Origin of the sequence: Aeromonas sp. FDAARGOS 1414 (genome assembly GCF_019047065.1) — a bacterium.
Lineage (GTDB): Bacteria > Pseudomonadota > Gammaproteobacteria > Enterobacterales > Aeromonadaceae > Aeromonas > Aeromonas veronii_A.
Window position 1 is genome coordinate 3,255,344 of record NZ_CP077210.1, and the last position, 54,725, is coordinate 3,310,068.

Genomic DNA, 54,725 nt, shown 5'->3' on the forward strand with positions numbered 1-54,725 from the left:
CACGGTCACACGCAGTTCGTCGTGCATTTCCGGATCGATTACGGTACCCACTACTACAGTGGCGTTCTCGGAAGCGAAGGCCTTGACCGCGTTACCCACGGTTTCGAACTCTTCGATGGTCATGTCCATACCGGCGGTGATGTTAACCAGGATGCCACGGGCACCAGCCAGATCCACATCTTCCAACAGCGGGCTGGAGATGGCTTTCTCGGCCGCTTCCTCGGCACGGTCATCACCAGAGGCGGAACCGGTTCCCATCATGGCGGTACCCATTTCACGCATCACGGTACGCACGTCCGCAAAGTCGACGTTGATCAAACCCGGACGGGTGATCAGCTCGGCAATGCCCTGTACCGCGCCAAGCAGCACATCGTTGGCTGCCTTGAAGGCATCCAGCAGGGAGATACCGCGACCCAGCACCTTCAGCAACTTGTCGTTGGGGATGGTGATCAGGGAGTCGACGTTTTTGGAGAGCTCTTCGATACCGTGCGCAGCGAAGCCCATCCGCTTCTTACCTTCAAAGGAGAACGGCTTGGTCACCACAGCAACGGTCAGGATGCCCATCTCGCGTGCCACTTCAGCCACGATCGGCGCAGCACCGGTACCGGTACCACCGCCCATACCGGCGGCGATGAACACCATGTCGGAACCGGTCAGCAGCTCACGCAGTGCTTCGCGATCTTCCATGGCCGCATCACGACCCACTTCCGGATTGGCGCCGGCACCCAGACCCTTGGTGATGCCACCGCCGATCTGCAGGGTAGTGTTGGCGCTGGAGTTACGCAGTGCCTGGGCGTCGGTGTTGACGGTAATAAACTCAACACCCTCAATATTTTGACGAACCATGTGTTCGACAGCGTTACCGCCGCCGCCACCTACACCGATCACTTTAATGACGGCTTCGTCAGTGTGGCTATCCATAAATTCAAACATGTTGTCTCTCCGCTTTATTTGCCTGACTCAGCAAAATTCTTAGAACTCGCCACGCAGCCAGTTGCTAACCCGTTTGACCAGGCCACCGACGCTTGCCTTGGCGGCATATTCTTTGTTGCTACCTGTGGCTTGATGGGTGCGGCCATATTGCAGCAACCCGACCGCAGTCGAGTACACCGGTGCCTGCACGTAATCACTCAAACCACGTATGTTCATGGGCTCTCCCACCCGGACCTGGCTCTGGAAGATCTGCTCTGCACACTCCACAATACCTTCAATCTGGGCAGCGCCGCCGGTCAAGACCACACCGGCTGCCAGCTGATGCTTGACCCCCTGCGCTTTCAACTCGCTTTGTACCCGCACCAGCTCATCATTCACCATGGAGAGCAACTCGGTGTAACGGGGCTCAATCACTTCAGCCAGTGTCTGCCGTTGCAGGCTGCGCGCCGGGCGACCACCGACACTGGGTACTTCAATATTGTCTTCCTTGCTGACCAGACGACCGAGGGCGCAACCGTAACGCACCTTGATCGCTTCCGCGTCGAGCGGCGGCGTGCCGAAGGCGTAGGCGATGTCGCTGGTCACAGTGCTGCCAGCATACGGGATCACCTTGGTGTGGCGCAGGGCACCGCCGGTAAACAGCGACATATCCATGGTACCGCCACCGATATCCACCACGCAGACACCCAGCTCTTTCTCGTCTTCGGTCAATACGGCATAGCTGGAGGCCAGCGCGGAGAAGATCAGTTGATCCACGCGCAAACCGACCTTCTCCACACACTTCTCGATGTTGCGAGCCATGTCGTTGTGGCAGGTGATCAGGTGAACCTTGGCCGCCATCCGCACGCCGGAGAGGCCGACCGGATTCTTGATCCCTTCCTGATAGTCGATCGCAAACTCCTGGGGCAGCACGTGCAGCACACGCAGCTCGTCGGAGAGGCGAACCGACTTGGCGGTGTGGATCACGTTGTCCACATCCTCCTGGGTCACCTCCTCATCGGAGATGGGCACCATGCCGGTCTCGTTGCGGCAGTCGATATGCTTGCCGGACAAACCCAGATAAACCGAGCTGATCTGGCAGTCGGCCATCATCTCGGCCTCTTCCACCGCACGGCGCAATGACTTGACCACGGAGTCGAGATCGTTGACCCCACCCTTCTCCATCCCGCGGGAGGCGTGACTGCCCATACCGATGACGTTCAGCTCACCGTCCGGCAATACTTCCCCGACCAGAACCGCCACCTTGGTTGTGCCGATATCCAGTCCGACAATCAAATTCCTATCTGCGGTGTTGGTCATGCACTTTCTCTTCGCTCTTCTTCCAGCCAACTGCCACACCGGTATCGTATCGAAGATCCACATACGCAACCTGCGAACGGGGTTCGATAACCGGGAAGGCATCTATAAATCGCTGCAACCTGAGCGCTATGTCGTTGCGACCCAGAAACAGCTTGATATTGCCATCCAGGGTCAGCTCCCAGGCATGGCGGGGAGTCAGATTCACTCCCAGCAACTTGTATCCCTTGGCAGCCAGTTGCGACTCGTACTGCCGACTCTCTTTCAACACCATGGCGGCCTGGTCATCCGGCCCCGACAACTGCATCAGCGGCGTCTTGACCCGATCCGGGGCGCTGAACACCTTGCCCTTGGTGTTGACGAAGCGGTTGCCGTTCCAGCGCGCCGCTACGTCCTGTTCCGTCAGGTAGACCTTGATCTTGTTCGGCCACTTCTTGCGTACCGATACCGAGGCCACCCATGGCAAGGCATTGAGCCTTGCCTGCAATTCATTGACATCCAACTCGAAGAAGTTGCGTAATTCGGCACCATCCAGTACCGCTAACCGCAGCTCCTCCGTCTCCAGATACTGATGTTGCCCTTGCAGCAACAATTCGCTCATGGGCAACCGATTGGCATCCGTCAGCCAATCTTTAACATCCAGCGCCGTCCGGTAGCAGCCCCATATCACCAGCAGGAAAAACATCACCCCTGCGATGAAGCCACCCTTGGTGCGCCCCTGTGCCCTTGCCTCCACCCGTTCGATCCCCGTGTAACGCGCTAAACCGGCCTTTGACAGACCGGTTCGCCATTATATAGGCCCCGGCTTGGCGGTCAAAATACTCATTGGGCCCTCAGGCACCAGATTTCATGCTATCTATGCTCAATTTCATCTCGCCAAGACGACGGGCCAGTGCCCCGACGTTCCCGGCGCCTTGAGTCAGCACCAAATCCCCCTCGCCAATCAGGTCGGCCAGCACGGCTGGCACGTCATCCGGTGTAGCGACGAAGATGGGTTCCAGGTTGCCGCGCGAGCGAATGGAGCGGCACAGTGCCCGTCCATCAGCGCCCGGGATCGGCTCCTCACCGGCAGCATAAACCTCCAGCATCACCAGCACGTCTACCTTGGAGAGCACATCGGCGAAGTCCTCGTAGAGGTCGCGGGTGCGGGTATAACGGTGCGGCTGGAACACCATCACCAGACGCTTCTCGGGCCAACCGGCACGGGCGGCATTGATAGTGACCTTCACTTCGCTCGGGTGGTGGCCGTAATCGTCCACCAGCATCGCCTTGCCACGACCAGTTTCGAACTCGCCATACTGCTGGAAGCGACGGCCGACACCTTCAAACTTGGCCAGCGCAGAGATGATGGCCTCGTCGCTGACACCGTCTTCCGTCGCGACAGCAATCGCCGCGGCGGCGTTCAAGGCGTTGTGAATGCCCGGCAAATTAAGGGTGACCTGCAGTTCACCCGCCTCTTTGCGGCGCACCCGGAAGCGGCTGTGGTTGTTGGTCTGGACAAAATCCAGTACCTGCACGTCAGCGTCTTCAGAGAGACCGTAGGTCAGGGTCGGGCGGGCAATCTCCGGCAACATGCCACGGATCACCGGATCATCGATGCAGACCACCGCCAGTCCGTAGAAGGGCAGATTGTGCAGAAACTCGATGAAGGTGGCCTTCAGCCTGGAGAAGTCACCGCCGTAGGTGTCCATGTGATCCGCTTCGATGTTGGTCACGATAGAGACCATCGGTTGCAGATGCAGGAAAGAGGCGTCGCTCTCGTCCGCTTCGGCAATCAGGTAGCGGCTGCTTCCCAAGCGGGCATTGGTGCCGGCACTGTTGAGCAGGCCACCGATGACGAAGGTCGGGTCGCGATCGGCTTCGGCATAGATGCTCGCCACCAGACTGGTGGTGGTGGTCTTGCCGTGGGTACCGGCAATGGCGATACCGTGCCGGAAACGCATCAGCTCGGCCAGCATCTCAGCACGCCGTACTACCGGGATCCGCAGTTCGCGGGCAGCCAGCAACTCCGGGTTGTCCTGCTTGATGGCAGTAGAAACCACCACCACGCTGGCGCCGTTGACGTGCTCGGCGTTGTGGCCAGTAAAGATATGGGCGCCCAGAGCCTCAAGCCGCTCGGTCACCGCATTGCGAGCCAGATCAGAACCCGTTACCTGATACCCTTCGTTGGCAAGTACTTCGGCGATCCCGCCCATACCGGCACCACCGATACCGATAAAATGGATGCGACGCACGCGGCGCATTTCGGGGATCACAGTACGCAGTTTTGCCAGTTCAACCTTGGTCATAATCATCTCTTTAGTCTGCCGCAGGCCATGTACCGTCAAAGCTCGGCTGCACAGCGGCATCAATACATACAGGTACAAGGCTGCACGGAGTCACCACTGCAACCTTGCTCATTAATCTTTACCACTCTGCCCACTGGCGAGCCGCTTGCACTCATCAGCAACCCGCTCGGCCGCATCGGTAATGGCAACGCGACGGGCGGCCTGAGCCATGCTAAACAGGGTCTCCCTGCGGCCAGCCAGCCAGGAGAGGCGCGCCGCCAGCGAGGTGGTGGTCAGCTCGGACTGGGGCAGGAATTCGGCCGCACCACCGTCGACCAGAGTCAGAGCGTTACGGGTCTGGTGATCATCCACTGCATGGGGCAGCGGGACGAAAATGGCTGCCACCCCGGCGGCGGCCACCTCGGATACCGTCAGGGCTCCCGCCCGGCAGACAACCAGATCGGCCCAGGCATAGGCGCCGGCCATATCCTTGATAAATTCACTCACCTCGGCATTGATGCCGTGCTGGGCATAGGCAGCAGACACTGTCTCGGCATTGCCCTTGCCACACTGGTGACGCACCTCGATAGGCACACCAGCCGCCGCCACCGCAGCGGGTACCTGCTGGTTGAGCACCCGGGCACCCAGGCTGCCACCGACGATCAGCAGATGCAGCGGCTCGGCTTCGCTGCGAAGCTGCGGATCCGGCAGGGCGACCACTTCGGGACGCACCGGATTGCCTACCACGGCGGTACGGCGGCTCGGCGCGAAGGCGCCCGGAAATGCCATCAGCACCCGCTTGGCAATACGCGCCAGCAGCTTGTTGGTCATGCCTGCAGCAGCATTCTGCTCATGGAGCAGCAACGGGATGCCGGAGAACCAGGCAGCCACTCCCCCCGGACCGGAGGCAAAGCCCCCCATACCGAGCACCACATCCGGGCGAACAGTCTTGAGCACCTGACGCGCCTGCAAGATTGATTTGACGATGCGATAGGGCGCCATCAGCAGTCGCTTGATGCCGTTGCCACGCACCCCCTGAATATCGATGAAGGAGATGGGATAACCATGGGCGGGCACCAGCTCCGCCTCCATCCGGTCCGCCGTCCCCAGCCAGTGGACAGTCCAGCCCTGCTCCCTCAGTCGATCGGCCACGGCCAGACCGGGAAAGACATGCCCCCCGGTACCACCTGCCATCACCAACAGCGTCTTGCTCACTAAACCTCCCGCACCCGCGCCTGGGCAGTCGCCTGACGCAACTCAAAATCGATTCGAATCAACATGCTCACCGCCACTGTCATGATGATGAGACTCGAGCCGCCGTAACTGACCAGCGGCAGGGTCAACCCCTTGGTCGGCATCATGCCGCTGGCTGCGCCAACGTTGACGAAAGTCTGGAAACTGAACCAGATGCCGATACCGATAGCCAGATAGCCATCATAGAGGCGGTCGGCTTGCAGGGCGCGATGCCCCAGCTTCAACGCCTTGATCGCCAACGCAAAGATGAGACACAGGGCGCCCAGTACCCCAACGTAACCCAGCTCTTCGCCGAGGATCGCAAACACGAAGTCGGTATGCGCTTCCGGCAGGTACTCCATCTTCTGGATGGAGTTGCCGAGCCCTTCGCCAAACCAGCTGCCACGGCCAAACGCCATCAGCGACTGGGTCAACTGGTAGCCACTGCCAAACGGATCGGCCCAGGGATCCATAAAAGAGGTCACCCGACGCATCCGGTATGGCTCGACGATGATCAGCATGATCACCCCACCAAGACCGCCACCGATAAGGATCATGAACTGCCACAGTTTGGCGCCAGCCAGAAACAGCATGCCGAACGAGGTGACGAACATCACCACGGTCGACCCCAGATCCGGTTGCAGCAGCAACAGGATCGCCAACACCCCGAATACTGCCAAGGGCTTCAGGAAGCCAAGCCAGGCTTCACGCACCTCGTTCTGACGCCGCACCAGATAACCGGCCAGATAGACGAATAGGGCCAGCTTGCCAAACTCGGCCGGCTGCAGGTTGAAGGGGCCCAGTGGCAGCCAGCGCACCGCACCGTTGACATTGCGCCCGACCACCAGCACCAGTACCAGCAGCAGAATGGCCAGCAACAGCATGGGTCCGTTGTACTCCTGCCAGCGCGCCATCGGCACCTGCAACACAAACCAGGAGATACCGAGCGCCATCACCAGAAACATGGCGTGACGCTTCACAAACATGAAGGGATCATCCCCCAGGGAGATCCCCTCCGGGATCGAGGCTGATGCCACGATCACCACCCCGACCGCCATCAGGGAGAGCGCCAGCAACACCAACTGCCGGTCATAGAGGCCGGCAGGGCGCGCCGGCAATAGCCAGCGCTGGAACAGACCTGCGGCTGCGCGAAGGGCATTCATAGCGCCATCACCATCTCGGTAAAGCGATCGCCACGCACCTCGAACGACTTGAACTGATCGAGGCTGGCACAGGCTGGCGCCAGCAGCACCCAGTCACCGGGCTTGGCATCGGCAGCCGCCTTGGCAACCGCAGCGGCCAGGTCGGCCACCCGTTCGGTCTGCTCACCCAGCGCCAGCAGCACCTCGGCATCCTGACCGAAGCAGTACATGTGATCGATCTGGTTGCCCAGCAGCGCCTGGATCGGGCCAAAATCCTGCCCCTTGCCCTGACCACCGGCCAGCAGCAACAGGCGCCCCTTGACCGACTCGCGCACACCGGCAACGGCAGCTAGCGTAGCTCCCACGTTGGTGGCTTTGGAGTCGTTGATCCAGCGCACCCCGTTCACTTCGCGCACGAAACGGGCACGGTGGGGCAAGCCTTCAAAGCGGCGCAGCACGGTGAGCTGGGCAGCGCGGGGAATGCCGACCGCATCGCACAGCGCCATGGCGGCCAGCGCGTTGGCCTGATTGTGGGCACCGACGATCTTCATCTCGTCCACCGCCAGCAGCGGCTCGCCGTGCAGGGTCAACCAGTAGCGGCCATCCAGCAGGCAGCGGCCATAGCCATTGCAGTCAAGACCGAAGCTCTGCCACACCTGACCCACATCGGGCAAAGTCTGGGGATCGTCGCGATTGACCAGAATGTGTTTGGAGTGCTGATGGATCTCCATCTTGGCGGCACGGTAGTCGGCCATACCCTGATAGCGATCCATGTGATCTTCAGAGAGGTTCAGCACCACAGAGGCGGCAGCACGCAGGCTGTGAGTGGTCTCCAACTGGAAGCTGGATAGCTCCAGTACGCAGAGATCCATCGGCTGCTTGAGCAGCTCCAGCGCAGGCGTACCGATATTGCCGCCCACGCCCACCTTGAGCCCGGCTTCGGCAATCATCTCACCCACCAGGGTCGTGACAGTGCTCTTGCCATTGGAACCTGTGATGGCGATGACCGGTGTCTCGGTCTCGCGAACGAACAACTCGATATCGCCGACGATCTGCACACCACATTCGGCAGCCGCTTTCAATTCAGGGATAGCCAGGGCAATGCCCGGGCTCGCGACGATCATATGCGCCTGTTTGAGTCGCTCACCATCCAGCCCGTAAATGAGTTCCACCTCGGCAGGTAGTTGATCCTTGCCGGGCGGGTTGGCGCGAGTGTCCATCACCAGTGGGGTGACACCACGGCCGAGGAAGTAGTCGACGCAGGAGAGTCCGGTTTTGCCGAGTCCGATAACGATGACCATGGCCTTACCTCACCTTCAGGGTGGCAAGACCCAGCAGCACCAGCACGAGGGTGATGATCCAGAAACGCACGATAACGCGCGGCTCCGGCCAGCCCTTCTTCTCGTAGTGGTGATGGATCGGCGCCATGCGGAAGATCCGCACGCCGCGCAGCTTGTAAGACCCCACCTGCAGGATCACCGAGACAGTCTCCATCACGAAGACACCGCCCATGATCACCAGCAGGAACTCCTGGCGTACCAGCACGGCGATGGTGCCGAGCGCGCCGCCCAATGCCAGGGAACCGACGTCCCCCATGAAGACCTGTGCCGGATAGGTGTTGAACCAGAGAAAGCCCAGACCTGCCCCGACGATGGCAGTACAGACGATCACCAGCTCGGAGGTATAGGGAACATAGGGAATATGCAGGTAACTGGCGAAGTTGACGTTGCCGGTTGCCCAGGCGATAAACGCAAAGCCGCCCGCCACCATCACGGTCGGCATGATGGCCAAGCCATCCAGACCATCGGTCAGGTTGACCGCGTTGGAGGTACCAACAATGACGAAATAGGTGAGCAGGATAAACATCAGGCCAAGTTGCGGCATCACATCCTTGAGGAAGGGCACCACCAGCTGGGTCTGACCATCATGGGTGGCCGTGGCGTAGAGGAATACAGCCACTCCCAGCGCAACGGCGGATTGCCAGAAGTACTTCCAGCGGGCGATCAGGCCGTCGGTATTCTTGCGCACCACCTTAAGGTAGTCGTCGGCAAAGCCGATGGCGCCATAGGCACCCAGCACAAACAGCACCAGCCAGACATAGGGGTTGTCGAGGCGGCACCAGAGCAGCACAGACGTGAAAATCGCAGCAATGATCATCAGACCACCCATGGTCGGAGTGCCCCGCTTGCTGAGGTGGGACTCGGGACCATCGTTGCGGATCACCTGACCGAACTTCAGGATCTGCAGGCGACGAATGAGGCGCGGCCCCATCCAGAGCGCAACTCCCAGACCGGTAATGATCGACAGGATGGCGCGAAACGTCAGGTAGGAGAAGACGTTGAAGAAGGTGAAGTGCGGGGTGAGCAGTTCGGCCAGCCAGACTAGCATGTGGCTGACTCCTGATGGCCTTTGACCATCTCGACGATATCTTCCATGCGGGAGCCACGGGCACCCTTGACCAGAATCGAAATTTCCTGATGTGTATTTATCATTTGCGCAAGCACTTCAAACAACGACGCCTTGTTATCGAAATGTCGGCCAGCCGCGGCATCTGCGGTATAGCGACTATGTTCCCCTACTGTCAGCACGGCATCCAGACCGCACTCGCGGGCATGACGGCCAACCCGGGCATGTTGCTCGGCAGACTCCTCACCCAGTTCCCGCATGTCGCCAAACACCAGCACCTTAAAGCCGCTCATGGCGGTCAAGGCATCGATGCCCGCCAGCACGGACTCCACGCTGGCATTGTAGGTATCATCCACCAGAGTCAGACCGCCCCAGCGCTGGACGCAGAAGCGTCCCTTGACCGGTGCCATCTGCTCCAGCCCCACCTTGACGGAGTCGAGGGATGCGCCGAGGGCCAGACAGCCCGCGGCGGCAGCCAGCGCATTGGCCACGTTATGGCGGCCGGGGATCGCCAGAGTCAGGCTCACCTCACCCTGCGGGGTTACCATGACGAACTCGGCACAACCCTGAGCGTTGAGAACCACATCGCGAGCATGGAACGGCTGGCTCTGATCCTCGATGGAGAAGGCGCAGCGAATGCCACGCTCGCGCCACTTCGGCCAGAATTCGTTGTCGGCGTTGACGATGGCGGTGCCGCCTTCGCTCAAGCCCTCAAAAATTTCGCTCTTGGCGTGGTAGATCCCCTCAAGAGAGCCGAAGCCCTCAAGATGGGCAGCTGCGACGTTGTTGATGATGGCGGCATCGGGCTTGGCCAGCGAGGTAGTCCAAGCGATTTCGCCCTTGTGGTTTGCTCCCAGCTCCATCACCGCAAACTGGTGTTGCGGCTCGAGGCGCAGCAGGGTGAGCGGCACGCCCACCTCATTGTTGAAGTTGCCAGCGGTGGCCAGCACTTCCCCTTCGTTGCGCAGGATGGCAGTTGCCATCTCCTTCACCGTGGTCTTGCCGCAGCTGCCGGTAATGGCCAGCACTTTCGGATTGATGCGCTCGCGCACCAGCTTGCCGAGTCGGCCCAGCCCCTTAAGGCTGTCCGCCACCACCAGCTGGGGAATGGCCAGCGGCAGCTCACGCTCGACCAGCAGAGCAGAGGCCCCTGCCTGAACAGCCTGCTCGCAAAAATCGTGGGCATCGAAACGCTCGCCGCGCAGGGCAACGAACAGGGCACCCGCGCCCAAAGTGCGGGTGTCGGTACTGACAACGGTGATCTCGCCATCGTCACCAATCAGATGGGCATCGAGTACCTGCGCCAGCTCGGCAAGCCTGAGGGTCATCATTTGAATGACTCCAATAATGTGTGCAAGGCGGCCGCGACGGTTTCCCGGTCGCTGTAGTGCCGCTTGTCGGTTCCAATGATCTGATAATCCTCATGGCCCTTACCGGCCACCAGGATGATGTCCTGCTTGCTCGCCTGACCGATGGCCAGCGCAATCGCCTTGACCCGGTCGTGCTCCACCTGCACCGCAGCAGGATCGCGAAGACCCGCCACCATGTCGGCCATGATCCGGGCCGGCTCCTCGGTACGGGGATTGTCGTCGGTCAGGATCACGCGATCCGCATACTGCTCGGCCATGGCGGCCATCATGGGACGCTTGCCGCGATCGCGGTCGCCACCACAGCCAATCAGACACCAAAGCTGGCCGGTGCAGTGCACCCGCAGGGCCTGCAATGCCTTTTCCAGCGCATCAGGGGTGTGGGCGTAATCGACCACCGCCAGCGGCGTATCACCACCGCCGAAACACTCCATACGACCGGTCACTGGCTGCAATTTCGGGGCAGTTGCCAGTAGCTCATGGAAGTCGTAACCGAGCACCAGCATTACGCCCATCGCCGCCAGCACATTGCTGACGTTGAAGCGCCCGAGCAAGGGGGCGGATAATACACCATTCCCCCAGCTGGAGTTAATCTGCGCGCGAAAACCTTGCTGGTGAAAATCGAGCTGCTGCGCCGTTAATTGACGGCCAAAATGGTGTTCAATCGGGCCATTCACACTGAAAGCCACCGCTGCCGGGTATTTTTCGAGCCACTTGGCACCCAATTCGTCATCTCGGTTAATCACCGCATTCGACTCGTCGACCAGCTGCAGCAGCTGCTCCTTGGCCGCGCCATAGGCTTCCATGGTGCCGTGGTAGTCGAGGTGATCCCGGCTCAGGTTGGTAAAGACAGCGGCGGAAAAGGGCAGCGCGGCGACACGGTGCTGCACCAGACCATGGCTGGAGACCTCCATCGCCACCAGATCCGCCCCCTGCTCTTGCAGCGCAGCCAGATTGGCTTGTACCTGCACGGCGCTGCCAGTGGTATTTTCCGCTTCGATCAGATGGCCAAACAGGCCGTTGCCGATGGTGCCCATCACCCCGGCCTTACCACCCAGCAGGGTGCGCCAGTTGGCGACCAGCAAAGCGGTAGTGCTCTTGCCGTTGGTGCCGGTGATCCCGACCAGATCCAATTTTTGGGCTGGCTGATCGTAGAAATAGCCCGCAAGAGCAGAGAGGTGAGCTGGCAGATCCCGCATCCCGATACAGGGAACCGGAGTCGATGGTGGGATAAATTCACCATCCTCCTCAAACACAACAGCGGTCGCTCCCTGAGCAACCGCCTGTTCGATGAAACGTCTGCCATCCACCTGATGACCGCAAATAGCCACGAAGAGCGAGCCGGGGCCAACCCGCCGACTATCCAGCTGGATATCGGTCAGAGTGAGCGCCGGCGCCTGGATACCGAAGGGGCGCAGTAATGCATCAAGTGCGCGGGACAAGAGGAGCCTCCGTACGGGCAAGTTTGGCGGGCACCGCTGTGGGCACCGCGTCAGGACGAATGTTGAAGAGTTGCAGTACCCCGCCCATGGCCTCTGCAAACGGCGGGGTCGCCACGGCACCGCCATAGTAAGCACTGCCTTTTGGCTCGTTAATCACCACCACCATGACGAAACGGGGATTACTGGCAGGGGCAAAACCGGCAAACCAGGCCATGTAATCCTTGCCGTAGCCTCCGGCAACGGCGACCTTGGCGGTACCACTCTTGCCACCGACCCGATAACCCGGAATCTTGGCTTTGGGAATAGCGTTGTCGACCACGTACTCCAGCGCCTGCAGCATGGCGGAGGCGTTGTTGTGGTCGATCACCTGCTCACCCTTGGGCGGCGTGGTCACCTTGACGATGGAGATGGGCACTCGCTTGCCCTTGTTGGCCAAGGTGGCGTAGGCGGAAGCCAGTTGCAGCGGGGTAACCCGCAGACCATAACCAAATGAAAGGGTCGCCCGCTCGATATCGGACCAGCGCCGACGCTGAGGCAACATACCACCGCTCTCGCCCATCAGTCCGCTGCCGGTATCCATGCCGAAACCGAACATACTGAGGGTGTTGATCATCTCTTGGGCCGGCATCCGTAGCGCGATGCGCGACATGCCGATGTTGGAGGAGTAGCGCAGGATATCGTAAAGGTTGGTCGCCTTGTGAATACTGACGTCCTTGATCTGCTTGGCACCAATAAAGAGCGGGCCACCGGGAATGAAATCCTTCCAGCTGGTGACACCCGCCTGCAAGGCACTTAGCAAAATCAGCGGCTTGACTGTGGAGCCCGGCTCGTAGGTATCGGTCACCACCCGGTTGCGTACCCGGAAACTCTGATACTGGCCGCGGTTGTTCGGGTTATAGGAGGGGGTATTGACCATGGCGAGCACTTCGCCGGTCTTGATATCCAGCATCACCATGGAGCCGGACGTTGCCTTGTTCTCGTCGGTTGCCCGCTTGAGGGCACGGTAGGCCAATGCTTGCACCCGCTGATCGATGCTGAGCTGCAGATCGTTGGCGTTCTTGCCCTCTTTGACGATACCAAGACGCTCGATGACCCTGCCCTGCCGGTCCTTGCGCACCCGCATCTCGCCCGGTGTCGCCGTCAGCCACTCGTTGTAGCTGCGCTCGATCCCCTCGATCCCGTTGCCATCGATGTTGGTTACCCCCACCAGGTGGGCACTGATTTCGCCAGTCGGATAGAAGCGGCGCGACTCGGGACGCAGATAGACACCACCCAGCTTGAGCCCCTTGATGTATTCAGAGACAGCGGGCGTTACCTGACGCTGCAGATAGACGAAGCGCTTGCTGGGGTTGGCGATACGTTGCTTGAGAGTATTGATATCGATTTTGAGGACTGCTGAGAGCGCCATCCAAGCCCGCTCATTGTGGATAGCACCGGACTCGTGCACAGTCTTGGGATCGGCCCAGACCGCCTCGACCGGAACGGAAACAGCCAGCTGTTCACCATTGCGATCGGTGATCATGCCGCGCACCGCCTGGGTGGAGGTGGTTCGCAGAGAGCGCATGTCCCCCTCCTGACGCAGACGATCCGGATTGATCACCTGGATCCAGGCCAGACGGAGGATCAGCCCGACAAAGGCGATGCCGATGAATACGACCAGCGTGCGGAAGCGCCACGGATAGATAGATGGCGCTTTAACGTTCGCTTTAGCGGTTTTGGCTGTAGCCTTCCGTTTCATGGCAGAGTAATTACCTTCTCGGTGGTCACCAGAGGGCGACCCATTTGCAACTTGTCCATGGCCAGCGTGGCGACCCGGGAGTGTTCCGCCAGAGTGCCCTGCTCCAGCAAGAGGTGGCGCCATTCGATATTGAGGCGATCCTCTTCCGCCATTAGGTCATTCTGTTTGGCGGTGAGGCCACGGGTCATGTTGGTCACCAGGATCACGGCAAACGCGGTCACCAGTACGGCAACCGACAGAAAAATCTGCAGCTTGTGCCGCCAGAGATCGGCAACGATCTCCTTGGCTAGGTGGACACGTACTTCGCTCATCGCTTACTCCGCCAGCCGCTCGGCGACCCGCAGCACCGAGCTGCGCGAACGGGTGTTTTCAGAGACCTCATGATCAGAAGGCTTGAGCGCCTTGCCGACCGACTTCAATTTGCGACCGCCAGCCAGCTGGGCCTCGGTCAAGGGAATGCCGTAGGGCACTTCAGGCCCCTTCTCGTGCTTGCGAATGAAGTGTTTCACCAGCCGGTCTTCCAGCGAGTGGAAGCTGATCACAGACAGACGGCCATGTGGTGCCAGCACGTCCAATGCACCGTTGAGCGCGGTTTCGATCTCGTCCAGCTCGCTGTTGATATAGATGCGGATGGCCTGGAAACTGCGGGTTGCCGCATGCTTGCCCTTCTCCTTGCTCGGATTGACCCGGGCAATCATCTCAGCCAGCTGACGGGTACGCACGTAAGGCTCGGTCACCCGGTCGTGGACGATGGCGCGGGCGATCTTCTTGGCAAAGCGCTCCTCACCGAAGGTCTTCAGCACCCAGGCGATATCATCCACATCGGCCTTGGCAAGCCACTCGGCGGCGCTCTGGCCGGAACTGGGGTCCATCCGCATATCGAGCGGACCATCTTTCATAAAGCTGAAGCCGCGCTCGGCATCATCCAGTTGGGGTGAAGAGACCCCCAGATCCAGCAGGAAGCCATCCACCTTGCCCAGCAAACCGCGCTCATCCAGATAGGAGGCGATGCCGGAGAAGGGGCCGTGCACGATTTCGAAGCGGGGATCCTGGATCTTGGCCGCTTCGGCGATCGCCTGCGGGTCGCGGTCGATGGCGATCAGGCGGCCATTCGGGCCAAGGTGCTGCAGGATCAGACGAGAATGACCACCACGGCCAAAAGTACCGTCGACGTAGACACCGTCCGGCTTGATGGCCAGACCTTCAACGGCTTCGTGCAGCAGCACTGTGATGTGTTCAGCGGCTTGGGTCATTTATAAAGAGAAATCCTGTAGTCGTGGTGAGCTTGCCCAATCGTCCCCGGGCAGACCCAAGATGTCGTCATTGACCTGTTGTTGCCAGCGGGCTTCATCCCACAACTCAAACTTGTTGAGCTGGCCCACCAGCATAATTTTCTTGTCCAGCCCCGCATGGTTGCGCAGTGGCTGACTGAGCAGCAGACGGCCATTGCCATCCAGCTCGCATTCAGTTGCATGTCCCAGCAGCAGGCGCTGCAAACGGCGCTCTTGCGGATTCATGCTGGAGAGAGTCTTGAGCTTGCGCTCGACCTCTTCCCATTCATTCAGGGGATAAAGCAGCAGACAGGGATGGGCAATATCGATGGTGCAGACCAGCTGGCCGTCGCTTTCATCGCGCAGCCAATCACGAAATTTGGTCGGAATTGCCAGCCGCCCTTTACTGTCCAGGCTGATGGCATGAGCGCCACGCAACAAATTGCAGTCCCTGAAGGTGAGTGAGCAGGCAGATTGCCCCTCTAAAAACCACTTTGATCCACTTTTCCCCACCTTGAAGTTTAAGGACGTGCAGGGGGCTTTTCAAGCAAGGAGATGAGGCAGAGGGAACATATTGACGCAGCAATTGCATGCTGCGGATTGAGTGGGTTGATTTTCCACAAGTTATTTGGCGTTAAACTCTGTTGATTAATTGAAATAAGTGAATGAACTGAGAACACACACAATATGTGGGTGCGAACAACCATCCTGGGTTCTATCACCATCTATCGCTGCCATCGTGCCAAATACAAAACTATTCGATTGATTTAAAACATATATTTTCATGCAAAATGACAAGGTCGAAAATATCTTGCCAACGAAGCCATATTTTCTCATGCATAAAAAAGAGCCCCGCGATAAATCGCGGGGCTCTTCGGAATGAGGTCGGAGTCGGCCTGTAAGCCGGGTTCTGTACCGGGTTGCCCCGGGTAGCAATCATTCCTCTAGGCCAGCAATCGCTCGCTGGCTCAAGCAACCTACCCGCCCCCAACGCGGGCCGCGCCAATAGGGGCCTATTTGGTCTTGCTTCGGGTGGAGTTTACCGTGCCACGAACTGTTGCCAGTCGCGCGGTGCGCTCTTACCGCACCCTTTCACCCTTACCTGATCCCTTGCGGGCCATCGGCGGTCTGCTCTCTGTTGCACTGGTCGTAGGCTCGCGCCCCCCAGGCGTTACCTGGCACCCTGCCCTGTGAAGCCCGGACTTTCCTCCCCTCCGCCCGTCTGTCCCGAGGGACACAACGACGAAGCAGCGATTGCCCAGCCAACTCCGAGGCGCGGATTATACCCTTGCGATACGCACGGGGTAAACCGGCAATTCCCGTTTACAGCCATTTATCGCGCTTGGCCCCCGTTTACAGGCTGACTGATTGTCGATACAGGGGATTGCGCAGGTCAAAAAACAGTCTGATGACCTATTGACCGACTCAATAGTGCTCGAGACCGTATTTATAGAGGGCATTCTTCTTCACGCCGTGGATCTCGGCGGTCAGGGCGGCCGCTTTTTTCAGTGGCAGTTCGGTCACCAGCAGACCCAGAGTACGGATCGCCTCGGCGGGCAGATCCTCTTCTTCTTTGGAGGCGCCAGCCACGACCAGCACGATCTCGCCGCGGCAGCGGTTGTCATCCTCACCAAGCCAGGTCAGCATTTCAGAGGCTGGCAGACCGTGGATCGACTCGAAGGTCTTGGTCAGCTCGCGGCACACCACCACCTGACGCTCACCGAGAATGCGAGCAATCGCTTCCACTGTATCCTGCACACGGCGCGGGGATTCGTAGAACACCAGCGAGCGGGTGTCTTCAATAACGGCTTGCAGGCGATCGTCACGCCCCTTGCTCTTGGCGGGCAGGAAGCCCTCAAAGGCAAAGCGATCGGTGGGCAGACCGGCCGCGCTCAGAGCCGTGATGGCAGCACAGGGACCGGGCAGCGGCACCACCTTGACCCCAGCTTCACGACAGCGGGTGACCAAGTGATAACCGGGGTCGCTGATGAGCGGGGTGCCAGCATCGGAGACCAGCGCAACACTCTTGCCCTCTTTGATCCGGCCGATCAGCACATCGGCTTTCTGCTGCTCGTTGTGATCGTGCAGGGCGAAGGTCGGCACCGAGATTTGGTAGTGGCTGAGCAGGATACCGGTATGACGGGTATCTTCGGCTGCCACCAGATCGACACTGCGTAAAATATCCAATGCACGCTGGGTGATGTCCGCCAGATTGCCGATCGGAGTGGGGACTATATACAGGGTTGGGATGTCACTCATGGGATCTCCGAGTGCCCCGACAATTGTGTCGCCATATTGGCCCGTTTACACTATGGGGAACTTCAACACTGGTCGGGGAATGAACTTGAACCGGGTTACAAAGCAGCTAAGTGTATCACGACTCTTCGGCATCATACTCGCGGCAGTACTGCTCGCAGCCTGTGCGTCGGAGCCCAATCAACCGTCAGGGCAGTCAGGCATGCCCTCTGCGTTTTCCAATCTGACCAAGAATGCCCAGTGGTATCTTGAGCAGGTGGACCCCGCCAAGCCGGCCGAAGCCTTTACCTGGCAAATGCTGGCGGCACGCAGCTATCTGGCACTGGGCCAGACCAAACCAGCCTCGGCACTGTTCCAGCAATTGCAGAAGCAGGCCAAGGACCCCGCCCAGAAGGCGCAGTTGCAACTGCTGCAAGCCCATCTGTTGCTGGCGCAAGGCCACGCCAATCAGGCGCTGATCCTGCTGGAAGGCAAACCCGAGGTGCTGCTGGATGCCGATACCCAAAAGGATTGGTATCGCCAGCGCGTAGTGCTGCAACTCGACATCAACAACAAGTTTGGCGCAGCCAAGTCGTTGATTGCACTGGAGCCCTACCTCAATCAGAGCGAACAGGCCACCAACCATCAGCAGATCTGGTCGTTGCTCAAAAGCATGACCCCCTCCACCCTGCAAGCGCTGGAAGAGGCTCCGGCCCCTGATGTGACCACCGGCTGGCTACGACTGGCTGCACTGGTCAACGAGTTTGGCGCCCAGCCGAACCTGCTGGCGCGGCAGCTGGCAGGCTGGAAGCGTGACTTCCCAAACCATCCAGCCCAGAAGGATATGCCGGCGGGATTGGGCGATCTGGCGGCCACTGCAAGCACCTCGGTGCAGCAGATCGCAGTGCTGCTGCCCCTCTCCGGCAATCTGGAGCCGCAGGGCGCCGCCATCCGCAACGGCATGCTGATGTCTTATAAGGAAAATCAGGGACAATTCACCCTGAACTTCTACGACACCCAGAGCAAGTCGACCAGCGAGCTTTACAAGCAGGCGATTCAGGAAGGGGCAGACATGATCATCGGCCCGCTGCTGAAAGACCGTGTCGAGGAGCTGCTAAAAGCCAATCCGACCGTGCCGGTACTGGCACTCAACGAGCTGGACAAGCCGGTCGTCAACGACACCACCTACTACTTCTCCCTCTCTGCCGCCGCAGATGCCGCGCAGGCAGCCCAGTACCTTTACACGCAGGGCTACCGCAAACCGCTGCTAATCGCCGCCCAGGGGCGGATCGGTTACAGCAGTATCAAGGCGTTCGAGCAGAGCTGGGCTACCCTGAGCCAGGATAAGCCGGTCGTTGCTACCTTCGGTGCCCGCAACGAAGTACAGGGGATGGTCAAGAATGCCCTGAGCGGCCGCTCTATCGCCCGTGCCGGTGAAGTGGTGCAACTCTCTGATGCCGCACCGCGCAGCATCGATGCCGTTTATGTGGTAGCCAACAGCCTGGAAACCCGGATGATCAAGCCCTACGTGGATGTCTCGGTCAATCCGATGGGCAGCCTGCCCATCTACACCAGCTCCCGTGGCTACGACAGCGCAGCCACCGAGGTCGCCTCCGAGCTCAACGGCATGCATATCGCCGATATGCCGCTGCTGCTTGGCGGCTACGAGAAACAGCGCGAGCAGATCGCTCTGCTCTGGCCGCAGACCCAGGGTGACCTACTGCGTCTGTTTGCCATGGGCTACGATGCCGTCAGCCTGGCTGAGAACCTGCAGCAGATGCGCAAGGTAGGTGGCATGCAGCAGGCCGGCATGAGCGGTCAGCTGAGCGTGGATGCCCAGGGCAATATCGTGCGGATGCTGAGCTGGGGTACTTACCAGAACGGCAAACTGGTCGACGAGAACGCCGTTCAGCAACTGGAGGAGCCCTCCAATGAAGGAACTATGGAAACGGATGCGCCAGCAGTTGCCGAGCCTGTTCCCCTCACCAACGAGCAAGGGACAGCACTTTGAACAAGTCGCTGAACGCTGGTTGCAGGCCCAGGGCCTGCAACCGGTAGCTCGCAACTACCGCTGTCGTGGCGGTGAAATAGATCTCATCATGCACCAGGGCAAGACCCTGGTGTTTGTTGAGGTGCGCTACCGGGCCACCGGCAGCCATGGCGGGGCCGCCAGCTCGGTCACCCATAGCAAACAGCGCAAGATCATGCTGGCAGCGCGCCACTATTTGAAGCAACATGCCATCAACGAGGCCAATCAGGCCTGCCGATTCGATGTGATTGCGTTCGAGGGTGACCAGCCAGCCTGGATCCAGAACGCATTTTAAGAGGACCCTATGACTGACCGCATCAAAGAGAACTACACCGAAAGCATCCAGACCAAAATAGCCGCCGCCGAGGCGCTGCCGGATGCCATCCATACTGCAGCCCAGATGATCACCATCTGCCTGCTCAATGGCCACAAGGTGCTGGCATGCGGTAACGGTCCTTCTGCCGCACTGGCGCAACTGTTCATCTCCGAGCTGGTCAACTGCTACGAGACCCAGCGCCCCTCTCTTCCCGGCATGGCTCTGACCCCGGACATGGCGACCATCAGCGCCATCGCCACCGACCATGGTTTTGAAGAGGTCTACGCCAAGCAGATCCGCGCGCTGGGCCAGCCTGGCGACATTCTGGTGGTCATCACAACCACGGGCAACAGCCGAAGCCTGATCAAGGCGGCCGAGGCAGCTCTCTCCCGCGACATGACCATAGTGGTGCTGAGCGGCGGCGACGGTGGCGAAATGGCTGGCTTGCTGGGGCCAAACGATGTGGAGATCCGAGTACCCTCTGCCCGCCGCCCCCGTATTCTTGAGGTCAACCTGTTGACCCTGCACTGTCTGTGTGATCTCATCGACCAGACTCTTTTCCCGCAACAGGAAGATTGAAACCATGAACAAGCAGATACTCATCCTTGGCCTGCTAGCCAGCGCCTTGCTATTGCAGGGCTGTGCTGCCGTGGTGGTTGGCGGAGCAGCTGGTACCGCCAAGGTTTCTGGCGACCGCCGTACCATGAGCGCCCAGTGGGATGACCAGAGCATCGAGCTGAAAGCAGCCAATCTGCTGGCCGACAACAAACCGCTCAGCGCAGCCAGCAAGATCAGCGTCTACAGCAACAATGGCCGCGTGCTGCTGGTCGGTCAGACACCTTCTGACGTTTACAAGCTGGAAGCAGGCAAGATTGTTGGCCGCATCGAGGGGGTCCGCCACGTCTACAACGAGTTACGCCTTGGTCAGCCAGTCAGCCTGACCACACGCAGCAATGACACCTGGCTCACCTCCAAGGTGAAAGCCGACATGTTCGGCACCAAAAACTTCGATAGCGCCAAGGTCAAGGTGGTCACCGAAAACGGCGAAGTATTCCTGATTGGTCTTGTCACCCGTCAGGAGGGAGAGCAGGCGGTCAACATCGCTCGCCACGTTAGCGGTGTGAAGCGCGTGATCAAGGCCTTCGAGTTCGCCCAGAACTAAGCTCGACCGCAAATAAAAAAACGCAGCCAATCGGCTGCGTTTTTTTATTTGATCACCTTCAGGGTCGGACGACCGCTTGGACGCGGCGGTTCCGGCTCTGGCTCCACCGGTGCTTCGGCCTGCTCCAGCCAGATATCGTAACCAGGCTCGGGGGGGAACAGGGTTCCCACGCCGTTCTCCCTAGCATGGATAGCCAGCACGGCCGCCATCGGGATATAGACCTGTTGGGATACCCCGCCAAAGCGGGCGCTGAAGCTGATTGCCTCATTATCCATGTGAAATTGCATCACGGCACGGGGCGCGATATTCAGCACAATCTGCCCGTCCTGAGCAAACTGCATCGGCACCATCACATGGGGAATGTTGACGTTGACCACCAGATGGGGAGTCAGATCGTTATCCAGCAACCAGTCAAAGAACGCCCGTAACAGGTACGGGCGACTCGGCGTCATTGTCGGTTCCATGCTCATACGCCAGCACGGATCTCGCGTTCGGCTTCGGTCAGGGATGCCTGGAAGGACTCACGCTCGAACAGACGAACCATGTAGGCCTTCAGCTCTTTGGCGCCACGACCGGTCAAGTCGATACCCAGGCTCGGCAGACGCCACAACAACGGAGCCATATAGCAATCTACCAGACCAAACTCTTCGCTCATGAAATAGGGCATTTCACCGAAGATCGGTGCAATGGCGAGCAAGTTGTCACGCAGTTCGTTGCGTGCTGCTTCTGCATCGGTACCGGCCATGATCTTGTCAGCCAGGGAATACCAGTCCAGCTCGATGCGGTGCATCATCAGGCGGCTGTTACCACGCGCAACCGGATAAACAGGCATCAGGGGTGGATGCGGGAAGCGTTCGTCCAGATACTCCATGATGATGCGTGAGGTGTAGAGTGCCAGCTCACGATCAACCAGGGTCGGTACAGAGTTGTACGGGTTCAGCTCGGCCAGCTCATCCGGCAGATTGGCTGGGTCAACCTGACAGATATCCACACTAACACCCTTCTCCGCCAGGACAATACGCACCTGATGGCTGAACATATCGTTGGCACCGGAAAACAGCGTCATTACCGAACGCTTATTGGCAGCTACAGCCATTGAACCCTCCCGTCATAAAAAAGCAGAAACGGCAATGAAGCATCTTGGTCTTCATTGCCGTGCATTATATTACCCGGATCTGGTCGCTTAGTGAACGTCGCGCCAGAATTCCTTCTTCAACAGCACAGTGAAGATGAAGAAGATCACGATGAAACCAAGCACCCAGAAGCCCATGCGTTCACGCTCCTGTTGTACCGGTTCAGCCGAGTAGACCAAGAAGTTTACCAGATCCAGTACCGTCTTATCATACTCTTCGTCATCCATTTCACCGTTGCCGTCAGATTTGATGCTGACAACCTGCTGGGTCTCGACGCCATCGACCATGTGAGTCGCGAACTCGGCACGGGGAGTCCCCTGCAGCGGCTCCAGCACATGGGGCATGCCCACTGACGGGAACACCACGTTATTCACACCAAACGGACGGGTCGGATCCACGTAAAAAGAACGCAGATAAGTGTAAATCCAGTCCGCACCACGTACTCGGGCTACCAGAGTCAGGTCGGGAGGCGGCGCACCAAACCACTTAGCGGCATCCTTCTCGGACATGGCACTCTTCATCAGATCACCCACTTTGGCGTCGGTGAAAATGAGGTTCTCCTTCATCAGATCCTCAGGGATCTCCAGATCGGCAGCAACCCGGTTGTAACGTTGGTACTGGGTAGAGTGGCAGCCGGCACAATAATTCATGAAGGTGGCCGCTCCGCGTTGCAGGGATGCCTTGTCACTCAGATCGTAATTGGCCTTGTCCAGTGCAACCGCACCTCCAGCGGCAAACACCAGAGAGGGCAGCAGGGTCAGCACTGCAAATATTATTTTTTTCATTTAAATGTCACCCTCTCCGGCAGCGGCTTGGTGCGTTCGTTTTTGCTGTAGAAGAACAACAGCACGAAGAAACCGAAATAACCCAAGGTACAGATCTGGGCAACCAGCGTCAGAGTCGGCGTCGACGGCAGTACACCCAGCACCCCCAGAATGATGAAGCAGACCACAAACTGGGCGATGTTCAGCTTGTGCAGCTTGCTGCGATAGCGTACTGAACGCACCTTGCAGCGATCCAGCCAGGGCAGCAGGAACAACACCACAATAGAGAGGCCCATCATGATGACGCCAAGCAGCTTGTCAGGTACCGCACGCAGAATCGCGTAGAAGGGGGTGAAGTACCACACAGGCGCGATGTGAGCCGGAGTCTTCAGGCCGTTGGCCACTTCAAAGTTCGGCTTCTCGAGGAAGTAACCCCACATATCCGGCTTGAAGAAGATGATGGCGCAGAAGAAGAACAGGAAGCCGGCCACACCGATCATATCCTTGACGGTGAAGTAAGGGTGGAACGCCACCGCATCCAGCGGCCAGCCGTTCTCGTCCTTGTGCTTCTTGATATCGATGCCATCCGGGTTGTTGGAGCCGACTTCGTGCAGCGCCAGGATATGCATGGCAACCAGCATCACCAGCACCAGCGGCAACGCGATGACGTGCAGCGCGAAGAAGCGGTTCAGGGTCGCACCAGAGATAACGTAGTCACCACGGATCCACAGAGTAAGATCGTCACCGATGACCGGAATGGCACCAAACAGCGAGATGATGACCTGGGCCCCCCAGAATGACATCTGTCCCCAGGGCAGCAAGTAGCCCATAAAGGCTTCCGCCATCAGCACCAGGAAGATCAGCATGCCGAAAATCCACAGCAGCTCGCGCGGCTTCTGGTAAGAGCCGTAAATCATACCTCGGAACATGTGCAGGTAGACCACCACGAAGAAGGCAGAGGCACCGGTAGAGTGCATGTAACGTAGCAGCCAGCCATACTCCACATCCCGCATGATGTACTCGACGGAGGCAAACGCACCTTCCGCAGAGGGGTTGTAGTTCATGGTCAGCCAGATGCCGGTGATGATCTGGTTAACCAGCACCAACATGGCCAGCGAACCGAAGAAATACCAGAAGTTCAGGTTCTTCGGAGCCGGATACTTGGCCATGTGGTCGTTGTACATGGCCGTAAGCGGAAAGCGATCGTCAATCCAGCCCATCAGTTTGCTCAACATGATCAGGCCTCCTTGCCATCGGCACCGACCAGAATGGTGGTGTCGTTAATGAATTGATACGGCGGAATAACCAGGTTCAGTGGTGCAGGCACCCCCTGGAACACACGGCCAGCCATATCGAACTTGGAGCCATGACACGGGCAGAAGAAGCCGGACGCAACCCCCTGCACCTGCTCACCAAAACTGTCAGGCAGATAAGAAGGTGAACACCCGAGATGGGTGCAGATACCGACCGCGACAAAAATTTCGGGCTTGATCGATCTGTACCCGTTATGGGCATAGTCAGGCTGCTGCGGCTCTTCTGATGAGGGATCCCGCAACTTGTCATCATGTGCTGCCAGGGCATCCAGCGTCTGCTTGGTGCGTTTCACCACCCAGACGGGTTTGCCACGCCACTCGACACGGATGAGCTGACCCGGTTCCAACTTGCTGATATCGACTTCAACCGGTGCACCGGCTGCTTTGGCCTTGGCACTCGGATTCCATGACTTTATAAACGGCACTGCGGTAAACGCAGCTCCTACCCCACCAACGGCAACCGTTGACCAGGTAAGAAATCTGCGGCGACCGGTATCAACTGGCGCATTGCTCATCCAAAAACTCTCCCATGTGGACTCCGCACATTCTTATAGTGTCCCTGTTCCCCATTTTTCCCGTGACAACAGCGGCGGAAGCTGGATTTACAATTGCCACAGAAAACAGGGGAAATTTTAAAGAAAAGATAACAACTTGACAAGAAAGAGCGGTGAGCAATAAAAACAATAAAGAAACAATTTTTTGTCTTTTGTGACGCGTGGTTAGCATTGATGTCGGTAATATTACCAATAAAAAAAGCCTGGCGGTTGCCAGGCTTTTTTGACACTCGAAAGAGTGAGCACCGAAAGCGAATTAACGCTTGGAGTACTGCGGACGCTTACGAGCTTTGTGCAGACCGACTTTCTTACGCTCAACCTTACGGGCATCGCGAGTAACAAAGCCTGCTTTACGCAGTTCGGAACGCAGGGTTTCATCGTACTGCATCAGAGCACGAGTGATACCGTGGCGGATCGCACCAGCTTGACCGGAGATGCCACCACCGTTAACGGTGATGTACAGATCCAGTTTCTCGGTCATCTCAACCAGTTCCAGCGGCTGACGAACTACCATGCGGGCAGTCGGACGACCGAAGTACTGCTCCAGGGAGCGCTGGTTGATTACGATCTTACCGCTACCCGCTTTGATAAATACGCGAGCAGTGGAGCTTTTGCGACGGCCGGTACCGTAGTATTGATTTTCTGCCATGTTGCCAGTTCCCGATTAGATATCCAGTACTTGAGGTTGCTGAGCAGCGTGAGCGTGCTCGGCGCCTGCGTAAACTTTCAGTTTACGGAACATGGCACGGCCCAGAGGACCTTTCGGCAGCATGCCTTTAACAGCAGCTTCGATTACCATTTCCGGTTTACGCTGAATCAGCTTGTCGAAGCTGATTGACTTGATACCACCCGGGAAACCGGAGTGAGCGTGGTACATTTTGTCGGTAGTTTTCTTACCGGTAACACGTACCTTCTCAGCGTTTACAACGATGATGTAATCACCGGTGTCAACGTGCGGAGTGTATTCAGCTTTGTGCTTACCACGCAGACGAGCAGCGATCTCGGTTGCGATACGACCCAGAGTTTTACCTTCTGCGTCCACAATGTACCAGTCACGTTTTACGGTTTCTGGCTTGGCAACGAAAGTTTTCATTAAGTTAAACCCAATTACCTGTTACAGACCCAATTGTTTATGGGGGCTCTCCCACAAACAACAAACGATGGCCTACCTGTACCCCTTCGAATACAAGTAAAGCTTAAAGTGTTGCTGTCTTATCGACAGCTGTAACGTGGGCCGGGCGATTATAAGTGAAGTTGCCTTAAATATCACCTGCTAATTTCACTGCCATGAAACCAGCAAATGTCGCCCGGCCCTACCTGCCGCAGATGCCCATCCGACTGGCAGGCGCGGTATTGTGACTAAGGAAGGTGCACTCTGGCAAGGTATTCGTGCGATTGCATTTCCTGAAGCCGTGAAAGACAGCGTTGGAATTCGAAATTCAGCAGCCCTTCGCCGTAGAGTTCTGTCATAGGAACCGCCGCCGACATGATGAGCTTGACGTGCCGTTCATAAAACTCATCGACCATGGCAATGAAGCGGCGAGCCGCGTCATCCGTGCCTGTGCCCATTGGCTGCACATTCGCCAGCAGAACAGTATGGAATAGCCTGGCCAGCTCGATATAGTCGTTCTGGGAGCGGGGAGTACAGCAAAGTTGCTCAAATTCCATATAGAGCACCCCTTCCCCCATTCCGAGCGACGTCAGCTGACGATGATTGACCTCGAACGCCCCCTCGCAAGCCGTATGCCCACCGGTTAATTGCTGAAAATAGCGGTCAAGATTGGCTTTTGCCTGCAAATCCAGCGGGCAGTGATAAATCTCGGCTTGTTCCAGCGTACGCAGGCGATAGTCGATACCGCCATCTACGTTAAGTACCTCGCAATGAAGCTCGATCAGCTCGATAGCTGGCAGAAAACGAGCTCGCTGCAGCCCGTTGCGATAAAGATCCTTTGGCGGAATATTTGAAGTGGCGACCAGCACAACACCGTGACCAAACAGCTCCTGAAACAGCGTGCCCAGCAACATGGCATCGGTGATGTCGGAGACAAAAAATTCGTCGAAACAGATGATGTCTGTCTCGCTGGCAAGCTTGCTGGCCACCAGTTTGAGGGGATCGGACTGCCCGCTCAACCCCTGCAATTCATCGTGAATGCGGTGCATGAAACGGTGGAAATGGCTGCGCATCTTGCGCGTCCCCGGCAGGCTGTCGAAAAAGGTATCCATCAGCCAGGTCTTGCCTCGGCCCACTCCGCCCCACATATAGATACCGAGGACGGGCTCCGGCTGCTTGGGCTTTTGCAGCCAACCCAGCAACCCTCGAGATCTGGTCGGAGTCGGGCGCCGTAGCAAATCCTGATACAGTCGCTCCAGCCTGCTAATGGCCATCCCCTGCGCGGGGTCGGCCACAAAGCCGGGGCGCAGCAGATCCTGCTGGTATTTTTGCTGCGGTGTCATCCTTGAGCGCCTCTCCAAGTCCCTGAATCGAGGACAAAATGGTATCACGGCCTCAGGACGCACGGTATAGTGCCATCAAGGCATGGCGGTTATGACGACCGCATAACCCCACTCTGTTTTAGCTGTAACAAGGAGCATCTATGAGTCTGTTAACTGGGATCCTGCTGGCTGTCGCGGCCCTGATTATCGGTATCGTTCTCGGCCGTTTTTCGGTACGCAGCCGCGATGCCGGCCGTCTGGAACAGGAACTGAAAAAGGCCCACAAGGAGCTTGAAAGCTATCAGGGCCAAATCAATACCCACTTCGCCGACAGCGCCGCGCTGATGGAGCAACTGGCCGAGCAGTATCAGACCCTCTATCGCCACATGGCCGAGCAGAGCAAATTCCTGGCCAAGGCACAGGAACCGCTGTTCCGTGAATCATTGGTAGAAGAAGCCCCAACCAAAGAAGCAGATGAGCCGGGCGTCCCGCCTCGCGACTATGCCGGCGCCTCTTCCGGACTGCTCAAACAACCAAATTAGTTCCTCGCGGAACTAATTGGCCAGCCCTGTGGTCTGACCTTGACGATTGCAATGCAACTTTTTCTGGGAGCTGTTTTTCATATGCGTAAACCTCTTTCCATGCTCAGTGTGCTAGCCCTCAGCGTCGGTATCGCCATGTCTGCGGCCCCTGCTCAGGCCGCACTGCCTTCCCTGTTAGGCTCTAATCAGGAGATGCCAAGTCTGGCCCCCGTTCTCGAACAGGTCACTCCTGCCGTAGTTAATATCTCTGTCTCCGGCAAGAAGATCACCCGCCAGCGTCTGCCGGAACAATTCCGTTTCTTCTTCGGTCCCAATATGCCCGATGAACAGGTGAGCGAGCAGCCGTTCCAGGCACTCGGCTCCGGTGTCATCGTCGATGCCAAGAAGGGTTACGTGATCACCAACGCCCACGTGGTTCACGAGGCGGACGAGATCAAGGTCACTCTGAAGGATGGTCGTGAATATGCGGCCAAGAAGATCGGTGAAGACAAGCAGTCCGACATCGCCCTGCTGCAAATCAAGGCCGAGGATCTGGTGCAGATCAAGTTCGCCGACTCCGACGAGCTGCGGGTGGGTGACTATGCGTTGGCAATCGGCAACCCGTTTGGTCTGGGTCAGACCGTCACATCAGGTATCGTCAGCGCGCTCGGTCGCAGCGGCCTCAACATCGAGAATCTGGAAAACTTCATCCAGACCGATGCGGCCATCAACTCAGGTAACTCGGGCGGTGCCCTGCTCAATCTGCGTGGCGAGCTGATCGGTATCAACACCGCGATTCTGGGCCCGAACGGCGGCAACATCGGCATCGGCTTTGCCATCCCCTCCAACATGGTGCGGGATCTGACCGAGCAGATCGTCAAGTACGGTGAAGTGCGTCGCGGTCAGCTGGGCATTACCGGTACCGAACTCACCTCAGACATCGCCAAGACCTTCGGCTACAACAAGAAGGATGGCGCCTTCGTCAACCAGGTCATGCCTGACTCCGCCGCAGACAAGGCGGGCATCAAGGCGGGCGATATCATCGTCAGCATCGATGGCAAGCCGGTTCGCTCCTTCGGCGAGCTACGTGCCAAGATCGCCACCATGGGCGCTGGCAAGCAGGTCGAGCTGGGACTGATCCGCGATGGCAAGTCACAAACGGCCAAAGTGACCCTGAAGCAGGCCGATGACAGCGAAGTGCGCGCCAGCGCGCTGCATCCGGCACTGGAAGGGGCCAAGCTGAGCACCACTACCGATCCGGTCTCCGGCGTCGCCGTGGCCGACATTGATCCCCGTTCTCCGGCAGCCGCTTCCGGCCTGCAGAAGGGGGACATCATCATCGGGGTCAACCGTCTGCGCATCAACACGTTGGGCGAGCTGAGCAAGGCGCTCAAGAACAAGCCTGACGTACTGGCGCTCAATATCCAGCGCGGCGACTCCTCGCTCTATCTGGTGATCCGCTAACCCCCTGATGGTTCAACAACCTCTCTATCACCCGCGGCCTTCGCCGCGGGTGATTTTTATCCATCGATAGTGTTATTCTCTGCCCGCAGCCTGTACGGATGAGAATGACATGAAAATTTTCCCTTTAGTCAGTTACTTGGGCAAGTCTGTCGGTTTCGGTTTGACCGTCGCGGCGCTGCTGTTGCTGCTGTTTCCCAATTTTCGCGGTGGCGCCCAACTCCCGGGGCTCATCACCAATGCCCGAGAACTGAGTTTCTCCTATGCCGCTCATCGGGCCGGCCCCGCCGTCGTCAACATCTACACCCGCAGCTTTGCTCCTAACCAGGGCAATCAGGGAGAACTGCGTCCACAAGGACTGGGCTCCGGCGTCATCATGACCCAGCGCGGCTACGTGCTGACCAACTACCACGTCATCGCTGACGCCGACCAGATCATCGTAGCCCTGCAGGATGGCCGGGTTTTCAGTGCCGAGCTGGTCGGCACAGACCCGCTTACCGACCTTGCCGTGCTCTATATCGAGTCAGATAACCTGCCGGTAATCCCGCAAGATCCGGAGCGGTTGCCAGAAGTGGGCGATGTAGTACTCGCCATCGGCAATCCCTACAACGTCGGCCAGACCATCACCCAGGGCATCATCAGCGCGACTGGCCGCACCGGTCTCTCCAGCATGGGGCCGGACAGCAATGGCCGGCAGGATCTGCTGCAGACCGATGCCGCCATCAACGAGGGCAACTCGGGTGGCGCGCTGGTCAACGGCCGTGGCGATCTGGTGGGCATCAACACCGCCACTTATCACCTCAACGGCAATCAGGAGAGCTACGGCATCAGCTTTGCCATCCCCTACCGGCTGGCGAAGCGGATCATGGATGAGCTGATCACCAATGGCAGGGTCATTCGCGGCTACCTTGGGATATCCAGCGTCGAGATCAACCCGATAATCGCGCGGATGATGAATCTCGGCGATCTGCGTGGTCTGGTAGTGAAGAGTCTGGATCCCTACGGTCCAGCAGCCAAAGGCGGTCTGCAACGAGGGGATGTGCTGCTCAAGATCAACGGCGAAGCCATCAGCGGTCCCAGAGCCGCCTTGGACAAGATCGCCGAGAGCCGCCCCGGCACCAAGCTGACCATATCGGTGTTACGCTCCGGCAAGCCGCTGGAAGTGGTGGTCACCATTGAAGAGGATGTGCGCTATCAGAACCGGGCTGGAGTCAGCAATGTCTCATCGGCCAGCTAACGCGGCAAAGGTCTATTGCATCAGCCTGCAGCCTGTTAGGCTGCGCCTAACTCTCATTTCTCCATGGAACTACATAGTCAGCCATGTCATGCCGCAATAGCGCGACCGAATACAAGTGAAAGGAATAGAAGAAGAACGAGGAGTGACTACTCCTCATTAAAGCCAGAGGTGAACAGCTCCACCACGGCGGCCAGGGCCTCGACCTCTTCGGGGCCCTCAACCTGTACTTCCACCTGCCGCCCTTGCGCGGAATCCAGCATCAGCAGGCCGATGATGCTGTCAGCATCGGCCTCCACACCATCTTCATTGCGCAGCAGCACGTGAGCATCGAAACCCTGCACCAACTCGAACAGCATCATGGCAGGTCTGGCATGAATACCCAGCTTGTTTTTCACTTCAACCGAGGCGGAAACAGTCATCGGGTCGTCCTATTGGTCCGTCAAGATTGGGGGGCACTCTTGTCGAGAGTGCGGTGGCGGATCTGCACGTTCTTGCCAAGCAAACGGAATGCACTGGCCAGCCGCTCTGCAATAAAGACCGAGCGGTGCTGACCACCGGTGCAACCGATGCCGACCGTGAGGTAGCTGCGATTGTTGCGCTCCAGATGGGGCAACCAGGTCACCAGCATGTTCTCGATCTGCTGGGTAAACAGCATCACGTCAGCCTGCGCCGAGAGGTAGTTGGCGACCGGCTCATCCTTGCCAGTGAACGGCTTGAGCTCGGGGATCCAGTGAGGATTGGGCAGGAAGCGAGCATCGAACACGAAGTCGGCATCCTTGGGAATGCCGTACTTGAAGCCGAACGACTCGAACACCAGCACCAGCTCGTTCTCTTTCTTGCCGAGTACCCGGGTTTTGATGAGCTCGCTCAGGTCGTGAATGCTGAGGGTGGTGGTGTCGATACGCAGGTCAGCGGTCGAGGAGAGTGGCGCCAGCAGGTGGGTCTCCTCCCGAATCGCCTCATCCAGCGACAGCTTGTTGCGTGAGAGTGGGTGCAAACGGCGGCTCTCGCCATAGCGTTTGAGCAGGGTGCCGTTGTCGGCGTCGAAGAAGAAGCTGGAGAACTCTACCCGCCCCTCATTGCGCACCTGAGCCAGCAGATTTTCCAGTTTCTCCGGATCGCTCGGCAGGTTGCGCACGTCGATGCTGACCGCCAGCTTGTCGTACTGGCTCTCCACCGAGACAATCAGCTGGGGCAGCAAATTGACCGGCAGGTTATCCACACAGTAGTAACCCAGATCTTCCAGCACTCGCAGGGCTACCGTTTTACCGGAGCCCGAACGTCCACTTACCACGATTAACTGCATCTTGTTCCCTCACGCCAAAACGGGTGTCTCATCCTTGGCCTGCTGTCAGGCCGAGGTCATGATCTGATAGAGCTCTTCGTCGCTGGTTGCCTGACGCAACTGGCGGCAAACCGCCTTGTCACCCAGCTTGGAAGCCATCAGAGAAAGGGTCTTGAGATGCTGCTTGCACTCGCTTTCCGGCACCAGCAAGGCAAACAGCAGGTCAACCGGTTGATTGTCGATGGAGTCGAAAGGAATAGGGTCGGCAAAGGTCATCAGGATCGCGGTTGGCGGGAACTCATCGTCAATGCGACCGTGGGGGATCGCAATACCGGCACCGATCCCGGTACTACCCATTTTTTCACGGGCCAGCAAGCATTCAAACAGCGCCTGACGGGAGGTGCCAAGGCGTTCGGCGGCCAGCTCGCTGATGATTTCGAGGGCGCGTTTCTTGCTGGTACAAGGGACTGCACTCTTGGTGCAGTCCCGACTCAGTATGTGTTCAAGTTGCATGGTTATTTTTTATTTAACTTATCTTTGTGCTTGATGATCTGCCTGTCCAGCTTGTCGAGCAAGGTGTCTATCGCAGCATACATATCGGCATGTTCAGAGTTGGCAAACACTTCGCCACCGCTGACGTGCAATTTGGCTTCCGCTATCTGGTTCAGTTTTTCCACGCTAAGCACCACATGAACATTGTTGATGTGGTCGAAATGACGCTCGAGTTTGGCAAATTTGTTATTCACATAATCACGCAGAGCTTCGGTGATCTCGACATGGTGTCCGGTCAGGTTAATTTGCATAACATCATCCTTTTGTTTGCCTAAACCAGGCGTTTGCGCTGATTGGAAGGTGGGATAAACAAGGATTCGCGATACTTAGCGATCGTGCGTCTCGCCACCATAATACCCTGTTCGGCCAGCAAATCCGCGATCTTGCTATCACTTAACGGCTTGGCAGGATTCTCTGCCGTGACCAGCTTCTTGATGAGCGCGCGAATTGCGGTCGATGAGCACTCTCCTCCTCCTTCGGTGTTCACATGGCTGGAGAAAAAAAACTTCAATTCGAAGATACCACGGGGGGTATGCATGTACTTCTGGGTCGTCACCCGGGAGATGGTCGACTCATGCATCTCCACCGCTTCGGCGATGTCATTGAGCACCATCGGCTTCATCGCCTCTTCACCATACTCGAAAAAGCCCTGTTGCTGCTCGACAATGCAACTGGCCACTTTCAGCAGGGTGTCATTGCGACTTTCCAGGCTCTTGATGAACCACTTGGCTTCCTGCAAATGGGAGCGAATAAACTGGGTGTCGGTGCTGCTGCGGGCGTTGCGGGCCATGGCGGCATAAGTCTCGTTGACCCGGATGCGGGGGGCGGAGTCGGGATTGAGCTCGACCACCCACTTGCTGCCCTTCTTGACAACGGAGACGTCGGGGATCACGTACTGGGAGTCGCTCTGGATGATGCCATTGCCGGGGCGCGGCTCCAGCAGCTGGATCAAATCCAGCACCTCCTTGAGGTCGCTCTCCTTGAGTTTTGTCTTGCGGGCGAGGGTGCGGTAATCCCGGTTGCCGAGCAGCTCCATGTGCTCGAGGATCACCTCCTTGGCCTCGTTGAGCCAGGGGGTCTGCGGGTCATACTGATCCAGCTGGATCAGCAAACACTCCTGCACAGAACGGGCAGCAATACCGACCGGATCGAAGTGCTGCACCCGCTTGAGTACCGCCTCGACCTCATCGAGCTCCACCTCTACGTCATCGCTGGTGACGGCTGCCTGGATATCCTCCAGCGCAACGGTCAGATAACCGGATTCGTCGATGGCATCGATAATGGCGAGCGCGATGGCAGCATCCACATCGCTGAACGGTGTGAGCCGCATCTGCCACAGCAGATAATCCTGCAGGTTTTCGGTGGTTTCACCCTGATAGACGCTATCTTCCCCATCGTGGATGGGGCCCGCGCTCTGGGCGGTGCCGGCAGAGTAAACCTCGTCCCAGGTGGTATCCACCGGCAACTCATCCGGCATCTGCTCCTGAGCCATGGCATCGCTGGAATCCAGCTGGCTGGCATCGACCGGCGCTTCCGGACTGGTCTCTTGCGCCTCGCTCTCTTCCTGCTCCAGCAGAGGGTTGTTTTCGAGCGCTTGCTGAATTTCCTGCTGAAGTTCCAGAGTGGAGAGCTGGAGCAGACGAATCGCTTGTTGTAATTGCGGCGTCATGGTCAGGGACTGACCGAGACGCAACTGTAATGTCGGCTTCATCTACGTCGGGATATCCTTATGTTCAGCGAGGCACTCGTCAAAGGAAATGAAGGCATGCCCCCTTACTATAGACTGAATTGATCGCCCAAATAGACGCGCTTGACCTGCTCATCGGCAAGGATGTCAGCCGGTGCACCTTCGGCAATCATCTTGCCGTGGCTGACGATATAGGCCTTCTCACATACGTCCAGAGTCTCTCTGACGTTGTGGTCGGTAATCAAGACGCCAAGGCCCCTATCTTTCAGATGCTGAATGATCTTCTTGATGTCTATCACAGAAATCGGGTCAACCCCTGCAAAGGGTTCATCCAGCAGAATAAAACGCGGCTCGGCCGCCAGCGCACGGGCGATCTCGACCCGGCGACGCTCACCACCGGAGAGGCTCTGACCCAGGTTGTCGCGAATGTGGGTGATATTGAACTCTTCCAGCAGTTGCTGAACCTTGTCTTCACGCTCTTCACGGCTCAACCCCTTGCGGGTCTGCATCACGCCCATCAGGTTGTCGAACACCGACAGGCGACGGAAGATGGAGGCCTCCTGCGGCAGGTAACCGATGCCGTTACGCGCCCGCACATGCATGGGCTGCAGGCTGATGTCCTGATCGTCGATGGTGATGAGACCGGCATCGCGCTGCACCAGCCCCACGATCATGTAGAAGGAGGTGGTCTTGCCCGCCCCGTTGGGGCCGAGCAGGCCGACAATCTGGCCGGTGCCCACTTCCAGGCTGACGTCACTCACCACCATGCGGCGCTTGTAGCTCTTCTGCAGACCCACTGCTTTTAACACTGCCATGGCTTATTTTCCCTGCTTCTTCTGGTCGGCGGGCTTATCGAAATTCTCTACCTGATCCGGCAGGAATACAGTTTTGACCCGCTGGCTCGGGCTCTTGCTCTCGGCGATCATCTTCTGTTTGACGATGTCGTAGCGGATCAGATCGCCATTGACCTGGCTATCTTCCTGCTTGAGCTGACCGTTGCCGGTGATGGTCACCAGACGATTCTTCAGCTCGTAGCGGATGGTATTGCCGTGGGCATTGACCGGCTTGCCGTTATCCAAGATCTGGAAGAAGGTGGCGGGCTTGCCGTAGGCAGTCATCACCTCGGCCCCTTTCTCGCCGGAACGGGTCACTACCACCTTGTCAGCCTTGATCCGGATGGTGCCCTGATTGATGGTCACATCCTCTTCGAAGGTGATGCGGTTGTCCTGCATCTCGGCCACCTGTTTGACGGCATCGACGTAGACCTTCTCGGCAAAGTCGGACTCTTTGGCAGTCACCGCACCACACAACAACAGGGCTGCGAGGGCCAGATTAGCGTTTTTCATTGAAATAGATGGCATGGCCTTGATCCAGTAACTCAAAATATTTGCGGTCCAGATGGCCCTTGAGGCCAACCCCTTGGGTCTGGAAATCCCGACCCAGAATGTTCACTTCTCGGTTGCTGCGCACATCCTGTGTCACCAGATCCAGCTCCAGATAGGGGGTATCCAGTGTGGAGATGAAAGAGGTGGGCAGCAGACCATCCAGATGCACCTTGTCCCGCAGGATGACGTTGTCGCCGGTGTTGAGCACGCCGGTTTCGGCGGTCACCTTCCACTCGGCGGCACCCTGATCGTCATACATGTAGACCACCGGCTTGTCGAAAGTGGCCTGCTCGAGGATTTGATAATACTCGGCGTAGGTCGACTCCAGCCGCTCGGTGCGCTTGCCGTTGATATCAAAACGGGTGGTCACCAGATCTTTGGCGACAAAATCCGGCTGATAGTTTTCGATTTTGACGGCGCTCTCCGGCACCAGCTCAACCTTGCCCAACTGCCAGGCAACCAGCGCGACCAGAAACAGCAGGGCAAACAACAGGGTCTGTCTGCTCATACCGAGGCCTCGGGCTGATAATCGTCGTGGCCCTGCGCCTGCAAAATGAGGTCACACACCTCGCGCACCGCGCCCATGCCACCGCCAAGCCGGGTCACCATATCGGCACGACTCAGCACCAGCGGATGGGCATCGGCCACCGCGATACCCAGGCCGCAGGCGGCCATCACCGGCAGATCGATGGTGTCATCGCCCATATAGGCGGCCTGTTCAGCAGTCAGCCCCAGCTTGGCCAGCAGCGCTTCGAAGTGAGGCAGCTTTTTATCAGCCCCCTGCACCACATGAGCCACACCCAGGCTTTTCATCCGATCGCTGACGATACGGGAGTTGCGCCCTGTGATGATGGCGATCTCGATCCCGGCATTGAGCAGTGCTCGCATGCCCGCACCATCACGGGTGCAGAAGGTTTTCAGCTCTTCGCCGTTGTTTCCCATGTAGATGAGGCCGTTGGAGAGCACCCCGTCCACATCGCACACCAGCAGGCGGATTTGCGCCGCCTTGTCGAACTGGCTGCGCGTCACCGGACCATAGAGGGTCGGTACGTTTTGCATCAAATTACTCCGGCTTTCAGCAGGTCGTGCATGTTGAAGGCGCCGAGCGGGCGCTTGTCACCATCCACCACCAGTAATCCGTTGATTTTTCTCGTTTCCATCAGCTTGACGGCTTCTGCAGCCATCATCTCTGGGCCTACGGTAACACAGTTGGCCGTCATCACACGGCTGATGGGGGTGTGATGGATATCGATCTGCTGGTCAAGAATGCGGCGCAGGTCGCCATCGGTAAAGAGCCCGGCCAGCAGGCCATTGCCATCGACCACAGCCGTCATACCGAGTCCTTTGCGGCTCACTTCCAGCAGCGCCTGGCTGATGGTGGCATCTATCCCTACTCGGGGCAACAGCTCACCGCTGTGCATCAGGTCGCCAACCCGCAGCAACAGACGCTTGCCAAGGGAACCGCCCGGGTGCGAAAGCGCGAAGTCATCGGCGGTAAAACCGCGCGCTTCCAGCAGGGCGACCGCCAGGGCATCGCCCATCACCAGGGTTGCCGTGGTGCTGGAGGTGGGCGCCAGACCCAGCGGGCAGGCCTCTTTCTCCACCTTGATGCACAGGTGCACATTAGCCTCTTTGGCCATGGTAGAGGCGGGATTACCGGTCATACAGATGAGCGGAATGCCGCGGCGCTTGAGCACAGGCAGCAGAGCCAGGATTTCGTCGCTCTCGCCGGAGTTGGAGATAGCGATGATAAGGTCGCCACTGGAGATCATCCCCAGATCGCCGTGACTCGCTTCTCCCGGATGAAGGAAGAAGGCCGGTGTGCCGGTGCTGGCGAGGGTGGCGGCGATCTTGCTGCCGATATGGCCCGATTTGCCCATGCCGGTGACCACTATCTTGCCACCGCAGCGCAGCACCATTTCGCACGCCTTGTCGAAGGCGTCGTTCAGATACTGATAGAGTCCATCAATGGCTTGCTTTTCTGTGTCCAGCACCGCGCGGGCACTGCGACGAAAATCGAACAGTTCAGACACTTTCTCAGGCTTTACAGACATAAAGACACAGCTCCGGGCCGAAATTAGCTGCGGGATTATAAAAAAGTCTGCCCGGATAAGCGAATCGGATGGCAAGTCCCGCTCTCGATGACGCACTTTGTTACAGAAAACTGTCGTGCAAATGGGCTTGCAGCCTGTTCAATAGTTGTTCCTTGCTGTTGCTTAGACCTAGACTACCCCATAAAATTCGCACCTCATTTACACCGGATGGACAATTGTTTGAACAATGACCTGATCACCATCTCCGACCTGACCTTCAGTCACGGAGATCGGCTGTTGTATGACGGGATCAACCTGACCATTCCTCGTGGCAAGGTGACCGCCGTCATGGGCCCGAGCGGCATCGGTAAAACCACCCTGCTGCGGCTGATCGGTGGCCAGCTCAAGCCGGAGTCCGGTCACATTCTGTTTGACGGGGAAGATATCCCCACCCTCTCCCGTTCGCGCCTCTATGAAGTGCGCAAACGGATGAGCATGCTGTTCCAGAGCGGCGCCCTGTTTACCGGCATGACGGTCTACGACAACGTGGCCTTCCCGCTACGGGAACACTCCGGCCTGCCGGAGGAGCTGATCCACACCATCGTCATGATGAAGCTGCAGGCGGTGGGCTTGCGCGGCGCGGCGAAACTGATGCCCTCCGAGCTCTCCGGCGGCATGGCGCGCCGGGCGGCCCTGGCACGGGCAATTGCGCTCGATCCTGACCTCATCATGTATGACGAGCCGTTCGTCGGGCAGGACCCCATCACCATGGCGGTGCTGGTCAAGCTGATCAAGGAGCTGAACGATGCCCTCGGCATCACCTCCGTCATCGTCACTCACGATGTGAAAGAGGTGCTGAGCATCGCCGATTACGCCTACATCATTGCCAATCGCAAGGTGGTGGCGCACGGCACGCCGGATCAGCTGCGCGAGGAGCACAATCCCGAAGTCGAGCAGTTCCTCAAAGGATTGCCCGATGGTCCTGTTCCGTTTCATTTTCCGGCAGGCGATCTGCTACAGGATCTCTGATGTTGATAAGTCAAATAAGCAAGCTGGGGCGGGTCGGAGTGCGGTTTATCAGCTCCGTCGGTCGCGCCACCATCATGTTGTTCCATGCGCTGGCGGGCAAACCCGAGCCGCGCAAGCACTTCCCGCTGCTTGTCCAGCAGCTCTATGTGGTGGGTGTGCAGTCGGTGGCCATCATTCTGGTCTCCGGCCTGTTCATCGGCATGGTGCTCTCGCTGCAGGGTTACAACGTATTGAAGGATTTCGGCGCCGAGCAGAGCCTGGGGCCGCTGGTCTCCCTCTCCCTGCTGCGGGAGCTGGGGCCTGTGGTCACGGCGCTGCTGTTTGCCGGCCGTGCCGGTTCGGCCCTGACCGCTGAAATCGGCCTGATGAAGGCCACCGAGCAGCTTTCAAGCCTCGAGATGATGGCGGTCGACCCACTGCGCCGGGTGGTTGCCCCCCGCTTCTGGGCTGGCGTCATCAGCATGCCGCTGCTGGCCTTTATGTTCAGCCTGATCGGCATCTTCGGCGGCAAGCTGGTTGGCGTGGACTGGCTCGGCGTGGACGAAGGGGGCTTCTGGTCTGCCATGCAGGCCTCCGTCGACTGGCATGAAGACATCATGCAGGGCGCCATCAAGAGCCTGATTTTCGCCCTGGTGGTCACCTGGATTGCGCTCTTTAACGGCTATGATGCCAAGCCGACCTCGGCCGGGATCAGTCAGGCCACGACCCGAACCGTGGTCCACTCATCCCTCGCCGTGCTCGGCCTGGATTTTATACTCACTGCAGTCATGTTTGGATAAGGTAAAGATGAAGTTCAGCAAAGTAGAATTCCTGGTCGGCACCTTCATGCTGGCTGGCATCGGTGCCATTCTGGCACTGGCCCTGCAAGTGGCCGGTTTGAGCTTCAAACCGGAAGGAGAAACCTATACCCTGCGCGCGCATTTCGATAATATCGGCGGCCTGAAAGTCCGGTCGCCGGTCAAGGTCGGCGGCGTGGTGGTCGGTCGGGTCAGCGACATCGTACTGGACCCGAAAACCCAGGTGCCCGAAGTCACCCTGATGATGCAAAAGAGCGCTGGCGAGTTTGCCGATACCAGCTCCCTCTCCATCCTCACCTCCGGTCTGCTCGGCGAGCAGTACATCGGTCTGGCCCCCGGCTTCAGCGATGAGGAGATGGGCACCGAGATGCTCAAGGATGGCGACCTGATTGAAGACACCAAATCCGCCATCGTGCTGGAAGATCTGATTGGCAAGTTCCTCTATAGCCAATCCTCCGACAGCAAATCAGACAGCAAGAAGGAGTAATCATGTTCAAGAAAATCGCCCTGCTGCTGGGCCTGATGACCAGCATGCTCTTTTCCCTGTCTGCCCAGGCCACTGTCGATGCCACCGACCCCAATGCGCTGGTGGATCAGGCTGCCAAGCAGACCTTTGCCCGCCTGAAAGCCGATCAGGCCCAGGTGAAAAGCAATCCGGATCACCTGCGGGTGATCATCCGCGAAGAGCTGCTGCCCTATGTGGACAACCGCTTCGCCGCCTACAAGGTGCTTGGCAACCAGATTAAAGAGACCACCGAAGCGCAGCGCAATGCCTTCGTCGAGGTGTTCACCGAGTACATGGTGAGCTCCTACGCCGATGCGCTGGCCCATTTTGACAAGCAGACCGTCAAGGTCGAGCCGGGCAAGGCTCCCAGCGGCAATATCACCGCCGTCAACGTCAGCGTGAAAGAGGCCGGCAAGCCGGACATCTTCCTCGAGTTCAAGCTGCGCAAGAACAACAAGACCGGCGAGTGGAAAGCCTTCGACATGGTGGCAGAGGGGATCAGCCTGCTCTCCGCCAAGCAGAGCGAGCTGGGCGGTTTGATCCGCCAGAACGGCATCGATGCGGTGATCGCCCAGTTGCGCGAGCACAACGCCAAGCCGCTGGTACTCAAACCATGACTCTCAGCGGTGAGCTGCAGGCGCCACAGGTCAATGACCTGTGGCAACGCCGCGCCGAATGGTGGCAGGACGACCAGCTCGAGCTCGGCGGCGTCACCACCCTCGACTCTGCCGGACTGGCCCTGCTGGTCAAATGGGCCAAAGCCGTATTAGCGCGAGGCGCCACACCGCAACTGGTGGGCGCCTCCAGTGATTTCTATACCCTGGCCAACCTCTACGGGGTGGCTGGGCTGTTTCAATCTACCCCGCTCACAACTGAGGACGCATAATGCAAGTCTCTGAAATTGAAGCGATACTCCTTGAGGCTCTGCCATTGTCCGAAGTCCATGTCAAAGGGGACGGTAGTCACTACCAAGTGATCGCCGTCGGTGACATGTTTGACGGCATGAGCCGGGTCAAGAAGCAGCAGGCCATCTATGCCCCGCTGATGGACAAGATCGCCAGCAACGCCATTCACGCCCTCTCCATCAAGGCGTTCACCGACGCCGAGTGGAAACGCGAACGTAAATTCCTATTGCCCTCCTGATTTGGTAACGAAGTAAAAATGGACAAATTCAAAATCGATGGTCGTTGTACTCTCAACGGCGAAGTGACCATCTCCGGCGCCAAAAACGCCGCGCTGCCGATCCTGTTCGCGACCCTGCTTTGTGATGAAGAGGTACACCTCTCCAACGTGCCGCGACTGAAAGATGTGGGCACCACCATCAAGCTGCTGGAGATGCTGGGCGCGACCACCAAGGTCAACGGCAACGTCACCGTGCTGACCGGTGCGGTGAACAACCATGTCGCTCCCTACGAGCTGGTGAAGACCATGCGCGCCTCCATTCTGGCGCTGGGTCCGCTGGCCGCCCGTTTCGGCGCTGCCGACGTCTCCCTGCCCGGCGGCTGCGCCATCGGTGCCCGTCCGGTCAACCTGCACGTCCACGGCCTGGAGCTGATGGGTGCCAATATCACCATCGAAGAAGGTTACATCAAGGCCCGTGTCGATGGCCGCCTGAAAGGCGCTCACATCCTGATGGATATGGTCTCCGTGACCGGTACCGAAAACCTGATGATGGCCGCAACCCTGGCTGATGGCCGCACCGTGATCGAAAACGCCGCACGCGAGCCGGAAGTGGTCGATCTGGCCAACTTCCTCAATACCCTGGGCGCCAAGATCCAGGGCGCGGGCACCGACACCCTGACCATCGACGGTGTCGAGCGTCTGCACGGCGGCAACTACAGCGTGCAGCCTGACCGCATCGAAACCGGTACCTTCCTGGTGGGTGCAGCGGTCACCGGCGGCAAGATCACCTGCCGCAAGACCGACCCGACCCTGCTGGAAGCGGTACTGGTCAAGCTGGAAGAGGCTGGTGCACTGATTGAGAAGGGTGAAGACTGGATCACCCTCGACATGACTGGCCGCACCCTCAAGCCGGTCACCATCAAGACCGCCCCCTACCCGGCCTTCCCGACCGACATGCAGGCACAGTTCACCGTACTGAACGCGGTGGCACAAGGTACCGGCATGATCACCGAAACCATCTTCGAGAACCGCTTCATGCACGTTCCCGAGCTGGTACGGATGGGCGCAGACATCGAGTTGCAGGGTAATGTGGCCATCTGCCGCGACACTGCTCAGCTCAAGGGGGCTCAGGTGATGGCGACCGATCTACGCGCCTCTGCCAGCCTGGTGCTGGCCGGCTTCGTCGCCGAAGGCTCCACCATCGTCGACCGCATCTACCACATCGACCGTGGCTACGAGAACATCGAGCAGAAGCTGCAGGGTCTGGGTGGCCGCATCGAGCGCATCAAGGGCTGATATCTCCCTGATCGCAGGCCGATAAAAAGGCCCCCTCGCTAATGCAAGGGGGCCTTTTTACATTCATCTGGGCTGCCGAGATTCAATGCGGTCGAGAGTGGTCCATATCGTGTCAGGCTATTTACCAGCCCCCTGGCGGCCAACGTTCATTGGCTCGAGACTCGCCAAAGAACCAAAAAAGTGGGGTGACATGTCCATGTCACCCCCTCGCAAATAGCATGTTCCATATTGGAGTCCGGCCACGCCAGGTCTCTGTTTCACTTTCCGATAGTTCGCGACCCATCTTAAGTGCGCGCCAATTGCAGCAATGCAACCGGCCAGCTACCCGTTACAACCTTCGTCCACACGGCAGACAAGCCGCCGTGTTTGTCCTTGCAACTGAAATATTACGCATAAAAACAAAATAAAAAACGTTTTTATGCTAATTCCATTCACATCAGAGTACAAAAAACAGCCTTATCATCACCACTAAATTGTTATAAAACAGAAAGATAGATTCATGCATGGTTATTCACCCGCAAAGGGCATCAGCAATGGCTTACAAGGCTTTGCGAGATCTCGCACAAAAAATGGCTGCCTTACAGCCAACGGCGCAGGGGCAACCAGTCACTCAGGCGGGCTATCAGTCGCCTTGGCCACCCCTCGGGTTTGCGCGGCAATCCACCGGCCTGCTCCTGCCAGCGAGCCAGCCACGTTCGCAGCGCCTCGCAGATCGGCAGGCAGTGCAGATGCAGCATCAGTTCGGTATTGAGAAACAGCGAGCGGGGATCGAGATTAAGGCTGCCAAACAGCGCCCGCCCCTTCCCCAGCAGGATCAGCTTGGCGTGCAGGCTGCCGTGACCATGATCAAACTCGGCGACCCGGATCCCGCGGCGCAGCAACCAGCCGAGATAGCGCTGATAGGCGCCATAGACCAGCGGCACATCGGTGCTGGCCAGCGAGTTGGTGAGAATGTCGATGGCGACCCCCTGCTGGCGTAGCCGCGCCAGACGGTGCCGAAACCCGCGAGTAAGGATGAGGTAAGGGGTCACCAACCCCAGCGAGCCGGGATTGTCAGCCAGCTGGCGCCAGAGCTGACGGGCGGTGGTGGGACGGGAGATGAGCCCCTTGCCGGGACGGTCGAACCACACCTCTGCCCGCCCCTCGTGCCACTGCAGCGGTACATCGCTCTCGTCAAACAGCGCCGCGGGCAGATCATAGACCGTCGCCACCGCCGGATCCGTCATGGTGAACAGGAAGTCGTTGACCACCTCTATTTCGGCGGGCAGCAGCTCGCGGCGCAGCAGATGGCGGATGGGGTGACTCCAGCGGCTGTGCCAGAACTGCTCGAACCCCTGCGCCATCTGCTGGCACAGCCCCCCCTGACAGGCGAGATCGAGATCCACGAAGGGGGCTTGCGGATCCAGACCGAAGTAGCGATCGCCTATGTTGCGCCCGCCGATCAGCGCCAGCTTGCCATCCACCAGCAGCAGTTTGTTATGCATCCGGTGGTTGATGCGGCGAAAGCTGAGTAGCCCCTCCAGCAGCAGTGCCAGCGGGCGCCAGCCCCGCAGCCAGAAGGGGTTGAACAGCCGCACTTCGATCCCGGGGTAGTGAGCCACCATCTCCAGAAAGCGGTTGTCACCGGCATAGAGATCATCCACCAGCAGCTGCACCTTGACGCCGCGTCGAGCGGCGTGGAGCAGCTCGCTCAGCAGCAGCTTGCCGCTGCTGTCCTCTTCCCAGCTGTAGTACTGCGCCTGGATCCGCTCGCGGGCATGGCGGATCCAGTGACAACGCACCTTGAGCGCCAGCTGGGGATCGTCGATCAGGGCAAAGGATCCGGGGATCATGGTGTCATCCTGCTGTCATGGCCGGGTGTCATAACGCTGGCGAGCCTCTTCACATATTCAAAAGGAGTTGCTGATGGAACTGCATGATACCCCGATGTTGCGCTATCTGGGCCAGCTCAGCCAGCCAGATCTCATCCCGGCCACCGGCCCCACCCACTGGTTCCTGCAACACAGGGACGGTGGCTGGCAATTGCCGACCGTGCAGGCGACCCTGCCGGTCAACCGGCTCAGGGCTGAGCCGCTTCGATAGCGGCAGCCTTACCCTCGATCTGGGGCAAGCTGAAACGATAGGCTACGTAGTACTTGTAGATGGTGCCGACATAGTTGATCGGCCCCTGTCCGACTTCGTTGGCCACCAGCTGATCTACGTTGCCGAACCAGACGTTGGGATCGAGCCCCAGTTTCTCCGCCTTGCCTCGCAGCGCCTGCACCCGGTTTGGCCCGGCGTTGTAGGCGGCGAGGGCAAACAGGTGGCGGTTGAGCCGATCCAGCTTGGGATCATTGAAGTAGGTATCGAGGATCAACCGCATGTAGCGGCAGGCGGCCTCCACATTGCCCTCCAGCGTGGTGAGTCTGGCGCCGTTGATGCCGACCTCCCGCCCCGTGCTGGGCAGCAGTTGCATGATGCCCACGGCCCCCTTGTGCGAACGCGCCTTGGGATTGAGGCCGGACTCCTTGTAGCCGAGCGCCGCCAGCATCAGCCAGTCGAGATCGTATTGATTGGCGTACTTCTCCAGCACTTTGCGAATGGTCGCAAGGCGCCCCATGGGATCTGGCGCCAGGATATTGCTCATCTGCTCGCTGTGAACCAGCAACCGGCGCAGGGTCATGTCGCTGTAGAGGCTGTTGCGGCTGACGCTCGCCAGATAGCCATTGACCGCTTTCAGCAGCTCGGGGCTGTTCTTGCGCAGCGCCCAGCCACTGGTGCCGTTGCTGCGCAGGGGGATCAACTTGTGAGCCTTGAGACCGGAGATCATGCCACTCAGCCAGATCCGCCCCTTGTAGCTGTCGGTCACCGTCAGGGGAATAATGCCAGCGGCCACCATCTCCAGCAGATCGCCATCCTGTAGATATTCGGGCACCGTCTCGATATAGACGGGGGGCAGCCCCAACTCGCGAAACAACCAGTTGAGCTGGCGCAAGCTCTCGTAGTAGCTGGAGCTGGCCCGCACCCAGACCCGCCTGCCAGAGAGCTGGGTAATGCGGCTGAAGGCGGGCAGGCTGTTCTGGCTAACCACCCACTCCTCGATGGAAGAGATGAGCGGCCGGGAGAAGGCCACCTGTTCACGCCGGGTCGGGGTCACCGTCATGGTCGCCGCCACCAGATCCCCACGCCCCTCGGTCAGATAGTCCAGCAGCTTGTCCTGCCGCACCGGGATGTAGACCACCTTGAGTTTGACCTTCTCTTTAGCGAGATAGGTGTTGTTCAGCCAGCGCTCGAATCCTTGCAGCTGATTGACCAGAATGCCGTACTGGGTGCCGCGATCGAGAAAATAGAAACCGCGCTCATAGACCACCAGAGCCCTGAGTTCGCGCTTTTGCAGAATGCTTTCGAGGTCCCCGGGTTGGGGCAAACGCACCGGCTTGAGCTCAGCCGCCAGCAGGGAAAAACAGCAGAGGGCCAGCAGAGCCCAAATCCAGCGTCGCATCACGATGGCTGCCCCTGTGCTGAGGTCACGCCTGCTGCCTGTTGGCAGCACGGATCACGATAGAGGGTGGGATTGGGGGCAGAGATCCATCGCTGCGTCATGATATTTACGCCTTCTGTTGGCCGACTCGCGCCGGGCAAAACGTCTGTGGGATAGAGTAACTATAGAACGCCGACCCACAGCAGAAGGGTCAACACGGCAGGCAAACCTGCCGCGTTATCAGACAACTCAGATAGAGCGGGCCCGCATTTCGAAAATCAGTTTTTCGGCGGTGCAGGTGAATTGCAGGCGGGCTTTCAGGATCACGCCGTTGGCGCCCTGGGTCAGTTCGCTGCTCACTTGAGCTTCGGCGGTGACCTGTTTGGCCAGTGCTTCATAGGCAGCCAGCTTGGCGCGGGCATCCGCCTCGGCCGCGGCTTCAATAACCAGCTCCATCACATCATCGCCTTCGCCGATGATGGTGCCGATCTCGGCAAAACAGCCACAGCTGTCACAGGTTTCGTTCAGTTCAACTTTCTCGTCTACAGACATTTTCTACTCCTACTGCTTATTTCGGATGATTTGCGTCGTCACGCATCGCCTTGCGAAAATCTTTGATGGCAGTACCCAGATCCTCACCTGCACTGGCAAGACGCTTGCTGCCGAAGACCAGCACAACGACCAGCAAGAGGATCAACATATGCCAGATATGAATTCCACCGAGTCCCATAGGGATACTCCCTCACAAAGAGATATCTGTTACTTGTATCAAAATAGAGCGCAGGGATTGTTGGGCAAAATCAAGGCAGGTGCAAGTGAGCAAATAAATCATAGCCAAAAAATAGGGCGACCCTGAGGTCGCCATATTGATTGTGCTACATGTCCCCTCAACCGCTACATCCTGTACCAGTGGTTCATGCGAACCTGAGACCATTCGAGGATAAGATCGCCAAGATATGAAAACAAATGGTATAAATTCATCTTAGAATTGAAGAGGATTCATATCATGCTGCTGGAACAACTGGGTCGCATCGACCTCAATTTGCTGATTATCCTGCAGGTACTGCTGGAGGAGCGCAACGGCAGCAAGGCGGCACGCCGCCTTCATCTGAGCCAGTCCGCCGTCAGCAAAGCCCTCGGCCGTCTGCGCGATACCTTCAATGATCCCCTCTTCATCCGCTCCGCCTACGGGCTGGAACCCACCGGCCGCGCCCTTGCGCTGCAACAGCAGTTGCAACCCATCCTGCTGTCGCTGGATAACCTGATCCAGCCGCCCGAGTTCGACCCCGCCAGCTCGGAGCGAGAGTTCGTCATCGCCAGCATGGACAGCGCCTTCACCCTGTTTGCCCCGCTCTACCTGAGCGAGTTGAAGCGGCAGGCACCAAGGATCCGCTTGCGTTACGAGGAGTGGACCGAGAACAGCCTGACCGAGATGAGTCAGGGACAGGTGGACATCGCCTTCGCGGTGCGGGAGAACTGCATCAGCTCCGATTATCGGCTCGATACCCTGCCCGACAGCATCTGTCAGCGAGTGCTGGCGGTCGATGATCTCACCTGTCTGGTGCAGCAGCACCACCCCGCGCTGCGGGAGCCCAACTGGAATCTGGAGCACTACCTCAGCTATCCCCATGTGCAGACTTACTGCGAGGGGCGAGACCGCTGGATGCTGGATCACAAGCTGGCGGAGCAGGATCTCTACCGGCGTATCGAGGCAACCGTGCCCTCCTTCGAGGCGGCGCTGCGGATGGGGATGCACTCCGACATGATAGTGACCCTCTCCAGGCTCTACGCTCGCCACGCTACCCAGGTCTATCCGCTGTTGCAGCTGCCGCTGCCCATCGGGTTGGACAGCATCTCCCATCTGCTCATCTGGCATCAGCGTCACAGCGAGGATCCGGGCCACCGCTGGCTGCGGGAATTGCTGCTCTCCCTCATCATGAGCAAACTGGAACCCGCAGCGACCACTCACGAGTGACGACACGCCCTCTCGGCAGGAAGAAAAGAACGGGGCTCTGCGTAGCCCCGTTTCATTCACTTCAAGATGTAAACCGCTCAGCCTTGGCCGGTCACTGCCAGATAGTGATGTACCCCGTCCAGCAGCATCTGGACCGAGATCATCACCAACAGCATACCCATCAACCGCTCCACCGCAGTGAGTCCCCGCTCACCCAGCAGCTTGTTGAATACCTCGTAGAACATCAGGATCACCGCGCTGGCAGCCCAGGCCATAAAGAGTGCCAGCGACCAGTCCACCATCCGGGTCGGCTCCTGATTGGCCAGCAGCATCAAAGAAGCCAGGATAGAAGGACCGGCGATCATCGGGATCGCCATCGGCACCAGGAAGGGCTCCTCGCCCGCCGCCAGCCCGGTCACGCCCCCCTCACTCGGGAAGATCATCTTGATGGCGATCAGGAACAGGATGATGCCCCCCGCAATGCTGACCGCCTCCTGCCGCAGGTTGAGGAAACCGAGGATCTGCTGACCGACGAACAGGAACAGCATCATGATGGCCAGCGAGAAGAGCAGCTCGCGCACCATCACCTTGCGGCGTCGCTTGGGATCGATATGACGCAGTATAGAGAGGAAGACCGGCAGGTTGCCCAGCGGGTCCATGATCAGAAACAGCATGACTGCGGCAGAGAAAGTATCCATACAACGCCCGGGCTACGCCCTGAATAGGGAAAAGAGAGGGGGCGAAATATAGCAAAGGGCGAAGAATTGAGCGAGCGCCATGATGCGCTCGCAGCGGGATTAACCGTGGTTGCAGATCTTGTCGGCACGGGTCTGGAAACCCTCGGCCGAGTCGATGAATTTGCCGCGAGCAGCCAGAAAGTCGATCAGCGCTTCCGCATCCATCTCGCTGGCGCTGCAGGTATGAAAACGGGCCTCGGCACCGAACCGCTCGGCCATCGCCTGTTTCAGGCTGGCACGGGTAAATTGCCCCCCTTGTGCCAACATCATCTCCATCACTTCGTGACCATGAACCGATTGCGACATCTCTCACCTCAATAATAAACATATTTAATGCCAATTAAATATCTCCCCGCCCGGAGGGATCTTGATATAGGCCAATAAATTGCGCATTACCTGGTCAGGGGAGTGGTCACCGCCACCGCTTTGTCGATAATGTGGCAACCCGCGTCAGGGATCGCTACACTGGCGCCCCTTTTTGGCCATCGCAGACAATGTATAAGGATATTGGCGTCATGCTGTTCCATGGAGAGGCTCTCAAGCCCTGGCAGATCTGGACCCGCCGACCACTCTGGCTCAAGACCCTGATCGGCATGCTGACAGGGGTGGGTCTGGGCGTCGGCTTTGAAGAGCAAGCCCTGCTGCTCAAGCCCCTTGGCGTCCTGTTCGTCAACACCATCCAGATGCTGATGGTGCCCCTCATTTTCTGTTCGGTCATCGCCGGCCTCACCTCGCTGCTCAAGGGCAAGGCCCTCGATCGCATCGGCAGCAAGGCGATCTGCCTCTACTTCTGCTCGACCGCCATCGCCATCTGCATCGGCCTGATGATGGGCTGGCTGCTGGAACCCGGCATGGGTGCCGACATGGGCCCCTATGAGCGGGTCGGTATGTCGGAACCACCCACCCTGGCCAGCGTGCTGAGCCATCTGGTGCCGAGCAACCCGGTACAGGCGATGGTGGATGGCAAGATCCTGCAAGTGATCGTCTTTGCGGTGGCGCTGGCGGTGGCCCTCAATGCCAGCGGTCGCCGTGGCCGCCCCGCCATCCTCTTCTTCACCTCGCTGGCCGAGGGGATGTTCAAGCTGACCCAGATGGTGATGGCGCTCGCCCCTTATGGTGTCTGCGCCCTGATGGCCTGGATGACCGGCAAGTACGGTCTCGATCTGCTGCTACCGCTGCTCAAGGTGATCGGCGCCGTCTACCTCGGCTGCCTGCTGCACGTGCTCGGGGTCTATAGCACCCTGCTGCTCCTGCTGGCACGGCTCAATCCGCTGCACTACTTCAAGAGCATCGTCGATGCTCAGGCGGTGGCCTTCACCAGCAGCTCCAGCAACTCCACCCTGCCCATCAGTCTAGCCTGCGCCGAGAAGCGGCTGGGAGTCTCCCCCGCCATCACAGCCAAGGTGCTGCCCATCGGCGCCACCATCAACATGGATGGCACAGCCCTCTATCAGGGAGTGACTGCGCTGTTCGTGGCTCAGGCATTCGGTGTGGATCTGCACATGGTCGATTACCTGACCATCATCAGCATCGCCACCCTGGCAAGTATCGGCACCGCAGGCACCCCGGGCACCGGGCTGATGCTGCTGACCCTGACCCTGACGGCGGTGGGCTTGCCGCTGGAAGGGGTGGCACTGATTGCAGGCATTGACCGGATCCTCGACATGGCGCGCACCACGGTCAACGTATCGGGGGATATTCTGGTGTCGGTGCTGATCGCCCGCAGCGAAAACGAGCTGGATCTGGCGACCTATCACGATGCCAGCGCAGGGGAAGATATCGAGTTCCCGCCGCGCTAGCGGAAGAGAGATCAGCTGTCGTGGGGATCGTGGTGACAGCGCCAGCAGACGTCGAAGTTGGCGCCGTTCTCCTCCCCGCACTGGCCGCACAGCCAGCCGTTACCCTGGCGCTGCTGGTAACGCTCGATGACCCTTCCTGCCTTGCTGCGATCCTCGGCCCGCACCATCAGAGTCACCTGCAACATGTCGACCGGCAGTTCGCCAAGGGCGCCAGACAGCCCCTCGCCATTGAGGCGCACCAGCACCCCTTCCGCCTCCAGCGCCCCTTTCAACGCGTGCGCCTCCAGGGTGTGTGAGGCGCGATAGAGATTGATCCAGTTATCCATAGCTCCCCCTTACAACAACTTGTCGATGCCAAACTCGGCGCCGTTCTCAATCATGAAATCGATGAATGCCCGCAACTTGCGCGGCATCAGTTGCCGCTCCGGAAACAGCAAATAAATCGGCACCCTGGGTTGCTGCCACTCTGGCAGCAGGATCACCAATTCGCCGCTGGCCAGCTCATCCTGACAGAGCATAGCGGGTAACGAAGCCAACCCCAGCCCCGCCTTCGCAGCCTCCCGGGCACAGGTAATATTATTGACCCGAAAACGGGATGGGGGGTCAACCAGCACCTCTCTGCCATCCAGCTCGAAGCACCAGTGAGAGGCGAGAAACCCGCTGCTCACCGTCACCCGCTCGTGGTTGGCCAGATCCTCCGGCCGCTCGATGACCGGGCTGCGGGCAAGATAGTCCGGGCTGGCACAGAGCAGCCTTCCGGTGCTCCAGAGTCGGCGCGCCGCCAGATTGGAGTCGCTCATGTCGCCAATCCGCACCACCGCATCCAGCCCTTCGCTGATGGGATCCACCACCCGGTTGGTCAGCTCCAGCTCCACCTGCAGGGCGGGATAGGCCTGCAAAAACTTGGCGACCAAGCGCCCGACCACCAGTTGCCCCGTTTCGATGGGCACCGCCAGTTTGAGGGTGCCGGTTACCTCCTGCTGGCTGGCGCTCAGCATCAGCTCGGCTTCGGTCAGGGCATCGACCGCCTTGCTGCAGTGCAGGTAGTACTTCTCCCCCTCCTCGGTCAAAGTGAGCTGACGGGTGGAGCGATAGAGCAGACGCACTCCGAGCCGCTGTTCAAGCTCGGCGATGCGGCGGCTGACCATCGCCTTGGTCATCCCCAGCTCGCGGGCGGCCCCCGTAAACGAGCCCTTGTCGACGATACGCACCAGAATTAACGCGGCATTGAGATCCATTGTTGCACCAGTGAAACTGTATATCTCGTGAACCAATACTAATCGAAACAGTTGACCAGTGTTAGCCTGCGCCCCTTAAGTTCAGGAATCACAAAAATGAGTCAACACAAAAAAATTCCCCTGCTGGCAGCCATGATATTGGCGCTGCTCGGTCTGCTGTTCGCCGGTTACTGGTATCTTCACGGCCGCTATTTTGAAAGCACCGACAACGCCTATCTGCAAAGTGAAGTGACCGGGATCAGCTCCAAACTGCCCGGCTATATCCGCGAAGTGCTGGTCACCGACAACCAGCCAGTCAAAGCGGGCCAACTGATCGCCCGGCTCGATGATCGCGAATACAAAACCAGGGTCGCGGAGGCCGAAGCCGACCTGCGCCTCAATCAGGCGACGGCCGAAAATCTGGCCGCCACCCGCACCCAACAACTGAGCCTGATCCAGCAGGCCGAGGCCAAGGTCGCCTCCGCCAATGCCGAACAGCTGCGTGCCAGCCAGCAGGTCAACCGGATCAGTCAGCTCAACCAGCGCCACTACAGCTCGCAAGACAGTCTGGACGAGGTGCGTGCCGGACTGCAGGTCAATCAGGCGCAAGCCCGGGAGGCCCAAGCCGCCCTGCAAGCGGCCCGTGAGCGACTGCTGGTACTGGATGCCGAGCGCAAACAGAACTTGGCCAAGCTGGCGTTGAGCGAAGCACAACTGGAGCAGGCCAAGCTGGAGCTCGGCTACACCGAGCTGCGGGCACCGGCCGATGGCATCATCGGCAAGCGCAGCCTGCGGGAAGGCCTCTACGTCCAGTCCGGTATGCAGGTCGCCAGCCTGGTGCCGCTGCAGCAGGTGTGGGTCGAGGCCAACTTCAAGGAGACCCAGCTCGCCCATATGCAGCCGGGCCAGAAGGTCGAAGTGGTACTCGATGCCTACCCGGATCAACCGGTCGAGGGGATCATCGACAGCTTGGCCCCGGCGACCGGCGCCAAGTTCGCCCTGCTGCCACCGGAGAATGCCACCGGCAACTTCACCAAAATTGTGCAACGGGTACCGGTCAAGATCCGCATCCCCGAGCCGGGCCCGCTGGCAGGCAAGCTGCTGCCGGGTCTCTCCACCGAAGTGATCGTGGATACCCGCACTCCTGATCCCGTGGTGGCTGCCAACTGATGGAACCCATTCCACGTCGCAACTGGATCGCGGTCATGGGGGGGCTTATCGGCGCCTTCATGGCCATCCTCGATATCCAGATCACCAATGCCTCACTGAAGGATATTCAGGGGGCCCTGTCGGCCACCCTGAGCGAAAGCTCCTGGATCTCCACCTCCTATCTGGTGGCGGAGATGATCGCCATCCCCCTGAGTGGCTGGCTGAGCCGAGGGCTGAGCGTGCGCCGCTACCTGCTCTGGACCACCGGCGCCTTTATCGCCGCCTCCGTGCTCTGCTCGTTCAGCTGGAACCTCACCAGCATGATCGTCTTCCGAGCGCTGCAAGGCTTCACTGGCGGGGCGCTGATCCCGATGGCCTTCTCCCTCATCGTCACCCTGTTGCCGCTCCAGAAGCGGGCCACCGGCATGGCGCTGTTTGGCCTCTGCGCCACCTTCGCCCCCGCCATCGGCCCAACCCTCGGCGGCTGGCTCACCGAGCAGATGTCGTGGCACTACATCTTCTATCTCAACGTGCCGCCGGGACTGCTGGTGATGGCCATGCTGGCCCACGGGCTGGATAAAAAACCGGTGGACTGGGCCGTGATCAAGCGGGTAGACCTCATCGGGATTGTCACCATGGCGCTCGGCCTCGGCTTGCTGGAGGTGGTACTGGAAGAGGGCAACCGGGAGGACTGGTTCGGCTCAAGCTTCATCGTGCGACTGGCGGTCATCTCGGCGGTGGCGCTGGTGTTCTTTGTCATCAGCCAGCTGATCCGCCGTCACCCGCTGGTCAATCTGCGGCTGCTGCACAACCCGCGCTTCGCACTCGCCTGCTTCGCCTATCTGATCCTCGGCATGGCGCTGATGGGATCTATCTATGTGTTGCCGCTCTACATGACCCAGATCCACAACTACAACGCGCTGGAGATCGGCGAAGTCCTTATGTGGATGGGGCTGCCGCAACTGCTGGTGCTACCGCTGGTGCCCAAGCTGACCCACAAGATAGACCCGCGCTATCTGGTGAGCTTCGGCTTCCTGATCTTCGCAGTCAGCTGCTTTATGAACGTCAACATGAGTGCCGACTACGCCGGGCCGCAGCTCATTCAGTCGCTTATCGTGCGGGCGCTGGGGCAGCCCTTCATCATGGTGCCGCTCTCCCTGGTCGCCACCGCCAGCCTGAGCCACGACGAGATCCCCTCCTCCTCGACTCTGCTCAACGTGCTGCGCAACCTCGGTGGTGCGTTCGGTATCGCCATCATCGCGACCCTGCTCGACAACGATACCCGCACCCATGTGCTGCAGATTGGCAGCACTCTGGCCGCCAGCAGTGTCGAGGGGCAGAGCTATCTGCTGCAACTGGCCCAGAGCATGATGGCGCAGGGTTCAGGCCCCGAGATTGCCCAGCAGCAAGCCCACGCCATGCTGGCCAATACCATCAACCGGGAGGCGGCCATCATGGCCTACAACCAGGTGTTCTACATCATGGGGATCTTCCTGCTGATCGCCAGCGGCCTGATGCTGTTGCTCAAATCCCCCGCCCCACGGGCAGCGGATGCCGAACCGCTAGAGGCGTGAAAAACCGCCGGGAATAAAACGAAAAACGGGCAAGCGCCCGTTTTTCGTTATCTGTTGCCTGTACTCAACCGCATGGCGTTATCCCGCCAGCGACCCCGCAATCAGGAATTGCGCCGCAAAGTAGCTGCTCATCACCCAGGCTCGAGCGTGGGGAAAGGGGCGGCGGAAGCGATCGAGCGCCAGCATGCTGTCGGAGAAGAGGAACATCAGTGCCCCCACCAAAGCGGCGGCCGAACCGGCAGTGAGAGAGGCGTGCCAGGCACCGGCGGCCACCCAAGCCATGCCGATGATCACCAGCATGTAGCAAAAGACCGGGATCCGCATCTCTCCCAGCTTGCCCCACAGCAGGCCAAATACCATGCCGGCAATCAGCAACAGCAGCAAGCCATCCACCAGATTGAGCAGCAGCGGTCCCTGGGCAAAGCCGACGATATAGCAGAGATGCGCGACAAGAAATGCCGCCAACCCCTGAATGAAGCGATCCCTTGGCAACATCAGCAGCACATCGCCCGCCAGCGAGAGGCAGAGGCCGAGCAGGATCCAGGCATGGGAACCGTCGTGGTCATAACTCTGGTAGCCGAACGCCAACGCAATGATAAGCAGCATGGTCAGCGGCTTGCTGATATAGAACTGGCGGCTGTCTGAACCGTAGGCAGCACGGATGTGCCACCAACCTGAAGCGATGATCAAGAAACTCAATAACATGCCCTGCTCCTCACCTGTTGCTCGCAGTCATACGGCAACCGTTTTTATCATGGTGCAGGGTAACAAATTCCCTACCCCAGTGGCAGGGGTGCTGATCAAATGGACAGACTAAGCCTAAAGTCTAATTGCCGCCCCGAGTGGTTCAGGGCATAAGTGACGGGTCTGGAGGATCACCATGGAAGAAGC

The 54,725-nt window shown here is 58.8% G+C and carries 62 protein-coding genes and 1 other RNA gene (2 of these 63 running past the window's edge); 20 read left to right on the forward strand and 43 right to left on the reverse strand.

Features of this window, described 5'->3' with window-relative positions:
* The 16 genes from ftsZ to rsmI form a co-directional block, all read right to left on the reverse strand.
* On the reverse strand, positions 1–933 hold the 5' portion of the coding sequence (gene ftsZ, locus I6L44_RS14595; RefSeq protein ID WP_005336147.1) for a cell division protein FtsZ. The gene continues 219 nt to the left of window position 1, outside the view; the window shows 933 of its 1,152 coding nt (coding positions 1–933); it begins with the start codon at positions 931–933; the stop codon falls past the left edge of the window.
* A gap of 39 nt (positions 934–972) precedes the next feature.
* Positions 973–2,232, reverse strand: coding sequence for a cell division protein FtsA (gene ftsA / locus I6L44_RS14600; protein WP_005336148.1), 1,260 nt, complete (start codon positions 2,230–2,232; stop codon positions 973–975).
* Complete coding sequence (locus I6L44_RS14605) at positions 2,213–2,965, reverse strand: cell division protein FtsQ/DivIB (protein ID WP_216952206.1); 753 nt, start codon at positions 2,963–2,965, stop codon at positions 2,213–2,215. The genes ftsA and I6L44_RS14605 overlap by 20 nt, the downstream gene beginning before the upstream one ends.
* Positions 2,966–3,062: 97 nt before the next feature.
* Positions 3,063–4,517 carry a UDP-N-acetylmuramate--L-alanine ligase gene (gene murC, locus I6L44_RS14610; RefSeq protein WP_216952207.1) on the reverse strand — a complete coding sequence of 485 codons (1,455 nt, stop codon included), beginning with the start codon at positions 4,515–4,517 and terminating at the stop codon, positions 3,063–3,065.
* Between the two features lie 111 nt (positions 4,518–4,628).
* Positions 4,629–5,711 (reverse strand): undecaprenyldiphospho-muramoylpentapeptide beta-N-acetylglucosaminyltransferase, encoded by a 1,083-nt coding sequence (gene murG, locus I6L44_RS14615; RefSeq protein WP_216952208.1) that lies wholly within the window; start codon positions 5,709–5,711, stop codon positions 4,629–4,631.
* On the reverse strand, positions 5,711–6,892 hold the full coding sequence (gene ftsW, locus I6L44_RS14620) for a cell division protein FtsW (RefSeq protein WP_005341699.1): 1,182 nt from the start codon (positions 6,890–6,892) through the stop codon (positions 5,711–5,713). The genes murG and ftsW overlap by 1 nt, the downstream gene beginning before the upstream one ends.
* On the reverse strand, positions 6,889–8,172 hold the full coding sequence (gene murD / locus I6L44_RS14625) for a UDP-N-acetylmuramoyl-L-alanine--D-glutamate ligase (RefSeq protein WP_216952209.1): 1,284 nt from the start codon (positions 8,170–8,172) through the stop codon (positions 6,889–6,891). The genes ftsW and murD overlap by 4 nt, the downstream gene beginning before the upstream one ends.
* Before the next feature lie 4 nt (positions 8,173–8,176).
* On the reverse strand, positions 8,177–9,259 hold the full coding sequence (gene mraY / locus I6L44_RS14630; protein WP_005341701.1) for a phospho-N-acetylmuramoyl-pentapeptide-transferase: 1,083 nt from the start codon (positions 9,257–9,259) through the stop codon (positions 8,177–8,179).
* Entirely contained in the window at positions 9,253–10,608 is a 1,356-nt protein-coding gene (murF, locus tag I6L44_RS14635; RefSeq protein WP_216952210.1) for a UDP-N-acetylmuramoyl-tripeptide--D-alanyl-D-alanine ligase, read from the reverse strand. The genes mraY and murF overlap by 7 nt, the downstream gene beginning before the upstream one ends.
* Positions 10,605–12,086 carry a UDP-N-acetylmuramoyl-L-alanyl-D-glutamate--2,6-diaminopimelate ligase gene (gene murE / locus I6L44_RS14640; protein WP_216952211.1) on the reverse strand — a complete coding sequence of 494 codons (1,482 nt, stop codon included), beginning with the start codon at positions 12,084–12,086 and terminating at the stop codon, positions 10,605–10,607. The genes murF and murE overlap by 4 nt, the downstream gene beginning before the upstream one ends.
* The gene (locus I6L44_RS14645) at positions 12,070–13,824 is read right to left on the reverse strand and encodes a penicillin-binding transpeptidase domain-containing protein (protein ID WP_216952212.1); all 1,755 of its coding nucleotides are present in this window, start codon (positions 13,822–13,824) and stop codon (positions 12,070–12,072) included. Before I6L44_RS14645 ends, murE begins: the two co-directional genes overlap by 17 nt.
* Positions 13,821–14,135: a cell division protein FtsL gene (gene ftsL / locus I6L44_RS14650; RefSeq protein ID WP_216952213.1), complete on the reverse strand. Its 315-nt coding sequence runs from the start codon at positions 14,133–14,135 to the stop codon at positions 13,821–13,823. The genes I6L44_RS14645 and ftsL overlap by 4 nt, the downstream gene beginning before the upstream one ends.
* 3 nt (positions 14,136–14,138) lie before the next feature.
* Complete coding sequence (gene rsmH, locus I6L44_RS14655) at positions 14,139–15,077, reverse strand: 16S rRNA (cytosine(1402)-N(4))-methyltransferase RsmH (RefSeq protein ID WP_216952214.1); 939 nt, start codon at positions 15,075–15,077, stop codon at positions 14,139–14,141.
* A complete protein-coding gene (gene mraZ / locus I6L44_RS14660) occupies positions 15,078–15,536 on the reverse strand; it encodes a division/cell wall cluster transcriptional repressor MraZ (protein ID WP_013723406.1) in 459 nt (152 codons plus the stop codon).
* Between the two features lie 442 nt (positions 15,537–15,978).
* An RNA gene (gene rnpB, locus I6L44_RS14665) (RNase P RNA component class A) lies at positions 15,979–16,365 on the reverse strand.
* Positions 16,366–16,520: 155 nt separating this feature from the next.
* On the reverse strand, positions 16,521–17,354 hold the full coding sequence (gene rsmI / locus I6L44_RS14670; protein ID WP_047438714.1) for a 16S rRNA (cytidine(1402)-2'-O)-methyltransferase: 834 nt from the start codon (positions 17,352–17,354) through the stop codon (positions 16,521–16,523).
* Positions 17,355–17,553: 199 nt separating this feature from the next.
* On the opposite strand from rsmI, the gene I6L44_RS14675 reads away from it, so the two are divergent.
* From I6L44_RS14675 to dolP, 4 genes are read left to right on the forward strand one after another with little or no spacing between them, the layout of a single operon-like run.
* Entirely contained in the window at positions 17,554–19,341 is a 1,788-nt protein-coding gene (locus I6L44_RS14675) for a penicillin-binding protein activator (protein WP_254204225.1), read from the forward strand.
* The gene (locus I6L44_RS14680; protein ID WP_216954462.1) at positions 19,283–19,654 is read left to right on the forward strand and encodes a YraN family protein; all 372 of its coding nucleotides are present in this window, start codon (positions 19,283–19,285) and stop codon (positions 19,652–19,654) included. Before I6L44_RS14675 ends, I6L44_RS14680 begins: the two co-directional genes overlap by 59 nt.
* A 9-nt stretch (positions 19,655–19,663) precedes the next feature.
* Positions 19,664–20,254, forward strand: a complete 591-nt coding sequence (locus I6L44_RS14685) for an SIS domain-containing protein (protein ID WP_005341724.1) — start codon at positions 19,664–19,666, stop codon at positions 20,252–20,254.
* Positions 20,255–20,258: 4 nt separating this feature from the next.
* Positions 20,259–20,837 (forward strand): division/outer membrane stress-associated lipid-binding lipoprotein, encoded by a 579-nt coding sequence (dolP, locus tag I6L44_RS14690; protein ID WP_216952216.1) that lies wholly within the window; start codon positions 20,259–20,261, stop codon positions 20,835–20,837.
* 44 nt (positions 20,838–20,881) lie between these two features.
* Here the strand turns inward: dolP and I6L44_RS14695 are convergent, their stop codons facing one another.
* From I6L44_RS14695 to zapE, 8 genes are all read right to left on the reverse strand, one after another.
* On the reverse strand, positions 20,882–21,307 hold the full coding sequence (locus tag I6L44_RS14695; protein ID WP_041234002.1) for a ClpXP protease specificity-enhancing factor: 426 nt from the start codon (positions 21,305–21,307) through the stop codon (positions 20,882–20,884).
* Positions 21,304–21,933 (reverse strand): stringent starvation protein SspA, encoded by a 630-nt coding sequence (gene sspA, locus I6L44_RS14700; RefSeq protein ID WP_005336279.1) that lies wholly within the window; start codon positions 21,931–21,933, stop codon positions 21,304–21,306. Before sspA ends, I6L44_RS14695 begins: the two co-directional genes overlap by 4 nt.
* Positions 21,934–22,020: 87 nt before the next feature.
* The gene (locus I6L44_RS14705) at positions 22,021–22,755 is read right to left on the reverse strand and encodes a cytochrome c1 (protein ID WP_201938939.1); all 735 of its coding nucleotides are present in this window, start codon (positions 22,753–22,755) and stop codon (positions 22,021–22,023) included.
* Positions 22,752–23,969, reverse strand: coding sequence for a cytochrome bc complex cytochrome b subunit (locus I6L44_RS14710; RefSeq protein WP_005341735.1), 1,218 nt, complete (start codon positions 23,967–23,969; stop codon positions 22,752–22,754). The genes I6L44_RS14705 and I6L44_RS14710 overlap by 4 nt, the downstream gene beginning before the upstream one ends.
* A 2-nt stretch (positions 23,970–23,971) precedes the next feature.
* Positions 23,972–24,562 (reverse strand): ubiquinol-cytochrome c reductase iron-sulfur subunit, encoded by a 591-nt coding sequence (gene petA, locus I6L44_RS14715; protein ID WP_216952217.1) that lies wholly within the window; start codon positions 24,560–24,562, stop codon positions 23,972–23,974.
* 295 nt (positions 24,563–24,857) lie between these two features.
* Positions 24,858–25,250, reverse strand: coding sequence for a 30S ribosomal protein S9 (gene rpsI, locus I6L44_RS14720; RefSeq protein ID WP_005336286.1), 393 nt, complete (start codon positions 25,248–25,250; stop codon positions 24,858–24,860).
* A 15-nt stretch (positions 25,251–25,265) separates the two neighbouring features.
* Entirely contained in the window at positions 25,266–25,694 is a 429-nt protein-coding gene (gene rplM / locus I6L44_RS14725) for a 50S ribosomal protein L13 (protein WP_005341737.1), read from the reverse strand.
* 266 nt (positions 25,695–25,960) lie between these two features.
* Positions 25,961–27,055: a cell division protein ZapE gene (zapE, locus tag I6L44_RS14730; protein WP_216952218.1), complete on the reverse strand. Its 1,095-nt coding sequence runs from the start codon at positions 27,053–27,055 to the stop codon at positions 25,961–25,963.
* Positions 27,056–27,195: 140 nt separating this feature from the next.
* On the opposite strand from zapE, the gene I6L44_RS14735 reads away from it, so the two are divergent.
* The 3 genes from I6L44_RS14735 (at position 27,196) to degS (ending at position 30,253) form a co-directional block, all read left to right on the forward strand.
* A complete protein-coding gene (locus I6L44_RS14735) occupies positions 27,196–27,576 on the forward strand; it encodes a YhcB family protein (RefSeq protein WP_216952219.1) in 381 nt (126 codons plus the stop codon).
* 81 nt (positions 27,577–27,657) lie between these two features.
* Entirely contained in the window at positions 27,658–29,019 is a 1,362-nt protein-coding gene (locus tag I6L44_RS14740) for a Do family serine endopeptidase (protein WP_216952220.1), read from the forward strand.
* A 109-nt stretch (positions 29,020–29,128) separates the two neighbouring features.
* The gene (gene degS, locus I6L44_RS14745) at positions 29,129–30,253 is read left to right on the forward strand and encodes an outer membrane-stress sensor serine endopeptidase DegS (protein ID WP_216952221.1); all 1,125 of its coding nucleotides are present in this window, start codon (positions 29,129–29,131) and stop codon (positions 30,251–30,253) included.
* Between the two features lie 146 nt (positions 30,254–30,399).
* On the opposite strand, the gene npr is transcribed toward degS, so the two are convergent.
* From npr to I6L44_RS14795, 10 genes are all read right to left on the reverse strand, one after another.
* Positions 30,400–30,672 carry a PTS phosphocarrier protein NPr gene (gene npr / locus I6L44_RS14750; RefSeq protein ID WP_005336318.1) on the reverse strand — a complete coding sequence of 91 codons (273 nt, stop codon included), beginning with the start codon at positions 30,670–30,672 and terminating at the stop codon, positions 30,400–30,402.
* A gap of 20 nt (positions 30,673–30,692) precedes the next feature.
* Positions 30,693–31,559: an RNase adapter RapZ gene (gene rapZ / locus I6L44_RS14755; RefSeq protein ID WP_040068818.1), complete on the reverse strand. Its 867-nt coding sequence runs from the start codon at positions 31,557–31,559 to the stop codon at positions 30,693–30,695.
* Between the two features lie 45 nt (positions 31,560–31,604).
* The gene (gene ptsN / locus I6L44_RS14760) at positions 31,605–32,051 is read right to left on the reverse strand and encodes a PTS IIA-like nitrogen regulatory protein PtsN (protein WP_005336322.1); all 447 of its coding nucleotides are present in this window, start codon (positions 32,049–32,051) and stop codon (positions 31,605–31,607) included.
* A gap of 2 nt (positions 32,052–32,053) precedes the next feature.
* On the reverse strand, positions 32,054–32,341 hold the full coding sequence (hpf, locus tag I6L44_RS14765) for a ribosome hibernation promoting factor (protein ID WP_005336323.1): 288 nt from the start codon (positions 32,339–32,341) through the stop codon (positions 32,054–32,056).
* A gap of 20 nt (positions 32,342–32,361) precedes the next feature.
* On the reverse strand, positions 32,362–33,801 hold the full coding sequence (locus I6L44_RS14770; protein WP_005336331.1) for an RNA polymerase factor sigma-54: 1,440 nt from the start codon (positions 33,799–33,801) through the stop codon (positions 32,362–32,364).
* A gap of 65 nt (positions 33,802–33,866) precedes the next feature.
* Positions 33,867–34,592: an LPS export ABC transporter ATP-binding protein gene (gene lptB, locus I6L44_RS14775; RefSeq protein ID WP_005336333.1), complete on the reverse strand. Its 726-nt coding sequence runs from the start codon at positions 34,590–34,592 to the stop codon at positions 33,867–33,869.
* Positions 34,593–34,595: 3 nt separating this feature from the next.
* Positions 34,596–35,123: a lipopolysaccharide transport periplasmic protein LptA gene (gene lptA, locus I6L44_RS14780; protein WP_040068817.1), complete on the reverse strand. Its 528-nt coding sequence runs from the start codon at positions 35,121–35,123 to the stop codon at positions 34,596–34,598.
* Positions 35,110–35,670, reverse strand: a complete 561-nt coding sequence (lptC, locus tag I6L44_RS14785; protein WP_005336338.1) for an LPS export ABC transporter periplasmic protein LptC — start codon at positions 35,668–35,670, stop codon at positions 35,110–35,112. Before lptC ends, lptA begins: the two co-directional genes overlap by 14 nt.
* Complete coding sequence (kdsC, locus tag I6L44_RS14790; RefSeq protein WP_047438734.1) at positions 35,667–36,221, reverse strand: 3-deoxy-manno-octulosonate-8-phosphatase KdsC; 555 nt, start codon at positions 36,219–36,221, stop codon at positions 35,667–35,669. Before kdsC ends, lptC begins: the two co-directional genes overlap by 4 nt.
* Positions 36,221–37,216 carry a KpsF/GutQ family sugar-phosphate isomerase gene (locus I6L44_RS14795; RefSeq protein WP_005356672.1) on the reverse strand — a complete coding sequence of 332 codons (996 nt, stop codon included), beginning with the start codon at positions 37,214–37,216 and terminating at the stop codon, positions 36,221–36,223. Before I6L44_RS14795 ends, kdsC begins: the two co-directional genes overlap by 1 nt.
* Before the next feature lie 207 nt (positions 37,217–37,423).
* On the opposite strand from I6L44_RS14795, the gene mlaF reads away from it, so the two are divergent.
* Genes mlaF through murA form a run of 7 tightly spaced genes read left to right on the forward strand, consistent with a single transcriptional unit; the run spans position 37,424 to position 41,944 of the window.
* The gene (mlaF, locus tag I6L44_RS14800) at positions 37,424–38,224 is read left to right on the forward strand and encodes a phospholipid ABC transporter ATP-binding protein MlaF (RefSeq protein WP_005336343.1); all 801 of its coding nucleotides are present in this window, start codon (positions 37,424–37,426) and stop codon (positions 38,222–38,224) included.
* Complete coding sequence (mlaE, locus tag I6L44_RS14805; RefSeq protein ID WP_005336345.1) at positions 38,224–39,003, forward strand: lipid asymmetry maintenance ABC transporter permease subunit MlaE; 780 nt, start codon at positions 38,224–38,226, stop codon at positions 39,001–39,003. The genes mlaF and mlaE overlap by 1 nt, the downstream gene beginning before the upstream one ends.
* Before the next feature lie 7 nt (positions 39,004–39,010).
* Positions 39,011–39,508 (forward strand): outer membrane lipid asymmetry maintenance protein MlaD, encoded by a 498-nt coding sequence (gene mlaD, locus I6L44_RS14810; RefSeq protein WP_005336348.1) that lies wholly within the window; start codon positions 39,011–39,013, stop codon positions 39,506–39,508.
* A 2-nt stretch (positions 39,509–39,510) separates the two neighbouring features.
* Positions 39,511–40,143 (forward strand): phospholipid-binding protein MlaC, encoded by a 633-nt coding sequence (locus tag I6L44_RS14815; RefSeq protein WP_216952222.1) that lies wholly within the window; start codon positions 39,511–39,513, stop codon positions 40,141–40,143.
* Positions 40,140–40,412: a lipid asymmetry maintenance protein MlaB gene (locus tag I6L44_RS14820; protein WP_005336352.1), complete on the forward strand. Its 273-nt coding sequence runs from the start codon at positions 40,140–40,142 to the stop codon at positions 40,410–40,412. Before I6L44_RS14815 ends, I6L44_RS14820 begins: the two co-directional genes overlap by 4 nt.
* The gene (ibaG, locus tag I6L44_RS14825; protein WP_005306001.1) at positions 40,412–40,669 is read left to right on the forward strand and encodes a BolA family iron metabolism protein IbaG; all 258 of its coding nucleotides are present in this window, start codon (positions 40,412–40,414) and stop codon (positions 40,667–40,669) included. Before I6L44_RS14820 ends, ibaG begins: the two co-directional genes overlap by 1 nt.
* A gap of 18 nt (positions 40,670–40,687) precedes the next feature.
* The gene (murA, locus tag I6L44_RS14830) at positions 40,688–41,944 is read left to right on the forward strand and encodes a UDP-N-acetylglucosamine 1-carboxyvinyltransferase (protein WP_216952223.1); all 1,257 of its coding nucleotides are present in this window, start codon (positions 40,688–40,690) and stop codon (positions 41,942–41,944) included.
* A 578-nt stretch (positions 41,945–42,522) separates the two neighbouring features.
* Here the strand turns inward: murA and I6L44_RS14835 are convergent.
* Positions 42,523–43,776: a phosphatidylserine/phosphatidylglycerophosphate/cardiolipin synthase family protein gene (locus I6L44_RS14835; RefSeq protein WP_216952224.1), complete on the reverse strand. Its 1,254-nt coding sequence runs from the start codon at positions 43,774–43,776 to the stop codon at positions 42,523–42,525.
* Positions 43,777–43,849: 73 nt separating this feature from the next.
* Here I6L44_RS14835 and I6L44_RS14840 point away from each other — a divergent pair, with 73 nt between their 5' ends.
* Positions 43,850–44,026: a hypothetical protein gene (locus I6L44_RS14840; protein ID WP_216952225.1), complete on the forward strand. Its 177-nt coding sequence runs from the start codon at positions 43,850–43,852 to the stop codon at positions 44,024–44,026.
* On the opposite strand, the gene I6L44_RS14845 is transcribed toward I6L44_RS14840, so the two are convergent.
* The 3 genes from I6L44_RS14845 to tatA all read right to left on the reverse strand — a co-directional run bounded on the left by I6L44_RS14845 (position 44,004) and on the right by tatA (position 46,134).
* On the reverse strand, positions 44,004–45,425 hold the full coding sequence (locus I6L44_RS14845) for a lytic transglycosylase F (protein WP_216952226.1): 1,422 nt from the start codon (positions 45,423–45,425) through the stop codon (positions 44,004–44,006). The genes I6L44_RS14840 and I6L44_RS14845 overlap by 23 nt on opposite strands.
* A 228-nt stretch (positions 45,426–45,653) precedes the next feature.
* On the reverse strand, positions 45,654–45,956 hold the full coding sequence (locus I6L44_RS14850) for a YfcZ/YiiS family protein (protein ID WP_101531245.1): 303 nt from the start codon (positions 45,954–45,956) through the stop codon (positions 45,654–45,656).
* 16 nt (positions 45,957–45,972) lie between these two features.
* Positions 45,973–46,134 carry a twin-arginine translocase TatA/TatE family subunit gene (gene tatA, locus I6L44_RS14855; RefSeq protein ID WP_005339944.1) on the reverse strand — a complete coding sequence of 54 codons (162 nt, stop codon included), beginning with the start codon at positions 46,132–46,134 and terminating at the stop codon, positions 45,973–45,975.
* Positions 46,135–46,410: 276 nt separating this feature from the next.
* On the opposite strand from tatA, the gene I6L44_RS14860 reads away from it, so the two are divergent.
* Positions 46,411–47,379, forward strand: coding sequence for a LysR family transcriptional regulator (locus I6L44_RS14860; RefSeq protein WP_005348538.1), 969 nt, complete (start codon positions 46,411–46,413; stop codon positions 47,377–47,379).
* A 77-nt stretch (positions 47,380–47,456) separates the two neighbouring features.
* Here the strand turns inward: I6L44_RS14860 and I6L44_RS14865 are convergent, their stop codons facing one another.
* On the reverse strand, positions 47,457–48,056 hold the full coding sequence (locus I6L44_RS14865; RefSeq protein WP_041234986.1) for a YhgN family NAAT transporter: 600 nt from the start codon (positions 48,054–48,056) through the stop codon (positions 47,457–47,459).
* Between the two features lie 99 nt (positions 48,057–48,155).
* Positions 48,156–48,401 carry a YecH family metal-binding protein gene (locus tag I6L44_RS14870; protein ID WP_005357633.1) on the reverse strand — a complete coding sequence of 82 codons (246 nt, stop codon included), beginning with the start codon at positions 48,399–48,401 and terminating at the stop codon, positions 48,156–48,158.
* A 209-nt stretch (positions 48,402–48,610) separates the two neighbouring features.
* Between I6L44_RS14870 and I6L44_RS14875 the strand changes: the two genes are divergently transcribed.
* Positions 48,611–49,894, forward strand: coding sequence for a dicarboxylate/amino acid:cation symporter (locus I6L44_RS14875; RefSeq protein ID WP_005357632.1), 1,284 nt, complete (start codon positions 48,611–48,613; stop codon positions 49,892–49,894).
* An 11-nt stretch (positions 49,895–49,905) separates the two neighbouring features.
* Here the strand turns inward: I6L44_RS14875 and I6L44_RS14880 are convergent, their stop codons facing one another.
* Positions 49,906–50,220, reverse strand: a complete 315-nt coding sequence (locus I6L44_RS14880; RefSeq protein WP_005339933.1) for a DUF2007 domain-containing protein — start codon at positions 50,218–50,220, stop codon at positions 49,906–49,908.
* A gap of 9 nt (positions 50,221–50,229) precedes the next feature.
* The gene (locus I6L44_RS14885; RefSeq protein ID WP_019444678.1) at positions 50,230–51,132 is read right to left on the reverse strand and encodes a LysR family transcriptional regulator; all 903 of its coding nucleotides are present in this window, start codon (positions 51,130–51,132) and stop codon (positions 50,230–50,232) included.
* Between the two features lie 96 nt (positions 51,133–51,228).
* Between I6L44_RS14885 and I6L44_RS14890 the strand changes: the two genes are divergently transcribed.
* On the forward strand, positions 51,229–52,281 hold the full coding sequence (locus I6L44_RS14890; RefSeq protein WP_005348510.1) for an HlyD family secretion protein: 1,053 nt from the start codon (positions 51,229–51,231) through the stop codon (positions 52,279–52,281).
* Positions 52,281–53,834 (forward strand): DHA2 family efflux MFS transporter permease subunit, encoded by a 1,554-nt coding sequence (locus I6L44_RS14895; RefSeq protein WP_216952227.1) that lies wholly within the window; start codon positions 52,281–52,283, stop codon positions 53,832–53,834. The genes I6L44_RS14890 and I6L44_RS14895 overlap by 1 nt, the downstream gene beginning before the upstream one ends.
* A 78-nt stretch (positions 53,835–53,912) precedes the next feature.
* On the opposite strand, the gene I6L44_RS14900 is transcribed toward I6L44_RS14895, so the two are convergent.
* Positions 53,913–54,539 carry a lysoplasmalogenase gene (locus I6L44_RS14900; protein WP_164537865.1) on the reverse strand — a complete coding sequence of 209 codons (627 nt, stop codon included), beginning with the start codon at positions 54,537–54,539 and terminating at the stop codon, positions 53,913–53,915.
* A 175-nt stretch (positions 54,540–54,714) separates the two neighbouring features.
* Here I6L44_RS14900 and I6L44_RS14905 point away from each other — a divergent pair, with 175 nt between their 5' ends.
* A protein-coding gene (locus I6L44_RS14905) for a hypothetical protein (protein ID WP_164537866.1) crosses the window boundary here: on the forward strand, positions 54,715–54,725 show its 5' end (the start). It continues 145 nt past the right edge of the window; the window shows 11 of its 156 coding nt (coding positions 1–11); the start codon lies at positions 54,715–54,717; its stop codon lies beyond the right edge, outside the window.

Coding starts and splice junctions, on each gene's coding strand:
- ftsA (WP_005336148.1), bottom strand. CDS start 2,232: ATGACCAACACCGCAGATAGGAATTTGATTGTCGGACTGGATATCGGC.
- I6L44_RS14840 (WP_216952225.1), top strand. CDS start 43,850: ATGGAACTGCATGATACCCCGATGTTGCGCTATCTGGGCCAGCTCAGC.
- I6L44_RS14675 (WP_254204225.1), top strand. CDS start 17,554: ATGCCCTCTGCGTTTTCCAATCTGACCAAGAATGCCCAGTGGTATCTT.
- lptC (WP_005336338.1), bottom strand. CDS start 35,670: ATGAGCAGACAGACCCTGTTGTTTGCCCTGCTGTTTCTGGTCGCGCTG.
- petA (WP_216952217.1), bottom strand. CDS start 24,562: ATGAGCAATGCGCCAGTTGATACCGGTCGCCGCAGATTTCTTACCTGG.
- zapE (WP_216952218.1), bottom strand. CDS start 27,055: ATGACACCGCAGCAAAAATACCAGCAGGATCTGCTGCGCCCCGGCTTT.
- I6L44_RS14645 (WP_216952212.1), bottom strand. CDS start 13,824: ATGAAACGGAAGGCTACAGCCAAAACCGCTAAAGCGAACGTTAAAGCG.
- rsmH (WP_216952214.1), bottom strand. CDS start 15,077: ATGACCCAAGCCGCTGAACACATCACAGTGCTGCTGCACGAAGCCGTT.
- lptB (WP_005336333.1), bottom strand. CDS start 34,592: ATGGCAGTGTTAAAAGCAGTGGGTCTGCAGAAGAGCTACAAGCGCCGC.
- I6L44_RS14890 (WP_005348510.1), top strand. CDS start 51,229: ATGAGTCAACACAAAAAAATTCCCCTGCTGGCAGCCATGATATTGGCG.
- murD (WP_216952209.1), bottom strand. CDS start 8,172: ATGGTCATCGTTATCGGACTCGGCAAAACCGGACTCTCCTGCGTCGAC.
- tatA (WP_005339944.1), bottom strand. CDS start 46,134: ATGGGACTCGGTGGAATTCATATCTGGCATATGTTGATCCTCTTGCTG.
- mlaE (WP_005336345.1), top strand. CDS start 38,224: ATGTTGATAAGTCAAATAAGCAAGCTGGGGCGGGTCGGAGTGCGGTTT.
- murF (WP_216952210.1), bottom strand. CDS start 10,608: ATGATGACCCTCAGGCTTGCCGAGCTGGCGCAGGTACTCGATGCCCAT.
- mraY (WP_005341701.1), bottom strand. CDS start 9,259: ATGCTAGTCTGGCTGGCCGAACTGCTCACCCCGCACTTCACCTTCTTC.
- I6L44_RS14710 (WP_005341735.1), bottom strand. CDS start 23,969: ATGTTGAGCAAACTGATGGGCTGGATTGACGATCGCTTTCCGCTTACG.
- I6L44_RS14735 (WP_216952219.1), top strand. CDS start 27,196: ATGAGTCTGTTAACTGGGATCCTGCTGGCTGTCGCGGCCCTGATTATC.
- I6L44_RS14770 (WP_005336331.1), bottom strand. CDS start 33,801: ATGAAGCCGACATTACAGTTGCGTCTCGGTCAGTCCCTGACCATGACG.
- I6L44_RS14685 (WP_005341724.1), top strand. CDS start 19,664: ATGACTGACCGCATCAAAGAGAACTACACCGAAAGCATCCAGACCAAA.
- I6L44_RS14820 (WP_005336352.1), top strand. CDS start 40,140: ATGACTCTCAGCGGTGAGCTGCAGGCGCCACAGGTCAATGACCTGTGG.
- kdsC (WP_047438734.1), bottom strand. CDS start 36,221: ATGCAAAACGTACCGACCCTCTATGGTCCGGTGACGCGCAGCCAGTTC.
- I6L44_RS14885 (WP_019444678.1), bottom strand. CDS start 51,132: ATGGATCTCAATGCCGCGTTAATTCTGGTGCGTATCGTCGACAAGGGC.
- ftsW (WP_005341699.1), bottom strand. CDS start 6,892: ATGAATGCCCTTCGCGCAGCCGCAGGTCTGTTCCAGCGCTGGCTATTG.
- dolP (WP_216952216.1), top strand. CDS start 20,259: ATGAACAAGCAGATACTCATCCTTGGCCTGCTAGCCAGCGCCTTGCTA.
- ibaG (WP_005306001.1), top strand. CDS start 40,412: ATGCAAGTCTCTGAAATTGAAGCGATACTCCTTGAGGCTCTGCCATTG.
- I6L44_RS14880 (WP_005339933.1), bottom strand. CDS start 50,220: ATGGATAACTGGATCAATCTCTATCGCGCCTCACACACCCTGGAGGCG.
- I6L44_RS14680 (WP_216954462.1), top strand. CDS start 19,283: ATGCGCCAGCAGTTGCCGAGCCTGTTCCCCTCACCAACGAGCAAGGGA.
- ftsL (WP_216952213.1), bottom strand. CDS start 14,135: ATGAGCGAAGTACGTGTCCACCTAGCCAAGGAGATCGTTGCCGATCTC.
- I6L44_RS14900 (WP_164537865.1), bottom strand. CDS start 54,539: ATGTTATTGAGTTTCTTGATCATCGCTTCAGGTTGGTGGCACATCCGT.
- I6L44_RS14870 (WP_005357633.1), bottom strand. CDS start 48,401: ATGTCGCAATCGGTTCATGGTCACGAAGTGATGGAGATGATGTTGGCA.
- lptA (WP_040068817.1), bottom strand. CDS start 35,123: ATGAAAAACGCTAATCTGGCCCTCGCAGCCCTGTTGTTGTGTGGTGCG.
- hpf (WP_005336323.1), bottom strand. CDS start 32,341: ATGCAAATTAACCTGACCGGACACCATGTCGAGATCACCGAAGCTCTG.
- I6L44_RS14835 (WP_216952224.1), bottom strand. CDS start 43,776: ATGATCCCCGGATCCTTTGCCCTGATCGACGATCCCCAGCTGGCGCTC.
- rpsI (WP_005336286.1), bottom strand. CDS start 25,250: ATGGCAGAAAATCAATACTACGGTACCGGCCGTCGCAAAAGCTCCACT.
- mlaF (WP_005336343.1), top strand. CDS start 37,424: ATGGACAATTGTTTGAACAATGACCTGATCACCATCTCCGACCTGACC.
- npr (WP_005336318.1), bottom strand. CDS start 30,672: ATGACTGTTTCCGCCTCGGTTGAAGTGAAAAACAAGCTGGGTATTCAT.
- I6L44_RS14705 (WP_201938939.1), bottom strand. CDS start 22,755: ATGAAAAAAATAATATTTGCAGTGCTGACCCTGCTGCCCTCTCTGGTG.
- rplM (WP_005341737.1), bottom strand. CDS start 25,694: ATGAAAACTTTCGTTGCCAAGCCAGAAACCGTAAAACGTGACTGGTAC.
- I6L44_RS14850 (WP_101531245.1), bottom strand. CDS start 45,956: ATGTCTGTAGACGAGAAAGTTGAACTGAACGAAACCTGTGACAGCTGT.
- I6L44_RS14795 (WP_005356672.1), bottom strand. CDS start 37,216: ATGTCTGTAAAGCCTGAGAAAGTGTCTGAACTGTTCGATTTTCGTCGC.
- I6L44_RS14875 (WP_005357632.1), top strand. CDS start 48,611: ATGCTGTTCCATGGAGAGGCTCTCAAGCCCTGGCAGATCTGGACCCGC.
- I6L44_RS14695 (WP_041234002.1), bottom strand. CDS start 21,307: ATGAGCATGGAACCGACAATGACGCCGAGTCGCCCGTACCTGTTACGG.
- degS (WP_216952221.1), top strand. CDS start 29,129: ATGAAAATTTTCCCTTTAGTCAGTTACTTGGGCAAGTCTGTCGGTTTC.
- I6L44_RS14860 (WP_005348538.1), top strand. CDS start 46,411: ATGCTGCTGGAACAACTGGGTCGCATCGACCTCAATTTGCTGATTATC.
- mlaD (WP_005336348.1), top strand. CDS start 39,011: ATGAAGTTCAGCAAAGTAGAATTCCTGGTCGGCACCTTCATGCTGGCT.
- I6L44_RS14865 (WP_041234986.1), bottom strand. CDS start 48,056: ATGGATACTTTCTCTGCCGCAGTCATGCTGTTTCTGATCATGGACCCG.
- sspA (WP_005336279.1), bottom strand. CDS start 21,933: ATGGCTGTAGCTGCCAATAAGCGTTCGGTAATGACGCTGTTTTCCGGT.
- I6L44_RS14740 (WP_216952220.1), top strand. CDS start 27,658: ATGCGTAAACCTCTTTCCATGCTCAGTGTGCTAGCCCTCAGCGTCGGT.
- I6L44_RS14815 (WP_216952222.1), top strand. CDS start 39,511: ATGTTCAAGAAAATCGCCCTGCTGCTGGGCCTGATGACCAGCATGCTC.
- ptsN (WP_005336322.1), bottom strand. CDS start 32,051: ATGCAACTTGAACACATACTGAGTCGGGACTGCACCAAGAGTGCAGTC.
- rsmI (WP_047438714.1), bottom strand. CDS start 17,354: ATGAGTGACATCCCAACCCTGTATATAGTCCCCACTCCGATCGGCAAT.
- murC (WP_216952207.1), bottom strand. CDS start 4,517: ATGACCAAGGTTGAACTGGCAAAACTGCGTACTGTGATCCCCGAAATG.
- I6L44_RS14845 (WP_216952226.1), bottom strand. CDS start 45,425: ATGCGACGCTGGATTTGGGCTCTGCTGGCCCTCTGCTGTTTTTCCCTG.
- murA (WP_216952223.1), top strand. CDS start 40,688: ATGGACAAATTCAAAATCGATGGTCGTTGTACTCTCAACGGCGAAGTG.
- I6L44_RS14895 (WP_216952227.1), top strand. CDS start 52,281: ATGGAACCCATTCCACGTCGCAACTGGATCGCGGTCATGGGGGGGCTT.
- rapZ (WP_040068818.1), bottom strand. CDS start 31,559: ATGCAGTTAATCGTGGTAAGTGGACGTTCGGGCTCCGGTAAAACGGTA.